The organism is Paraburkholderia sp. SIMBA_054 (assembly GCF_046534875.1).
Classification (GTDB): Bacteria; Pseudomonadota; Gammaproteobacteria; order Burkholderiales; family Burkholderiaceae; genus Paraburkholderia; species Paraburkholderia hospita.
Map to the genome: position 1 here is coordinate 1 of NZ_JAWRXV010000058.1, position 57,328 is coordinate 57,328.

Annotated in this window: 51 protein-coding genes (1 of these 51 cut by a window edge); 21 read left to right on the forward strand and 30 right to left on the reverse strand. The window is 62.1% G+C overall.

Annotation, left to right across the window (positions count from 1 at the left end; all coding sequences use genetic code 11):
• Positions 1–223 precede the first annotated feature (223 nt).
• Together SB822_RS42845 and SB822_RS42850 are read right to left on the reverse strand one after the other, a co-directional pair.
• Complete coding sequence (locus SB822_RS42845) at positions 224–907, reverse strand: TetR/AcrR family transcriptional regulator (protein WP_007746524.1); 684 nt, start codon at positions 905–907, stop codon at positions 224–226.
• 117 nt (positions 908–1,024) lie between these two features.
• Positions 1,025–2,302: an NAD(P)/FAD-dependent oxidoreductase gene (locus SB822_RS42850; protein ID WP_410857518.1), complete on the reverse strand. Its 1,278-nt coding sequence runs from the start codon at positions 2,300–2,302 to the stop codon at positions 1,025–1,027.
• Positions 2,303–2,671: 369 nt separating this feature from the next.
• Here SB822_RS42850 and SB822_RS42855 point away from each other — a divergent pair, with 369 nt between their 5' ends.
• A complete protein-coding gene (locus SB822_RS42855) occupies positions 2,672–5,749 on the forward strand; it encodes a transglycosylase domain-containing protein (protein ID WP_007731953.1) in 3,078 nt (1,025 codons plus the stop codon).
• Here the strand turns inward: SB822_RS42855 and SB822_RS42860 are convergent.
• The 4 genes from SB822_RS42860 to SB822_RS42875 all read right to left on the reverse strand — a co-directional run bounded on the left by SB822_RS42860 (position 5,743) and on the right by SB822_RS42875 (position 9,971).
• Positions 5,743–6,966: an ROK family transcriptional regulator gene (locus tag SB822_RS42860; RefSeq protein WP_007731956.1), complete on the reverse strand. Its 1,224-nt coding sequence runs from the start codon at positions 6,964–6,966 to the stop codon at positions 5,743–5,745. The genes SB822_RS42855 and SB822_RS42860 overlap by 7 nt on opposite strands.
• A 30-nt stretch (positions 6,967–6,996) precedes the next feature.
• Positions 6,997–7,797 (reverse strand): ATP-binding cassette domain-containing protein, encoded by an 801-nt coding sequence (locus SB822_RS42865; RefSeq protein WP_007731959.1) that lies wholly within the window; start codon positions 7,795–7,797, stop codon positions 6,997–6,999.
• A gap of 22 nt (positions 7,798–7,819) precedes the next feature.
• On the reverse strand, positions 7,820–8,809 hold the full coding sequence (locus SB822_RS42870; RefSeq protein WP_007731963.1) for an ABC transporter permease: 990 nt from the start codon (positions 8,807–8,809) through the stop codon (positions 7,820–7,822).
• Positions 8,810–8,942: 133 nt separating this feature from the next.
• Positions 8,943–9,971 (reverse strand): sugar ABC transporter substrate-binding protein, encoded by a 1,029-nt coding sequence (locus tag SB822_RS42875; protein ID WP_009769729.1) that lies wholly within the window; start codon positions 9,969–9,971, stop codon positions 8,943–8,945.
• Positions 9,972–10,412: 441 nt separating this feature from the next.
• Between SB822_RS42875 and SB822_RS42880 the strand changes: the two genes are divergently transcribed.
• The 7 genes from SB822_RS42880 to SB822_RS42910 all read left to right on the forward strand — a co-directional run bounded on the left by SB822_RS42880 (position 10,413) and on the right by SB822_RS42910 (position 17,302).
• Positions 10,413–11,315: a YihY/virulence factor BrkB family protein gene (locus SB822_RS42880; RefSeq protein ID WP_009769728.1), complete on the forward strand. Its 903-nt coding sequence runs from the start codon at positions 10,413–10,415 to the stop codon at positions 11,313–11,315.
• A 246-nt stretch (positions 11,316–11,561) separates the two neighbouring features.
• On the forward strand, positions 11,562–13,952 hold the full coding sequence (locus SB822_RS42885; protein WP_410857519.1) for an MCP four helix bundle domain-containing protein: 2,391 nt from the start codon (positions 11,562–11,564) through the stop codon (positions 13,950–13,952).
• Between the two features lie 17 nt (positions 13,953–13,969).
• The gene (locus tag SB822_RS42890) at positions 13,970–14,710 is read left to right on the forward strand and encodes a methyl-accepting chemotaxis protein (RefSeq protein ID WP_410857520.1); all 741 of its coding nucleotides are present in this window, start codon (positions 13,970–13,972) and stop codon (positions 14,708–14,710) included.
• Complete coding sequence (locus SB822_RS42895; RefSeq protein ID WP_410857521.1) at positions 14,707–15,246, forward strand: hypothetical protein; 540 nt, start codon at positions 14,707–14,709, stop codon at positions 15,244–15,246. The genes SB822_RS42890 and SB822_RS42895 overlap by 4 nt, the downstream gene beginning before the upstream one ends.
• A 70-nt stretch (positions 15,247–15,316) precedes the next feature.
• Positions 15,317–15,682, forward strand: coding sequence for a response regulator (locus SB822_RS42900; protein ID WP_007731984.1), 366 nt, complete (start codon positions 15,317–15,319; stop codon positions 15,680–15,682).
• A gap of 200 nt (positions 15,683–15,882) precedes the next feature.
• Complete coding sequence (locus SB822_RS42905; protein WP_007731988.1) at positions 15,883–16,191, forward strand: DUF4148 domain-containing protein; 309 nt, start codon at positions 15,883–15,885, stop codon at positions 16,189–16,191.
• A gap of 535 nt (positions 16,192–16,726) precedes the next feature.
• Positions 16,727–17,302: an H-NS family nucleoid-associated regulatory protein gene (locus SB822_RS42910; protein WP_007731989.1), complete on the forward strand. Its 576-nt coding sequence runs from the start codon at positions 16,727–16,729 to the stop codon at positions 17,300–17,302.
• A gap of 239 nt (positions 17,303–17,541) precedes the next feature.
• On the opposite strand, the gene SB822_RS42915 is transcribed toward SB822_RS42910, so the two are convergent.
• Both SB822_RS42915 and SB822_RS42920 read right to left on the reverse strand, forming a co-directional pair.
• On the reverse strand, positions 17,542–17,811 hold the full coding sequence (locus SB822_RS42915) for a DUF1488 domain-containing protein (RefSeq protein WP_007731991.1): 270 nt from the start codon (positions 17,809–17,811) through the stop codon (positions 17,542–17,544).
• Positions 17,812–18,043: 232 nt separating this feature from the next.
• Complete coding sequence (locus tag SB822_RS42920; protein WP_410857522.1) at positions 18,044–18,922, reverse strand: LysR substrate-binding domain-containing protein; 879 nt, start codon at positions 18,920–18,922, stop codon at positions 18,044–18,046.
• A gap of 124 nt (positions 18,923–19,046) precedes the next feature.
• Here SB822_RS42920 and SB822_RS42925 point away from each other — a divergent pair, with 124 nt between their 5' ends.
• Complete coding sequence (locus SB822_RS42925; RefSeq protein WP_410857523.1) at positions 19,047–20,567, forward strand: MFS transporter; 1,521 nt, start codon at positions 19,047–19,049, stop codon at positions 20,565–20,567.
• 79 nt (positions 20,568–20,646) lie between these two features.
• Positions 20,647–22,062 (forward strand): PLP-dependent aminotransferase family protein, encoded by a 1,416-nt coding sequence (locus SB822_RS42930; RefSeq protein WP_410857524.1) that lies wholly within the window; start codon positions 20,647–20,649, stop codon positions 22,060–22,062.
• Positions 22,063–22,090: 28 nt separating this feature from the next.
• Here the strand turns inward: SB822_RS42930 and SB822_RS42935 are convergent, their stop codons facing one another.
• Positions 22,091–22,279 carry a DUF2970 domain-containing protein gene (locus SB822_RS42935; RefSeq protein WP_007745548.1) on the reverse strand — a complete coding sequence of 63 codons (189 nt, stop codon included), beginning with the start codon at positions 22,277–22,279 and terminating at the stop codon, positions 22,091–22,093.
• A 271-nt stretch (positions 22,280–22,550) separates the two neighbouring features.
• Between SB822_RS42935 and SB822_RS42940 the strand changes: the two genes are divergently transcribed.
• Positions 22,551–23,018, forward strand: a complete 468-nt coding sequence (locus tag SB822_RS42940; protein ID WP_007745553.1) for a PRC-barrel domain-containing protein — start codon at positions 22,551–22,553, stop codon at positions 23,016–23,018.
• Positions 23,019–23,101: 83 nt separating this feature from the next.
• Here the strand turns inward: SB822_RS42940 and SB822_RS42945 are convergent, their stop codons facing one another.
• Together SB822_RS42945 and SB822_RS42950 are read right to left on the reverse strand one after the other, a co-directional pair.
• The gene (locus SB822_RS42945; RefSeq protein WP_079501803.1) at positions 23,102–23,998 is read right to left on the reverse strand and encodes a fructose bisphosphate aldolase; all 897 of its coding nucleotides are present in this window, start codon (positions 23,996–23,998) and stop codon (positions 23,102–23,104) included.
• A 185-nt stretch (positions 23,999–24,183) separates the two neighbouring features.
• Complete coding sequence (locus SB822_RS42950) at positions 24,184–24,591, reverse strand: PPC domain-containing DNA-binding protein (protein WP_410857525.1); 408 nt, start codon at positions 24,589–24,591, stop codon at positions 24,184–24,186.
• 145 nt (positions 24,592–24,736) lie between these two features.
• Here SB822_RS42950 and SB822_RS42955 point away from each other — a divergent pair, with 145 nt between their 5' ends.
• The gene (locus tag SB822_RS42955; protein WP_410857526.1) at positions 24,737–25,282 is read left to right on the forward strand and encodes an SRPBCC family protein; all 546 of its coding nucleotides are present in this window, start codon (positions 24,737–24,739) and stop codon (positions 25,280–25,282) included.
• 9 nt (positions 25,283–25,291) lie between these two features.
• Here the strand turns inward: SB822_RS42955 and SB822_RS42960 are convergent, their stop codons facing one another.
• The gene (locus SB822_RS42960; protein WP_410857527.1) at positions 25,292–26,185 is read right to left on the reverse strand and encodes a DMT family transporter; all 894 of its coding nucleotides are present in this window, start codon (positions 26,183–26,185) and stop codon (positions 25,292–25,294) included.
• Between the two features lie 473 nt (positions 26,186–26,658).
• Here SB822_RS42960 and SB822_RS42965 point away from each other — a divergent pair, with 473 nt between their 5' ends.
• The 3 genes from SB822_RS42965 to SB822_RS42975 all read left to right on the forward strand — a co-directional run bounded on the left by SB822_RS42965 (position 26,659) and on the right by SB822_RS42975 (position 30,267).
• Positions 26,659–26,928 carry a DUF1488 family protein gene (locus SB822_RS42965; RefSeq protein WP_007745560.1) on the forward strand — a complete coding sequence of 90 codons (270 nt, stop codon included), beginning with the start codon at positions 26,659–26,661 and terminating at the stop codon, positions 26,926–26,928.
• 306 nt (positions 26,929–27,234) lie between these two features.
• Entirely contained in the window at positions 27,235–28,734 is a 1,500-nt protein-coding gene (locus SB822_RS42970; RefSeq protein ID WP_007745561.1) for a SulP family inorganic anion transporter, read from the forward strand.
• Between the two features lie 84 nt (positions 28,735–28,818).
• On the forward strand, positions 28,819–30,267 hold the full coding sequence (locus tag SB822_RS42975; protein ID WP_410857528.1) for an MFS transporter: 1,449 nt from the start codon (positions 28,819–28,821) through the stop codon (positions 30,265–30,267).
• A 106-nt stretch (positions 30,268–30,373) separates the two neighbouring features.
• Here the strand turns inward: SB822_RS42975 and SB822_RS42980 are convergent, their stop codons facing one another.
• The 12 genes from SB822_RS42980 to SB822_RS43035 form a co-directional block, all read right to left on the reverse strand.
• On the reverse strand, positions 30,374–31,384 hold the full coding sequence (locus tag SB822_RS42980; protein ID WP_079487146.1) for a DUF2891 domain-containing protein: 1,011 nt from the start codon (positions 31,382–31,384) through the stop codon (positions 30,374–30,376).
• A 130-nt stretch (positions 31,385–31,514) separates the two neighbouring features.
• A complete protein-coding gene (locus SB822_RS42985; RefSeq protein ID WP_410857529.1) occupies positions 31,515–32,819 on the reverse strand; it encodes an NAD(P)/FAD-dependent oxidoreductase in 1,305 nt (434 codons plus the stop codon).
• Positions 32,819–34,114, reverse strand: a complete 1,296-nt coding sequence (locus SB822_RS42990) for an NAD(P)/FAD-dependent oxidoreductase (protein WP_410857530.1) — start codon at positions 34,112–34,114, stop codon at positions 32,819–32,821. Before SB822_RS42990 ends, SB822_RS42985 begins: the two co-directional genes overlap by 1 nt.
• An 836-nt stretch (positions 34,115–34,950) precedes the next feature.
• Positions 34,951–36,522 carry a DUF3138 family protein gene (locus SB822_RS42995; RefSeq protein WP_007743032.1) on the reverse strand — a complete coding sequence of 524 codons (1,572 nt, stop codon included), beginning with the start codon at positions 36,520–36,522 and terminating at the stop codon, positions 34,951–34,953.
• A 38-nt stretch (positions 36,523–36,560) separates the two neighbouring features.
• Positions 36,561–37,472, reverse strand: a complete 912-nt coding sequence (locus tag SB822_RS43000) for an ABC transporter permease subunit (protein WP_007743033.1) — start codon at positions 37,470–37,472, stop codon at positions 36,561–36,563.
• Complete coding sequence (locus SB822_RS43005; protein WP_007743034.1) at positions 37,469–38,446, reverse strand: ABC transporter permease subunit; 978 nt, start codon at positions 38,444–38,446, stop codon at positions 37,469–37,471. Before SB822_RS43005 ends, SB822_RS43000 begins: the two co-directional genes overlap by 4 nt.
• Complete coding sequence (locus SB822_RS43010; RefSeq protein ID WP_410857531.1) at positions 38,443–39,615, reverse strand: ABC transporter ATP-binding protein; 1,173 nt, start codon at positions 39,613–39,615, stop codon at positions 38,443–38,445. The genes SB822_RS43005 and SB822_RS43010 overlap by 4 nt, the downstream gene beginning before the upstream one ends.
• 213 nt (positions 39,616–39,828) lie before the next feature.
• A complete protein-coding gene (locus SB822_RS43015) occupies positions 39,829–40,950 on the reverse strand; it encodes a polyamine ABC transporter substrate-binding protein (RefSeq protein ID WP_007743037.1) in 1,122 nt (373 codons plus the stop codon).
• Positions 40,951–41,037: 87 nt separating this feature from the next.
• On the reverse strand, positions 41,038–42,474 hold the full coding sequence (locus SB822_RS43020; RefSeq protein WP_097218996.1) for an aspartate aminotransferase family protein: 1,437 nt from the start codon (positions 42,472–42,474) through the stop codon (positions 41,038–41,040).
• Positions 42,475–42,508: 34 nt separating this feature from the next.
• The gene (locus tag SB822_RS43025) at positions 42,509–43,843 is read right to left on the reverse strand and encodes a glutamine synthetase family protein (RefSeq protein ID WP_007743046.1); all 1,335 of its coding nucleotides are present in this window, start codon (positions 43,841–43,843) and stop codon (positions 42,509–42,511) included.
• Between the two features lie 34 nt (positions 43,844–43,877).
• Entirely contained in the window at positions 43,878–44,666 is a 789-nt protein-coding gene (locus tag SB822_RS43030) for a gamma-glutamyl-gamma-aminobutyrate hydrolase family protein (RefSeq protein WP_176133820.1), read from the reverse strand.
• 306 nt (positions 44,667–44,972) lie between these two features.
• Positions 44,973–45,197 carry a hypothetical protein gene (locus SB822_RS43035; RefSeq protein ID WP_410857532.1) on the reverse strand — a complete coding sequence of 75 codons (225 nt, stop codon included), beginning with the start codon at positions 45,195–45,197 and terminating at the stop codon, positions 44,973–44,975.
• Positions 45,198–45,617: 420 nt separating this feature from the next.
• Between SB822_RS43035 and SB822_RS43040 the strand changes: the two genes are divergently transcribed.
• Positions 45,618–46,169 (forward strand): cupin domain-containing protein, encoded by a 552-nt coding sequence (locus tag SB822_RS43040; RefSeq protein WP_007743050.1) that lies wholly within the window; start codon positions 45,618–45,620, stop codon positions 46,167–46,169.
• Between the two features lie 97 nt (positions 46,170–46,266).
• Positions 46,267–47,760 carry an aldehyde dehydrogenase gene (locus SB822_RS43045; protein WP_079501790.1) on the forward strand — a complete coding sequence of 498 codons (1,494 nt, stop codon included), beginning with the start codon at positions 46,267–46,269 and terminating at the stop codon, positions 47,758–47,760.
• 28 nt (positions 47,761–47,788) lie between these two features.
• Here the strand turns inward: SB822_RS43045 and SB822_RS43050 are convergent, their stop codons facing one another.
• Entirely contained in the window at positions 47,789–49,003 is a 1,215-nt protein-coding gene (locus SB822_RS43050; protein WP_410857533.1) for an MFS transporter, read from the reverse strand.
• Positions 49,000–49,533, reverse strand: coding sequence for a MarR family winged helix-turn-helix transcriptional regulator (locus tag SB822_RS43055; protein WP_007743056.1), 534 nt, complete (start codon positions 49,531–49,533; stop codon positions 49,000–49,002). Before SB822_RS43055 ends, SB822_RS43050 begins: the two co-directional genes overlap by 4 nt.
• Positions 49,534–49,783: 250 nt before the next feature.
• Here SB822_RS43055 and SB822_RS43060 point away from each other — a divergent pair, with 250 nt between their 5' ends.
• The gene (locus SB822_RS43060; RefSeq protein ID WP_009769703.1) at positions 49,784–50,332 is read left to right on the forward strand and encodes a YMGG-like glycine zipper-containing protein; all 549 of its coding nucleotides are present in this window, start codon (positions 49,784–49,786) and stop codon (positions 50,330–50,332) included.
• 53 nt (positions 50,333–50,385) lie between these two features.
• Here SB822_RS43060 and SB822_RS43065 read toward each other — a convergent pair whose 3' ends face one another.
• Positions 50,386–51,927, reverse strand: a complete 1,542-nt coding sequence (locus tag SB822_RS43065; protein ID WP_410857534.1) for an MFS transporter — start codon at positions 51,925–51,927, stop codon at positions 50,386–50,388.
• 112 nt (positions 51,928–52,039) lie between these two features.
• Here SB822_RS43065 and SB822_RS43070 point away from each other — a divergent pair, with 112 nt between their 5' ends.
• Positions 52,040–52,945 (forward strand): LysR family transcriptional regulator, encoded by a 906-nt coding sequence (locus tag SB822_RS43070; RefSeq protein WP_007743063.1) that lies wholly within the window; start codon positions 52,040–52,042, stop codon positions 52,943–52,945.
• Positions 52,946–52,994: 49 nt separating this feature from the next.
• Here the strand turns inward: SB822_RS43070 and SB822_RS43075 are convergent, their stop codons facing one another.
• The 3 genes from SB822_RS43075 to SB822_RS43085 all read right to left on the reverse strand — a co-directional run bounded on the left by SB822_RS43075 (position 52,995) and on the right by SB822_RS43085 (position 54,465).
• Positions 52,995–53,366 carry a PRC-barrel domain-containing protein gene (locus SB822_RS43075; protein ID WP_035538619.1) on the reverse strand — a complete coding sequence of 124 codons (372 nt, stop codon included), beginning with the start codon at positions 53,364–53,366 and terminating at the stop codon, positions 52,995–52,997.
• Positions 53,367–53,446: 80 nt separating this feature from the next.
• The gene (locus SB822_RS43080) at positions 53,447–53,602 is read right to left on the reverse strand and encodes a hypothetical protein (RefSeq protein WP_007743066.1); all 156 of its coding nucleotides are present in this window, start codon (positions 53,600–53,602) and stop codon (positions 53,447–53,449) included.
• Between the two features lie 86 nt (positions 53,603–53,688).
• On the reverse strand, positions 53,689–54,465 hold the full coding sequence (locus SB822_RS43085; RefSeq protein WP_009769699.1) for a TetR/AcrR family transcriptional regulator: 777 nt from the start codon (positions 54,463–54,465) through the stop codon (positions 53,689–53,691).
• A 299-nt stretch (positions 54,466–54,764) separates the two neighbouring features.
• Between SB822_RS43085 and SB822_RS43090 the strand changes: the two genes are divergently transcribed.
• Positions 54,765–55,946 (forward strand): isovaleryl-CoA dehydrogenase, encoded by a 1,182-nt coding sequence (locus tag SB822_RS43090; RefSeq protein WP_007743071.1) that lies wholly within the window; start codon positions 54,765–54,767, stop codon positions 55,944–55,946.
• 18 nt (positions 55,947–55,964) lie between these two features.
• Positions 55,965–57,328, forward strand: partial view of a carboxyl transferase domain-containing protein gene (locus SB822_RS43095; RefSeq protein WP_007743072.1) — the 5' portion only. The gene runs 244 nt beyond the window's last position; 1,364 of the gene's 1,608 nt are visible here — the first part of the coding sequence; the start codon lies at positions 55,965–55,967; its stop codon lies beyond the right edge, outside the window.

A 57,328-nucleotide genomic window follows, 5' to 3' on the forward strand; every position in this document is an offset into this window, starting at 1 on the left:
AAATGTTGGCGGTGTTAGCCGCTTTCTTTTGCCTACTTTTCTTTGCGGCGGCAAAGAAAAGTAGGTGCCGCCCCGCAGAGGGGCGACGCGTGAACATCAAACACCATAACGCGGATGCCAGCGAAAAGCCAAACGCACAGGTGCGACACATGAAGCACGGAGGCAAAACGCGGATGCCAGCGCAAACGCAAGAGCACCAAACCAGCGCTGCAAGCAAAACCAACTACCTCTTAACAAACCTCAAAGTAGCATCAACAATCATAGCGCGATGCCGCGCCCTAAGCCTTGAATGAGAAGGATCCCGCCCAAACGCATTCCCAAACGTATGCCGATTGGCAATCCGATGAAAGCATAACGAACTGATCAACAGATGCAGATCAATCGGATCAATATCGTCACGAAAATCCCCTGAAGCAACGCCCCTCGCAAGAAGATCTTCAATAGTATGAATCACCGTCGCATTACGATTCTTGAAGGTCTTAACCTGCTCAATATACTTCGCACCGTGAATATTCTCGATCGTCACGAGACGCACGAAGTCGCGATGTTTATCATGATAGTCAAACGTAAACTCAACGAGACTACGCAGCCCGTCGACAGGGCTCATGTCGCTGACCTTCAGGTCCTGCTCAAGCGCGCGAATATCGCCATACACCTTCTCGAGCACGGCCTCATACAACCCTTCCTTGCTGCCGAAGTAGTAGTACAGCATGCGCTTCGTAGTGTTGGTGCGCTCCGCAATCGCGTCGACCCGCGCACCCGTGAGTCCCATCGACGAAAACTCCTGCGTGGCCACCTCGAGGATGTTGCGCTTCGTCTCTTCGGGATCGTATTTGCGCCGCGGTTCGGAGGGTTCGTTCGGGGTCTCGTTATGCTCGGGCGCGATAGCTCGGCTTCCCTTTTTCATTGTGTGTTCCGGCGGCGATGACGTTTCATTCTAGCATGCCGAAATCACCCGCCAGCGCGGCCTGGCGGCATGTCCAGCATCGCTGCGCGCCCCTTGCGCCCGCGCTGCCAGAAGGGCTCAGCCCGAGCGCCGCGAACGGTCCGCGAGCGCATCGCGCGTCTGCATCGCCGTGTATGTCAGCTGCGCGGCGGCGAGGCCCAGCGCACCGAACGTGTGCGTGAGGCCGAAGGCCGCGAACGCGTCAGGCACGGGCCGCTCGCCCGCGATCGCCGCCGCCAGCAGTTCGCCCGACACCGTGGTCGGCGCCATCCCATGTCCGCCGAAGCCGACCGCGTACCAGACGCCGTCCGCGCTCTGGCCGATCTGCGGCATCTTGTGCCGCGCGTAGCTCATCAGGCCGCCCCACGCATGGTCGACGCGCACGTCGCGCAACTGCGGATACACCTTCAGCAGATCGCGGCGCAGCAGCCGCGCAATCGCCTCGGGCTCGCGTTCCAGGATCGAGATGCGTCCGCCCCACAGAATGCGCGTGTCGGGCAATGGCCGGTAGTAGTCGAACGCGAAGCGCGTGTCATAGACGGCGCAACGGCAGTCGATGGCATCGGCGAGCCGCACGCCGAGCGGCTCGGTCGCCATCACGTAGGTCGCAATCGGCAGGACGGCGCGCTCGACGCGTCGATAAACGTTGCGCGCATAGCCACCGCCCGCCATCACGACATGCCTGGCGTCGATCGATCCTTGCGCCGTCCCGACCACGAACCCGCCGCCTTGCCTGCGCAGCGACGCGACTGGCGACTGCTCGACGATCCGCACGCCGGCCGCTTCCGCCGCGCGCGCGACACCCAGCACGTACTTCAGCGGATGAAAGTGAAACGCATTGCGCTCGAACAGCCCGCCGTGATAGCGCGTGGTCTTCAGCCGCGCACCGAGTTCGGCGGCGCCGAGCGGCTCCCATTCGACGCCGAACGTTTCCTTCATCAGTCGGCGCTGGCCGTCGAGGCGCGATGGGTCGTCGAACCAGTTCGCGAGGATCACACCCGCGTCCGTCGCGTCGCAGGCGATCGCGTAGCGCTCGATGCGCGCGCGCATCAGGTCGACGGCGTCGATCGTCAGCGCGTACAGTTCGCGCGCCCGCGCCGGGCCGAGAATCTTCAGCAGGTCCGCGCAGTCGAGACTGTAGCCGCCGAACACGAAACCGCCGTTGCGGCCCGACGCGCCATAGCCAACCTGGTTCGCTTCGACCACGACGACGTCGCGCACGCCGCGCTCGGCCAGTCCGAGCGCCGTCGACAGGCCCGCCAGCCCGCCGCCGACGATGCAGACGTTCGCGCTCAGGTTTCCGGCCAGTGCAGGGCGCACGGGCCGCTCGACGGTCGCTTCGTAGTAGCTTTGCATAGGGTTCAGGAGGCTGGGTCGTCGCCCGGAATCCGGCGGGCATGGGATGTTTGAAGTGCGCGGCGCCATGTTACTCAACTTCGCCCGGTCGTCGTATTCGGTATTCCAGGGAGGTCGCGCCGGCGGAAGGGCCGCGCGGAGGTTGCATCGGCATCGAAGCGGCGGCCGTCTTTACTGTTCCGCGGCGCGAAAAACGCGGCGCCAAGCGGCAAAAGATGCCGCCTCGTCGCGTCCGTGTGACGGCTGTGTTGCGTGCCGTACTCACCCAATCAAGTCGTTGCGTCACCTGACCCTCACAACCCGCTGTTACGCGTTAGACTGACATCAGTCGAGTTTAGTGTGGTCAGGCATCTGCAAGGAGACGCCGCCATGAATCGGCCACTACGGTTTCCGCTACGCGCAATCGGTACCACGTCCGCCTGGAAGTGGTTCAAGTGGCTCTTTTTTGCCTCGTTTCTGGTGGCCGTCGCCCTCGGCGTGCGCTTTGTCCAGATCGAAATGGACACGTCGCGCTTGCAGGCACGCTATCTGTCGGAGATGACGCGCGACGTCGGGTTTACCGTCTCCGAGGGCCCCAGCGACAACATCCGCTTTCCCACCGACGGCCCCTACGACATCCGCCTCGGCTACGCGCTTCTTCCAGCATTCGAACGCCGTTTGAAAGAACGCGGCTTCTCGGTCGCGTCGCAGGCGCGCGATTCGGAACGCATGGCGTCGCTCGCCGACGACGGCCTTTTCATTCCCTACGAAGAAAAGGACCAGGCGGGACTGATGCTGTATGACTCGACGGGCACGCGCCTGTTCGGCTCGCAGTATCCCGCGCGCGCGTATGACGATTTCGAGTCAGTGCCGCCGCTGGTGGTGTCGGCGCTGCTGTTCATCGAAGACCGCCATCTGCTCGACCCCGACCAGCCGAACCGCAATCCCGCCATCGACTGGGGACGCTTCAGCCGCGCGCTGATGGATCAGGGCCTGCGGGTCTTCAACCACGCCCAGGCGCAGCCCGGCGGCAGCACGCTCGCCACGCAGATCGAGAAGTTCCGCCATTCGCCCGGCGGCCGCACGGCGACGCCGAAGGAAAAGCTGCGGCAGATCGCGTCGGCGTCGGTGCGGGCGTATCTCGACGGCCCTCGCACGATGCCCGCGCGCGAGCAGATCGTCGTGCGCTATCTGAACTCGGTGCCGCTCGCCGCGCAGCCCGGCATCGGCGAGATCAACGGTATCGGCGACGGGCTCACGGCGTGGTACGGCCGCGATTTCGCCGAAGTCAACCGCGTGCTGAAAGCGCCGTCCACGCCCGACAACCTCGCCGAACAGGGCCTCGCGTTCCGTCAGGTGCTGTCGCTGATGATCGCGCAGCGCGGGCCGTCGCACTTCTTGCTGCGCAAGAACGACGATCTCAATGCTCTGACGGAAAGCTATCTGCGCCTGTTTGCCACGAATGGCGTGATTACTCCGCAACTGCGCGACGCCGCGCTGTCACAACAACTCGTGCTGACGCGCGCGAAGCTCGCGCCGCCCGAAGGCTCGTTCGTCGAGCGCAAGGCGGTGACGTCGCTGCGCACGCATCTGCTGTCGTCGCTTGGCGTGTCGACGCTGTACGACCTCGACCGGCTCGATGTGCGCGTCACGTCGACGATGAACAACAAGGTCCAGCAGGCCATCAGCGACCGGCTCGCCGCCGCGACGACGAAAGATGGCGCGCAGGCGGCCGGCCTCTATGGTTTCAACATGCTGCAACCGAAGGACGACCCGTCGAAGATCGCCCTCAGCTTCACGCTGTTCGAAAAGCGCGACGGCGCGAACTTGTTACGCGTGCAGACGGACAGCGTGAACCGCCCGTTCGATATCAACTCCGGCGCGCGCCTGAATCTCGGCTCGACCGCGAAGCTGCGCACGATCATCACGTATCTGCAGATCATGCAGGACCTGCATGCGCGCTATGGGCAGATGAGCGTCGAAGAACTGCGCGCCGTGAAGCCCGAGCGCGAAGACGCGTTGACGCGCTGGGCAGTCGATTACTTCATGCACACGAAGGACCAATCGCTTAGCGCGATGCTCGATGCTTCGGTCGAGCGCAAGTATTCGGCCAACGCAGGCGAAACCTTCTTTACGGGCGGCGGCGCGCAAACCTTCACGAACTTCGAGGCCGACGAGAACTCGCGCATCCTCACCGTACATCAGGCTTTCCAGCATTCGGTGAATCTCGTGTTCGTGCGGATGATGCGCGACATCGTCCACTACGAAACGATCAGGACGTCCGGCCCGTCGTCGCAATGGCTCGACGATCCTGCCACGCGCAACATGTATCTGACGCGCTTCGCCGATCAGGAAAGCCGCGTCTACATGAACCGCTTCTACACGAAGTATCACGGCAAGACGCAGGATGAGATGCTCGCGATCCTGCTGCACGGCGTGCGCAAGTCACCGCCCAAAATAGCGACCGTGCTGCGCAGCGTGCGGCCCGACGGATCGCAGGCCTGGTTCAACGACCAGATGCGCGCCGCGTTGAAGAACACGCCCAAAGCGAACCCGCCCGACGACGCGCTCGCGAAGCTCTACGAGAAGTACGCCATCGACAAGTTCAATCTGAACGACCGCGCGTATATTTCGAGCGTGCATCCGCTGGAGCTGTGGCTCGTCGACTATTTGCGCGAGCATCCCGACGCGAACGCGAACCAGGTGATGGACGCGAGCCGTGACGTGCGCGCGGATTCGTACAAGTGGCTCTTCAAGACGCGCTATCACGCGACGCAGGATCGGCGCATTCGCCGCATGGTCGAGCAGCATGCGTACGATGCGATTGCCAGATCATGGCAGGCGCTCGGCTATCCGTTCTCGCATCTGACGCCATCGTATGCGGCTGCGATCGGCGCATCGGGCGACCGGCCCGCGGCGCTCGCGCAGCTGATCGGCGTGATCGTGAACAAGGGCAATCAGGCGCCGACGCAAAGCCTGTCCGAACTCGAGTTCGCGAAGGGCACGCCGTACGAAACGCGCTTCGTGCCCGCGACGCCGCAGCCTACGGAAGCCATCTCGCCGGAGATCGCGCGGGTCGCGCAGACGCTGTTGCGCGACGTCGTCGCGGGCGGTACGGCGAGGCGTCTCGCGGGCGGCATCACGTTTCCGAACGGCAAGACGCTGGAGGTCTACGGCAAAACGGGGACGGGCGATCAACGCCTGAACATCTACGCGAAAGGGCGCAGGCTGATCGAGTCGCGCAAGGTCAATCGCACGGCGACCTTCGTATTCGCGATCGGCGACCGCTTCTTCGGCTCGCTGACGGCTGTCGTACACGAACCGTATGCGAAGCGCTACGACTTCACGAGCGCGCTGGCCGTGCAATTGCTGAAGTCGATGGCGCCCGAGTTGCAGCCGCTGCTCGACGAACCTGCTTCGAAAGACACGCCGAAAGTGGCTGCAAGCACGGGGCCGAAGGTTCAATAACTCACATCGGTGGCGGGTTTCAGGAAAAGTTCGTGCATCGGCGCGAAGTGCGCGTAGAGCGGCAGGATCGCGCCGCCCATCGCGCGCGCATCGGAGCCGATCGTGCCTTCGAGCAATTGCGGGCGCACGATGCCTTCCCACTCGAATTTGTCGAGCACGCGCTCCGTGCGGCGAATGATCTCGCGCACCAGCTGCCGGTCCACTTCGCCGTCTATCACCACCGCTTCGAGATCGAGCAACGCCGCCGCGTTCGTCAATGCGCCCGCAATCGCGGGGCACGCGGTGTCGAGCCATTGCTCCGTGAGCCGCCACAGGTCCGGCGACAACGCACGGTGATCATGCGCGGCAGTGGCGGGCGCACCGGCATCGACGAACAGCTTTTCGAGCACGAAGCCCGATGCCGCGTGCAGCAACTGTTGCGCAGGCTGACGCGCGTTGCCGCTCATGATGGGTATCGAGCCGACCGCGCCCGCGTTGTCGTGCGGGCCGCCATGCAGGCGACCGTCGATCACCAGTCCGCCGCCGATAAACGTACCGACGAACAGATACAAAAAGTTATGGATGCCGCGCCCCTGGCCCATCACGAGTTCGGCGGCGCATGCAGCGGTGGTGTCTTTTGCGAACTCGACGGGCAGGCCCGTCATCGACGCGATGCGCGCGCGGATGTCGATGTCGTTCCACGCATCGAGCGCTTCGCGCGGCGCGCCGAGAAAATCGCGCCATCCGCCGAGCCACAGCGGCGCCGCCACGCCGACGCCGACCACTTTCTCGCGCCGCGCGCCGAGCGCCTCGTTGATGCGCGCGAGCTTGCTTTCGAGCGCGGGGAACAGCGTGCGCGGATCGGGATACGCGTACTCCTGCACTTCGCGGCAGCACACGCGCCCGAGAAAATCCATGGCGAGCACATCGAGGCTGCGCCGTCCGACCTTTACGCCGATCGTATAGGCGCCTTCCGCGCGCAACGCGATGGGCACAGAAGGCTGCCCGATGCGCCCGCGCACGCGCGCCTGTTTTTCGAGCAGACCATCGTCGATCAATCGCTCGACGATCATCGACACGGTCTGCATCGACAGACGCGTGAGCCGTCCCACGTCGGCTTTCGGCAGCGGGCCATGCAAACGGATCGCCTGCAGCACGATGCGTTCGTTGAACTGCCGCATGCCGACCTGGTTCGAGCCGACCGTGCGTTTGAGCGGTGAGCGGGTGCCCGTATCCATCGGCTATGTCCGGTTACGCGTATCGGTTCGTCATGCGATGGCCCGCACGTCGGCCTGTTTCGCGCCCGTCATGATCGCGACAGCATCCGACATGTGGATGTCGCTCTTGTTCACGAGCGCCGCGCGCCGTCCGAGCCGCTGAATGTGAATGCGGTCGGCGATCTCGAACACATGCGGCATGTTGTGACTGATCAGGATGACAGGCAGGCCGCGGTCGCGCACGCGTCGGATAAGCTCCAGCACCATGTTGCCTTCCTTCACGCCGAGCGCCGCGGTCGGTTCGTCGAGAATCACGACGTGCCGCGCGAACGCCGCGCTGCGTGCCACCGCGACGCCCTGGCGCTGACCGCCCGAGAGGGTTTCGACGGCCTGGCGCATCGAGCGGATGCCGATCTGCAGGTCTTTCATCGCATTGGTCGCTTCTTCGAGCATGCGGCGCTTGTCGATGATCTTGAAGATCTTGCCGCGCCAGCCAGGCTTCACCAGTTCACGCGCGAGAAACAGGTTCTCCGCGATGCTCATGGCGGGCGCCACGGCGAGATCCTGATAGACGGTTTCGATGCCTTGCTGGCGCGCGTCGAGCGGACTGCGGAACTTGACGGCTTTGCCGTCGAGCAGCAGGTCGCCTTCGTCGGGCACGAGCGCGCCCGAGAGCGCCTTGATGAGCGATGACTTGCCCGCGCCGTTATCGCCGATCACGGCCATGATTTCGCCGGGCATCACTTCGAAGTCGCAGCCATCGAGCGCGGTGACCTGGCCGTAGCGCTTGATGAGACCGCGCGCTTGCAGAACGGGCGTCGTGCCGTTGGTGGAAGAGGGGGTTGTCGACATCACAGGCTCCTTCGAATAACGATCAACGTGCGCCGCGGCGCGACAGTTTGTCGGCGGCGACTGCGAGAATCACGAGAATGCCGGTGATCAGCACCTGGTACACCGACGACACACCCATCAAGGTCAAGCCATTGCGGAACACGCCGACAATCAATGCGCCCAGCAGCGTGCCCGCAATCGAGCCGCGCCCGCCGAACAGACTCGTGCCGCCCAGCACGACGGCCGTGATGCTGTCGAGGTTCTCCGTTTGTCCCGCTTGCGGATCGCCGACGCCCGTGCGCGACACGGAGAGAAGCGCGGCGATGCCGTAGAGCGCGCCCGCCAGGGTGTACACCGTGATCAGGATGCGTTGCGCGGAAAGGCCCATCAGGCGCGCGGCTTCGGGGTTGTTGCCGAGTGCGTAGAGGTGACGGCCGGGCACCGTGTCGCGCAATACGAACCATGTCCCGAGATACATCAGCAGTGTGAGCACGGTGCCGTAGGTGACGGTGGCCGGCCCGAGATTGAAGGTGTTGCCGAAGAACATCATCGCGTCGGGCAGATTCGACACGCTCTCCGCGTTCGAATAGAGCTGCGTGGCCGCGAAGGCGATATTCAACGTGCCGAGCGTGACGATGAACGCGGGCAGCTTGATGCGCGTGATCAGCACACCGTTGAGCAAGCCGAACAGCATGCTCGCAGCAACGCCGCAAGCGATCGCTATGACGGGCGGCACGCCCAACGCGACGGCGAATTTCGTCATCACGATCGAGCCGAACGCCATCAACATCCCGCACGACAGATCGATGCCGCCCGTCAGCACGATCAGCGTCTGGCCGATGGCGATGACGGCGACCACCATCGTCTGCTGCATGATGAGCGACAGGTTCTGGAACGACAGAAAGCGGTCGCTCTGCGAGATGAAAAAGATGCATGCGAGCAGGAGCGCGACGAGCGGGCCAGCTTCGGCAAGTGTTGGCAGATGATCCGCAAACCGGCGATGGGTGTGAGCGGGGGCGGTGGGAGTCGACATGATGTGTTTCCTTCGAAGCAATGCGTGGCCTGCGCGCGGTACACGTACGCCACGCTCACGCTGGAGAACTTGCGGCAGACGCGCGCCGTGCGCGTCCCCGTGACTGCTCAGTTAATGCGCGGTTACTGCGTGCTTACTTGTTGCCCCAACAGTTGTCGAGGCCGAACTTCGTATCCTTGCTGTCGACACCGCCTTGCGGCTTGTCGGTAATCAGCGTGACACCCGTGTCGTGATAGCCGGAGACCTTCTTGCCCGTCTTCGCGTACTCGACGCCTGCCTGCACGCCGAGCTCGGCCATCTTCAACGGATACTGCTGCGAGGTCGCGGCAATGGCGCCGGCCTTCACGTTGCGTACGCCTTCACAGCCGCCGTCAATCGACACGATCATCACGCTCTTGTCCTTGCCCGCGCTCTTGAGCGCGCGATACGCGCCTGCCGCGGCCGGTTCGTTGATCGTGTAGACGACGTTGATGTCGGGTGCTTTCTGCAGGCAGTTTTCCATCGCCGTCTGGCCCTTCGACTGGTCGCCGCGCGTGTCCTGGCTGCAGACGATCGACGGATCGCCTTCCTTCACGCCCATGCCCTGCAAAAAGCCGTTGTGACGCAGCACGCCGACGGACACGCCGGGCGCGAGATCGAGTGTCGCGATCTTCGCGGGCTTGCCGCCGAGCGCGGCCTTCGCATACTGGCCGATCAAGACCCCTGCCTTGAAGTTGTCGGTGGCGAACAGGGCGTCGGTGGCGTCCTGCGGGTCGGTCGGCGTATCGAGCGCGATGACGAGCGCGCCTGCCGCGCGTGCCTTCTTGATGCTCGGCACGATCGCCTTCGTGTCGCTCGGCGTGATGAGGATCGCCTTTGCGCCCGCCGTGATCATGTTCTCGATGGCCGTGACCTGCGCCGCGTTGTCGCCGTCGAACTTGCCGGCGGCGGTCAGCAGCTTCGCGCCGTCTTTCTGCGCGGCGGATTCCGCGCCTTGCTTCATCTTGACGAAGAACGGGTTGGTGTCGGTCTTCGTGATCAGGCCGACGACGGGCTGATCGGCTGCGAGACTGGCGCTCGCGCACCACAGCGCAGACGCAGCGACGCACGCAGCGGCGATGCCCTTGACGACGGGTTGCGTGCGGGACGCGCGGCGCAGTTGCCTGCGGGAAATCGGGTTCATGGGACGCTCCTCCGGATGATTGACAACGACGTTGTGATCAGCGGTCGATTCAGCAACTGGCTGTGCGCTGATCGCGCCTTCTTGTGCGTTCGCCGGACTTTGGATTCGCCGGTGACGCGGGACTTAGTAAATCAAGTTGTTTTAGTTAGTACAGCAGCGACCGTCTCGAAAAGCAAGGCTGGGTTTTGCTGCGGCGCGGCTAAGGCAAGCTGCCGCAATGCCCGCAAAGTCTTGTACGATAAGGCTTTGAGCGAGTGGTGAGCGCACGCGGTGACCGAGCGGGATTGGGGTAAATCAGGAGTGAGCGAATCCGTCGACTAAGTTCTTTTGTTCGCTCAATGGGCAAATGCTCGGGGGTCGCGCGATTTAGTCGCATGTCAGGACCGCCACTTGCTCCCCTGATGCCAGGGTCCGGCCGCAACAACGCGAGCGGAGGTTGAAGTGAACAGGACGCACAATCGCGCGCTGCATTTCGTCGCGACGCATCCCGCGCGCTTCGCGTTGCAGGTGGTCAAGGCATTTCGCAAGAACCAGGGGCTGCTGCTCGCGGGCGCGATCGCCTATTACGCGCTGCTGTCCATCGTGCCGCTTCTGATTCTGGTCGCCATCGCGTTCAGCCATTTCGTCGGCGAAAAGCTGCTGCTCGATACGCTCGCGCGTCTGCTCGAATGGCTGGTGCCGGGACAGTCGCGCGCGATCGTCAGAGAGCTTGCCAACTTTCTCGCGCACCGCACGGTGATCGGCTGGTTTCTCGTCGTTACGATGATCTTCTTCAGTTCGCTCGCCTTCACGGTGTTGGAGAACGCGCTGTCGATCATCTTCGTGCATCGCGTTGCGATCCGGCGCAGGCATTTTCTGCTGTCGGCGATCCTGCCTTATCTGTTCAGTCTTTCGCTGGGTATCGGCGTGCTGCTCGTGACGCTCGTGTCGAGCAGTCTTCAGTCCGTCGCGAGCGACAGCATCGTGCTGTTCGGTCACACCATTTCGCTGACGGGCGCCACGCGCATCGTGCTGTATCTGTTCGGTCTTGCTGGCGAGATTTTCGTGCTGACGGCAATCTATCTGGTGATACCAGCGGGACGCACGACGCTGCGGCACGCGCTGTTCGGCGCGGTCGCGGCCGCCGTATTGTGGGAAGTCACACGGCGCGTGCTGGTGTGGTACTTCGCGACGCTATCGCAGGTGAGCGTCGTCTATGGATCGCTGACGACGGCCATCATCGTGCTGTTCAGCCTCGAAGCGCTGGCGACGCTGATGCTGTTTGGCGCGCAACTGATCGCCGAATACGAACGGCTCAATGCCGGTCCGATTGAGCCTGCCGCGCAGCCATTTGTCACGAGCTAGAAATGGCATTGCGAAGCACGTTGCGTGCCGCATCGAAACCGGCGCGATGCGGTTAACGGCAGAAAATTCGAGAACTTTAGAATCATTTGAATCCATGTTCTATTGCGTCTTTTAATCCCCAGAAGAATGCGCGGTGGTCACAGCTTCGTCATGACCCGCCGACGATAATCCCGTCGCCCGTCAAATTGACAAATTCAGAGCGGGCAGCACTGCCACATAGCAGTGACAGACCACGGGGAATACCACATGACCATCCGTCACCGCATCACTCTACTGGTGGTGTTGATGCTGGTCGCCTTGTCGGCGATCGGTGGATACGCTGTCTATCAGACTCGCGGCAGTGCCGCAGACGTCCGGCAAGTGACGCAGGGCGTCGTGCCGAGCGCGCTGGCCTCTGCCGATCTTGTCTCGCAGGTCAAGGACGTGCAGCTCGCGACGATGACACTCGTCTATTCGCCCGACGCGAACATGGTCGAGCAGGCGCAAAAAGAACTCGCCGCGAAAGAGAAATCGCTGCGCGAAGCACTCGACGTGCAGGCGAAAGCGGCGGCGAGCCATGCGCAGGAAGGGCTCGTCACGCAGGCGCGCGACAGCCTCGCCAACTACTTCGCGGCTATCAACGACACCGCGAAAATGAAGGCCGAAGGCAAGAACGACCTTGCGCAAGCCTATCTGTTCGCGAACGTCGCGCAGTACCGCGACGAACTCGAAGGCATCGTCGAAACGCTGCGCATCGAAAAGAACCGCCAGAAAGACGAAGCCATCGATGCATTGAATACGGGCCTCGCGACGACCACTACGGCGATTGGCAGCGCATCGGGCGCGGCGATTCTGGTGCTGATCGCAATTGGCCTGCTGCTATACCGGCAGATCACGCGACCGCTTTCGCGCATGCAGGAGATGATGAGCGAGATCGCATCGAGCCAGGACTTCACGCGCCGCGTGCCCGTGGGCCGCATGGATGAGATCGGTCATTCGATCGTCGCGTTCAACGGCATGATCGAAAAGATCCAGCAAAGCTCCGCGCAACTGAAGCAGAAGACGGCCGATATTCAGGCGATGTTGCAGAACATGCAGCAGGGCATTCTGACGGTTGTCGAAGACGCGAAGATTCACTCGGAGTACTCGGCCTATCTGGAAGAGATCTTCGAAACGAAGGATATCGCCGGGCGTGCGCTAATGGACCTCGTATTCGGCGACAGCGACCTGGGTTCGGATGCCGTGTCGCAAGTCGAAGCAGCCGTGCTGGCGTGCATCGGCGAAGACAGCATCAACTTCGAGTTCAACCAGCATTTGCTCGTGAACGAACTGACGCGCAAGATGCCCGACGGCCGCGTGAAGACGCTCGATCTGAGCTGGTCCGCGATCACCGACGAAAGCGACACGGTGATGCGCCTGATGCTGTGCGTGCGCGACGTGACCGAGTTGCGCCAGCTTGCCGCAGAAGCGGGCGAGCAGAAGCGCCGCCTCGAAATGATCGGCGAAATTCTCTCGGTGAGCGAGGAGAAGTTCCACCATTTCGTTGAAAGTGCAACGGGCTTCATCAACGAGAACGAACGCATCATCCGTCAGCATGCGCAGGTCAACGAGCCGGCTGTCGCCGAACTGTTCCGCAACATGCATACGATCAAGGGTAATGCGCGGACTTACAGCCTCCAGCATCTGACGAGCATCGTGCACGAAACCGAGCAGCGTTACGACGCGCTGCGCCAACCGGAAGCGGCGCACGAATGGGATCAGGAACAACTCATTGCCGAACTGGCGCGCGTGAAAGAAGCGTTGCAGCACTATGCGACGATCAACGAAGTGAGCCTCGGCCGACGCAAGGCGGGCCGTGTCGGCAGCGCCGAACGTTATCTGATGGTGGATCGCGAGCATATTCAGGAAAGCCTGCGCCTGCTCGATGCGGCGAACCCGGCTGACATGCTCGATCTGCTGACGGCGCGCGATTCGGTGCGCAGGACATTGCGCCTGCTTGGTACGGAGAAAGTCGAAGAGGCGCTCGCCGGCGTGCTGCACTCGTTGCCGTCGCTTGCTGCCGAGCTCGGCAAGGCCGCGCCCGCCGTGCGTATCGACGACAACGGTTATCACGTTCGCACGCAGGCGGGCGGCATGCTCAAGAACGTATTCATGCACCTGCTGCGCAATTCCGTCGATCACGGCATCGAGCCCGCCGCGCAGCGTGTCGCGCTCGGCAAACCGGAAGCGGGTGTCATCGATATCGAAGTGGGCGTCGCCGAAGGCGCATTGCAGATCACGTTGAGCGACGATGGACGCGGTCTCGCGCTGTCGCGCATTCGCGGCATCGCGGCCGATCGCGGCTGGCTTCAGCCCGATATGCAATTGAGCGACGAAGCCGTGGCGGAATTCATCTTCCGTCCGGGCTTCTCGACTGCGCAGAACGTGACGGAAGTGTCGGGCCGCGGTGTCGGCATGGATGCGGTGCGCGATTTCATCCGGCGCGAGGGCGGGCGCATTGAGTTGCGCTTCACGGACGATCATGCGGGCGCGGACTTCCGCCAGTTCCAGACGATCGTCTATCTGCCGGAGAACTGCGCTGTCGATAGCGTCGGCACGTCGATGCATGACGCCGCGCAAACAGTGAGTTCGATTCAGGCGAATGCACATTTCGAATAGCACGACGGGGATAGGCTGTGGTAGATCAGTATGTGATTGCGGCAGCATTGGCGGGTGTCGCGTGGGGCGCGCTGGCAGGTTTGTTCGTGCATCGGTGGTGGTACCGGAAACGGGCCGCCGCGCAACGGCAGACGACAGTCGATGCGCAGAGCACCGCGCTCGCCCAGGCCGAAGAACGTCATGCCGCCGAGATTCGGCAGCACGAACAGCAGGCACGCGAACTGCACGCGCTCGTCGATACGCTTCGCGACGATCTCGCGCAGCAGTCTGTGTCGGCGGACGAAGCGCGCGAAGCGCTGAATGCGCTGCATCTGCAAAAGGACGAATGGCTGCAGCAGGCGACGCGCCTCTCAACGGAAGCGGGGCGCCTGCGGCACCTGTCCGCCACGTTCGAGCGCTGGCACGAGCAGATGATTTCGCTAATGTCGCAGAACCACGACATGCACGCGAAGAACAATGAACTGTCGTCGATCGTGCGTCACGTGCTGATCGTGTCGCTGAATGCGTCGATTGAGGCGGCGCGCGCGGGCGCAGCGGGGCGCGGTTTCTCGATCGTCGCAAGCGAAGTGCGTTCACTTGCGGCTCGCTCGCAGGAACTGTCGAAGAGCTATCACGACAGCCTGAATCGCAACGACCTGATCACGACGGCCACGTTTCAGGACATCCAGGCGGGCGGCAAGATGATTGCGGCGTCGCTGGCGAGCGTCGAGGCGCTTGCCGGTCAGATTCAATCCCGGTTAGAGCAGGCGACGACGTGATCAGTCAGCAAGCGAAAGACAGTATCGAGCGGATCTTTTTGTATTCCGCGCGCACGCGTTTGCCTTGCGATTCCAGCGACGCATGCGACATCACGGCACTCGACGCGCAGCAGGCCAATACCGCGCTTGCGAGCCATATCGTCGTTCTGACCATTTCATCGATCGCATTCCGCTTTCTGCTCGTGCTGCATTTCAACGATGACCAGGCGACGCGCGACTACTATCTGCGCGAGTCGGAAGAACGCTCGTTGGCGGACGCACTGATGGAAGTCGGCAATCTGTGTTGTGGCGCGATCAATCAGCAATTGGTCGAGTTCTTTCCAGACCTCGGGATGTCGACGCCTTATCAATTGAGCGGCGCTTGCGTGCCTTATCTGACGGAGTTGAAGCCGGGCTATCTCGCGGCTTTTCGCGTGAGCATCGGCGCAAACGTACAACTGGGCGCGACGCTGTGTATATGCGCGAGTTCGCCCGTCGATTTTGTCGCGTATGTGAACGAGGCCGAGGAGAGCACGGGTGAACTCGAACTCTTTTAAATGCTTCTGAGCAGCGCAGAGAGCACATTTTCAATCAATGCGCCGCATCAACGGCGCTACGGGGTAAGCAATGGCTAAGGTTCTGGTAGTGGACGATTCGAGCACGGTGCGCGACGAAGTCGCGGGTTTTCTGAGGAAGAATGGTCTCGACGTCGATACCGCTGTGGACGGCAAGGATGGTCTCGCGAAGCTGAAGGCGTCGCCCGGCATCCGTCTCGTGGTCAGCGACGTTAACATGCCGAATATGGACGGCCTGACGATGGCCGAAAAGATTCGCGGCGAACTGGCCAATGCGAGCGTCAACATCATCATGCTTACAACGGAAAGCAGCCCTGCAATGAAGGAACGCGGCAAGGCGGCAGGCGTGAAGGGCTGGATCGTGAAGCCGTTCAAGGGCGACGCAGTGCTCGAAACGTTCCGCAAGCTGGCCAGCTGACGGTTTGGCGCGGCATGGACGGGCGGTCGCGTCGGGGGGCGCGGCGGTCCATTCATGACGCGCGGATTGTAGCAATTCCTTGAAAGATCTATTCGAGCCTCACGTATTTATCGGCGGCGGTCGCGCTTCTACACTCTGTCCAAAGGTTGCAGAACACCCGTTCTCGCGCAACCCAACAGACAGATCCGGAGGTAGTCGCCATGAAATCGCTCGGTCAATTCGTTATCGTCGCCGCTCTTGTCAGTGCTCCCCTGGCCGCGTTCGCGCAGAGCAATCAGCCTGTGACGCGCGCACAGGTGCGCGAAGAACTCGTGCAATTGCATAGCGTCGGTTACAGCCCACTCGACGATCGCAACAGCTATCCCACGCATATTCAGGCCGCCGAAGCGCGCCTGGCCGCACAACAGGCTGCGTCGACCCAACAAAGCGGATTGGGCGGCGCGGCGAATGGCGTGTCGGAAGCCGGCGTGCGCGCCGATGCGAATGGCATCACGTTCTCGCATCATTAACAGTTGTTTGCGGAGCGGCGTACGCAGACTCTCTGACTGCAGCGAGTTCTGAGTCAACCATTAGGCCGGAGCCTGTCATGCACAGTCTTCGGCCTTTTCACATTCGCGATTCGCGCATCGCGCATAGCATTGAGGCAAATTGGAAAAAAGAAGTAGTGAATGTGAATTTATTGCTTGATGCATCGGATGTGCTTCTACAAACGAGGACGTTTTGCACCGGGTGACACTCGCGAAAGTCCATTTCTTCAGTAGAAGGACACCGCGCTAATTCCGATTAGCGTGTCAGCGCTTTCGGACGTGGAATTTTAAAAGTCTTATGGATAGCGTGAGTAATTGGACAGTCAACATCGATGCAAGCCAATTGACATTTGTCGTACACCAGATAAATCCTGGCAATTGGGGGCCTCGATTGGACACTCTGGGGCAATCAGGCAGTACAACGACTCGCGCGTGTCTTTTCATGTAATAGATGAACTCTAGCCATATATGACCGGTCCATGGCATAGTGCCGGTATCTTCAATCAGGAGTTTCAATATGGCTACACTCGAAGCACTTCAGGCAAAGATAAAAAAGCTTCAGGCCCAGGCGGAAGCCATTGCGTCGAAGAAGTCGACGGTGGCGCTCGAAGGCATTCGTGCACTGATGGCAAAGCACAATCTGACTACGGCTGATATCGACGCGCATCTCGGCCGCAAAAAGCGTGGCCGTCCTGCGTTGAAGTCGGCAGGCGTGCAAACCAAAGGCGTAGCCAAATACTCCGATCCTAAAACGGGTGCAACCTGGACGGGGCATGGCCGTGCGCCTGCATGGATTGCGGCTGCGAAAGACCGTTCGAAGTACCTGGTGGCGGGCGCGTCCGCACCGGTTGCCACGGGCGTCGCCGTAAAGCACGGCACGGGTAATGGCCAGCCGAAGGGACCGCAACCGGCGAAGTATCGTCACCCCGAAACGGGCGCGACATGGAGTGGCCGTGGTCCTGCACCCGCATGGCTGGCGGGCGAAAAAGACCGTAGCAAGTTCTTGGTCGCTGGAGCAAAAGCGGCGGGCTTGAATGGCGTTGCGCGAAAGAAGATCGGTGCCAAAAAGGCAGGAAGAAAGCCGCGCGCGTAAGAACGACGAAAAGAATCAGGAAGGGGCGGGACTGCGTTCTCGCCTCTTTTCGGCAAAAGAAGCTTTGCCTGATGGCGAAGTCGGCACGCTTTTGCCGAACGTAGTGGCGAATGCACAAGGCCGGGTGCACAGCATTTTTATGCGTGAGCCATTTCGGCTCAATTGCTCATCGATGGGTGCCGCCCAATTTCGGCGGCACCGCACGCGCCGTCCTTGCCTTCCGGCGCGCGCTCCCTTCTTCAATGTGGTTTATGAAAGTCGAGCGTCTCCAGTTCGACCGACTGCCCCCCATTTCGTTGCAGCACGCGGCGCGCTGCGTCCTCGATTGTCTTGCGATTACCCTCGAACGTCGTGATCAGATCGTGCGACGACGTACCTGTATTGCCGAAATGGTTGTTCAGGGCGTCGATTGATACGCTGCACCATACCTCTTTTCCTTCGACGGTCGCTTCGAATGCGACTCGCGATGCGGCCACGACGTGCCGGCGGCTGGTGAATTCGATGGTCATTTGATTTCTCCGTGAGTGCCAGATGAAATTCACGAACGCTCGCTGGCGCCGGCCTTCCGGGCGATCTGTTCGCGGTCCAAGGCCAGGCGGCGCGGGGTGGGGCGCTCGCTTCGGTGCAGCGCAGCAAGGAACGATCCAGTCCGGCTCGTGCCGAACCCGTTGGGGGCGAGTGACGCCGGGCATCGGAATCGTTCTCCCATGATAGGCCGCTAACGGCGCAAAAGCCGGGAAACTACTGATCCGGCGCGCCCGTCATCTGTGCGATGAGCTTTTTCGTCGCGGGCGAATGCTCGAATTTGCGGAAAACGGCTGCGACTTCCGATGCGATCGGCTCGCCCGCCAGCGTCTTGAAGACGACATTGGGCAGATTGATGACCCGCGTCAGCACATTTGGCACGATGGCGACGCCCACGCCGACGGAAACCTGCGTCAGCACGGCCAGCAGCGTGCCGGGCGCGCTGACGATGCGCGGGTTGAACCGCCCGCGCCGCGCGATTTCCCGCGTGCCCAGCTCCTGTTCTGGCACGACGAAGCTCTCGCCCGCCAGCGCGCGCGCCTTGATCGGCCCTGTGGCAGCCGCCAGCGGATGCTCGGCGGGTAGCGCCGCGCAAAACGCATCGCGCGCCAGCACGTGAGCGTGCAGCGACGGCGGCAGATCCACCGGCAAGCGCACGAACGCGACATCGACGCGGCCTTCCTCCAGCAGCGCGGGCAACTCGCCCATCGGGTGCTCGGTGGCCTGCACGAGCACGTGCGGCCGGGCTTTACGGAACGCGCGCAACTGTTTTTGCAAGATGCCGGAAAAAGCCGCCGAGCCGACATAGCCGATATGAATACGCCCCAGCTCGCCGCGCCCGGCGCGCTGGCCGACGTGCAACGCCCGCTCGAACTGCGCGACGGTCTCGCGCGCTTCGGCGAGAAACGCTTCGCCGGCGGGCGTCAGCGCAACCGAGCGCCGCGTGCGGCGAAACAGTTGTGCCTGCAGCGCGCGCTCCATCTCCTGGATCTGCACAGTGAGCGTGGGCGGCGCAATGCCGAGCGCTTCTGCAGCCTGCGCGAAATGCAGTCGCTCGGCGACGGCGATGAAGTAACGCAGGTGCCTCAGCTCCATAACGCGATGCTTCCCGGTGTTAGGTAGAAACTAATTATATTGAACACGACGGGCAATGAACGGAATAGAGAAAGCTGGTGGAATACAGGCTTCCTTTCCGCAGGTTTTCCGCCGGGTCCGTCCGATGAGCTCGATTACCGCTTCCCGTTCCGTCTCTCGCGGCACGCCGCTGCTCCTCATCGCCTCGATGGGTTGTGCGATGACGGTGCTCGACACCAACGTGGTCGGCATCGTCCTGCCCACTATCGCGCGCGATCTCAACGCTTCTTTCGCCGATATCGAATGGGTGATCAGCGCGTATGTGTTGTGCTTCGCCGCGCTGCTATTGCCCGCTGGCTCGCTTGCCGACCGCTATGGGCGCAAGCGCGTGTTTCTGACGGGCATCGCGCTGTTCGCGGCCGCGTCGCTCGCATGCGGCGTTGCGCCGACGGCCGAGCTGCTTTACGTCGCGCGGGCTGCGCAAGGCGTCGGCGCGGCCTTCCTGCTCGCGCCGGCGCTCGCCATCATCGGCCACGCGTTTCATGACGAGCGCGAACGCGCGCGAGCCTGGGCGGTGTGGGGCGGCATCATGGGGCTGACGATGGTCCTCTCGCCGCTGATCGGCGGCGTGATCAGCGCGTGGCTCGGCTGGCGCTGGGCATTCGCGATCAACGTGCCGATCTGCGCGTTGCTGGCGACGGGCGTCGTGCGGATCGTCGACGAATCGCGCGATCCGACGCCGAGATCGCTCGATCTGCCCGGTATTGCGCTCTTTGCCTCGGCGATGTTCTCGCTGACGTGGGCGCTGATTCTCGGACCTGACCGCGGCTGGCTGAGCACGGAGGCACTGTCCCGCGCATGCGCCGGCGTGATCCTTTTCGCGTTGTTCGTGTGGGTGGAAAGCCGGCGCGCGCATCCAATGCTCGATCTCGCGCTGTTCCGCTCGCTGCCGTTCGTCGGCGCGATCGTGGCGATGTTTGCTTATGCGTCGTCGGCGCAGGTCATGGCTTCGCTGTTGCCGCTATTTCTGCAAAACGCGCGTGGCGAAAGCGCGCTGGTCGCGGGCGCGGGCATGCTGCCTTTCGCGCTTGCGATGCTGATCTTGCCGCAGCTAGGACGCAAGCTCGCAGCGTACATGGACTCGCGCCAGATTCTCACGCTCGGCCTCGCGGTGGTCGCATGCGGTAATCTCGCGATGATGGTCGCCGCGCGCAGCGCCAGTCACGCATGGCTGATCGTCGCCATGGCGCTGCTCGGCAGCGGCGGCGGCCTGCTGAACGGCGAGACGCAGAAGGCGATCATGGGCACAGTGCCGCGCGACCGCGCGGGCATGGCGTCGGGCATCAGCACGACCTCGCGATTCACGGGCATCCTGCTCGGCTTCTCGGGGCTGGGCGCCGTGCTGGCTGAAGGCGTGCGTTCCGCGCTGACGGCACAGATGACACAGACCCATCTGCCCGTCGTGCAAGGCTTTACCGAGCGTGTCATGGCGGGAGACTTCTCGCGTGCGTTCGCGCTCTATTCACCGGCATCGATGGAGGCACTCGTTCATATCGCACGGTCGAGTTACGGCGAAGGCTTTGCGCGTGCATTCGCTGGCGCATCGATCGTGGCGGCGGTATCCGCGTCGATCGTATTTCTGTCGATGAGGCACAAGAAACGTTGATCGCGGTTGATTGCGCAGGCGTGTACCGATTAGTATAAAAAGCTCTGTGTCACGAGCGCCCCGCCACGCGCAATGTTCAATGAACCGATATGAAACACTCGCCAATACGATGGCGGCCGAAATACGCTCGGGCAGTCTTGCTGTCGGCGCGCGCATGCCTTCGTTGCGGCAGGTCATTGCGCAGCATGGCGTGAGTCAATCGACGGCATTTCGTGCGTACTATCTGCTGGAAGAGTGGGGCCTCATTCGCGCGCAGGAGCGCTCCGGCTATTACGTCGCGCCGGGCGCAGCCGTGCGCGACACGCGGGAAGCGACCGCGAAGCGCGCGCTCACCGAGTCCGCGAAGGTCGACATCAGCGAACTCGTTTTCAGCGTGCTCGAAGCGGCGAAGCATACGAGTGTCGTGCCGTTGGGCTCGGCTTTTCCCTCGCCGATGCTGTTTCCGCTACAACGTCTTTCCAAATCGCTTGCACAAACATCGCGGACGATGAACCCGTGGAGTACCGTCGTCGATTTGCCGCCGGGCAACGAGGCTTTGCGCCAGCAGATCGCGCTGCGCTATCTCGGCATGGGCTTGTCGCAACCGCTCGATGAGATCGTCGTCACGAACGGCGCGCTCGAAGCACTGAATCTTTGCCTGATGGCCGTGACGCGTCCCGGCGATGTCGTGGCCGTCGAATCGCCTGGCTTTTATGCGGCGCTGCAGGCTATTGAAAGACTCGATCTACGCGCAGTCGAAATACCCGTCGATCCGCAAACCGGCCTCGACCTGGACGCGCTTGCGCAAGCGCTGGAAAAGCAGCCTATTCGCGCATGCTGGTTCATGACGAATTACCAGAACCCGACAGGCGCGACGATGCCGGTGGAAAAGAAAAAGGCGCTCGTCGAACTGCTCGCGCGGTATGAAGTGCCGCTGATCGAAGACGACGTCTATGGCGAACTGCATTTTCAGGCGGATTATCCATTGCCCGCCATCGCCTTCGACCGGAAAGGACTCGTCATGCATTGCAGTTCGTTCTCGAAGACGCTCGCGCCGGGATACCGGATTGGCTGGGCCGCTGCTGGGAAGTTTGCGGAGAAAGTACAGCGCGCCAAACTGATGACGACGCTATCGGCGAGCATTCCCGTCCAGGCGGGTATTGCCGACTATCTTCAGCATGGCGGATACGACAGGCATCTGAGAAAACTGCGTGCCGCGTTGCGCGCGCAACTCGACGCGATGAATCTCGCGCTACGCCGCGCGATGCCGAAAGGCGTGAGGTGGACTTGTCCTTCAGGTGGCTATTTCGTGTGGCTCGAATTACCCGAGCACGTCGATGCATTGACGCTGCACAGGCAGGCGATCGAACAGGGCGTGAGCCTCGCGCCTGGGCCGATCTTTTCCGCGTCGCGCAACTTTCGGAATTGCGTGCGGCTGAACTTCGGGCACCCTTGGAATGCCGATATCGAACGCGCCGTGCATGTGCTTGGCGGGTTGATCGCGCAGGCCACTTGAGCGCAACGTGAGCGCCAATGCGCGAGCGTCAATGCGCGATCGTGACGGCGATTCTGGCGAATGCAAAGAGAAGCCCGCCGAAGCACAGCGCGAGCACGACGGCCATCACGGGCAGCAGCGGTAGCTTGACGGTCGCGAGATCGGCTTCGTGCGCAGCGCCACGCCGCACGCCGAAGAAACTCCACAACACCATGCGCATCATGTTCAGTAAGCCCATTTCAGTTCTCCCGCCGGTTGCGTGAAGTCACGCGTTTTCATGCCTCAATCGTAGGCGGGTGAGGGCATTGGTGTAAGAAGCAGTTGACTGCTTTTCCTGCGTAGCAGTGGTGCGGCAGGCTGTCGCACTGGATATCGGTTTCGGGAAATATGACTTGCACCTGATCTGAACAGGTAAAGTTTTCAGTTCGATTTCATTCCCGGCTCGCCCTCGTCCGATGCAGGAACGCCCATTGCGCGCCTTCATGCGCTCACTTTCATAGGAGGCAAACATGGGCTCAATTAATCCGCAAACGCGCAGAACGGGTGGTGCCGATATTGTCGGCGGCGGCGTCGGTGATGGTCCGGGGCCGGAGGTGATGGCAGCGGCGACGCTCGACGGAACGAAGGTGTATTCGTCCGATGCCGAACATGTCGGCAAGATTTCCGACATCATGCTCGACGTGCGCAGCGGGCGCATTGCGTATGCCGTGCTGTCCGAGGGTGGCTTTCTCGGCATGGGCGCAACGTTGCACGCCATTCCGTGGAGTGCGCTCACGCTCGACACTGACCAGAAGTGCTTTCACGTCGATATCAGCGCGCAGATGCTAAAAGACGAACCGGGCTTCGACAAGGACCACTGGCCGAGCATGGCCGATTCCAGATGGGGCGAATCGCTGCATACGTATTACAACCGCGATCCGTACTGGGTTTCGCGCCGCGACTACGTCGACCCCGACGTGCCGCCGACCGCGCATTGACGTGAAGCGCTGAAGCACGTTAAAAGCACGTTAAGGCGAAGCCGCGCATAGACATCTATGCGCGGCTTCATCGCAAATACCGCTCAGACCTTGACGGCGGAAGCGTCGTAAATCTCGTCGATGGCTTCAGAAAGCTTCGCGTTGAATTCGCTATCGCTCAGCTGCTTTTTCAGGTCATTGATGAGTGCCCGCGAAAAGCTCGCGATCATGCCGTGATTCTTTTCAAGCAGTTTGCACGCTTCGGTACGCGTATAACCGCCCGATAGCGCCACGACGCGCAACACCCGCGGATGATCGATCAGCGGCTTGTAGAAATCGGCGACGTCGGGAATGGTCAGCTTGAGCATGACCTGCTTGTCGGCGGGCAGCGCGTCGAGGCCTTTGATGATCTCGTCGCGCAGCGTCTTCTCGGCGCCCGCCTTGTCCGGTGTCTTGATCGACACTTCGGGTTCGAGGATCGGCATGAGGCCGCCCGCGTCGATTTGCGCGCCGTACTCGAACTGCTGCTTGACGACGGCAGCAATGCCCGCAGGCGAATTCTGCTCGATGACTGAGCGCATCTTGGTGCCGAAGATGCCGAGCTTGCCCGCGCGCGCGAGCAATGCGTCGAGTCCGGGGATCGGCTTCATCAGACGCACGCCGTCGCTTTCCGCCTCGAGTCCCTTGTCGACCTTGAGGAACGGCACGACGCCGCGGTCTTCCCAGAGAAACGAAGGCACGGGCTTGCCTTGCGCCTGCCCGTCCATCGTGGCTTCGAAGAGAATGGCCGCGATGACCTTGTCGCCCGAGAATGCAGGGGCGGTGATGATGCGCACGCGCATTTCGTGGATCAGCTTGAACATTTCGGCATCGCCGTTGTAGGCGTTCTCTTCGATGCCGTACTGCCGCAATGCGCCAGGCGTGGAGCCGCCGCTCTGGTCGAGCGCGGCGATGAAGCCCGCCTTATCAGAAATCTGCGCCAACATTTTTTCATTTGCCACGGACGTTTCCCTCCTTGAACAACTGATTAGTGACCATGTGTTTCCGACCCGACAAGTGTAAGGCATTGCGGCGCACGCTCCTACACTGCGGGGACGGTGACCAATCGAACAGACAAGCGAAGAACGTTCCAGGGGCACTGGCGGGTTCGCGTTTCGCGTGCGGCGCTACCCGCCGCTGCTCGCCGCTACTCGCCGCACGGCCGGTCACGGATGAACAGCTCCATGAAACCCGTCCGCGGATCGGCTTCGCGCGAGAACGCATGATCGGGCAGCAACGCGAGCAAAATTTCAACGGTCGTTCGCACGATGCAGCCACGCGCCACATGTCCGCCTAACACGCGGCCATTGGCGTCGGAGACCGACATGTGCAGATGCGCGCCGTCCGGCGCAACCGAACCGGCGAGCGTCAGGATTTCCAGGTCGGCGCGCAGTTCGCTCGGCTGGTCGATGCCGGCGAATCGCAACTGCGCGACGCTCAGGCTGCCGATGCCCTGAACCACGAATGCGGCCGTCGCGCCGAGCCGGCGCACCGTGTCTTCCAGCGCGTCGCGAAGATCCTGGCCGGGTTGAAGGCGGAGAGGATGGGCTTGCATCGGTGGTCTTCCGTTTGACGTTGCGACATCGCGTGGAGGCGCGCGCCGATCCTCATTGGCGAGGCCACGCCGCTAACATACAGTACCAGAAAGAAGGAAAAGAACCCTCATCATTCGGAAGCGTGCCGACACGGCGCGAACAGCGATGAAAGCGCTACTGCGAGCAATCGTCATGGTGGCCTGCGTGGCGGCCGCGATCGGCGTGCTGTTCATTCCGCTGCCGCGCGCATTCGATCTGTCGACGCGCATCGTCACCGTCATGCCGATCGCGCGGGAAAGCACTACTGTTTTCGACTACGTGACGACGCCCGCGCATTGGCCCGCGTGGCATCCGTCGTCGCTGTCCGTGACGGGTGCGACCGATCATTCGCTGGGTATGGGCGAGCAGACCACAGAAGAATTTCGCGTCGCCGGGCGGCGCGGCGAGGTCGTGTGGACGGTTGTCGAACGCAAACGCCCCGAGAAATGGACGATCGACGGCACGATAGAAGGGCGCCCAGCCGGCACGGTCAGCTACGCGCTGACGCCCGACACGCACAGCAAGGACGGCACGGAGTTCGAGCGCACCTTCACGTACCGTTCGCCGACGCTCTGGTTCGCGTTGCTGAACGCAGTGCTGCTGCGCGCGAAGATCCAGGCCGAGTCCGACGAAGCCGTCGATCGGCTCAAGGACATCCTCGAAAAGCCATAGTGTCAGTCATCACTCGGGCTCTGTCTGCGGCGCTTTGCGCCGCAGCGCCAGCGCGACGCCGCTCAACGTGAGCGCCATCGCCACGGCTTCTTTCCAGCCAAGCGGCTCGCCGAGCACGAGTGCCGCCGCAACGATGCCGATGATCGGCACCAGCAGCATGCCGATTGACGCGATCTGCGGAGGCAGATGACGCAAGGTTGCGAACCACGCGAGATAGCACACGCCCATCGGCACGAGCGTCATGTAGATCAGCACGGCCCAGCCGTCCGCGTGCAGCGACGCGAGCTCCGGGTGCTCGATCAGCAGCCCCGCGACGATCATCGGCGCGCAGCCGAGTCCGACCTGCCACGCGACGAGGCTGATGGGCGGGACGGGAATCGGCGTGCGCGCGATCACAGTGCCGAGCGCGAACAGCACGGCCGCCAGCAGCGCGAAGGCGATGCCCGCGATCTTGCCCGCGTCGAACGCCACACCGCGCCCGCCGAGCAGCACGACGACGCCAGCGAGACCGAGCAGCAGCGCGAGAAACTCGACGGTGGACGGCCTGCGCGACAGGACCGGCCACGCGAGCAGCATCGCCCAGATCGGCATGGTGTAGACCAGCAGCGCGCCTTCGCTGACGCTCAGCCATTTCATCGAGAGCGTCGAAAAGCCCATCCACGCGAAGACGTTCGTGCACGCCGCGAGCAGCAGGCGTGGCACGTACTCGCGCGGCACGCGTGGCCGCTCTCCCACGCACACAGCGACCACGCCGAGCAGGACGGACGCCGTCACGCCGGCAACACCGCGTGAAAACAGCGGCGGCCATTCGCGCAGCAGTACTTTCATGGCGGGCCAGTTGAGCGCCCATCCCGTTGCCGTAATCAGCAGATAGATGAGTCCCGTCCAGCGCGAATGCTTCATCGACTATTCGTATGAGTTCTTTTGAGAGCCTCGATCATACGAGGTTCTTCGATCACATGGATTTCTTCGTTAGATGCAACGTGACATATGGCGCAAACGATTGCGATGTATGCTTGACGAAGCGGGCACGCGTTACGCCGATTCGTTCGTGCGCAAAGTTTTCGTCAGACGGAAACGCTGCGATGCGCGTCGTGCGAGTGCGCACGAAACTGCGTGCGAAAGCAGCTGTCTGCCGTCGAGGGTCAACTGCACGATGGCCTTCAAAATGCGAACATCTCGGACGTTTTTTCATCGTTGGGTGTTGTACGGACCACGCGTACCGGCCGTACAAACGTTTGCATTGGGATGCGTCGAGGGTTCGCCCGAACTGATCGATGCCGAACGGGATGAGATAGTTTGAGTGCGGGAATGGGTGCTGGGTTCATGAAAGCAACACGAAACACTAGTAGATCGCAGCTCACGAGAGGCTGAACATGGAACAGTCCTTAAGCAACTTTGCGCTTTCGACTAACGGCCAAGCCGTGACTTTCGATATCGTCGTGCAAAAGCGCGCGATAGGCTGCGCGATTACGCGCGACGCGCTCGAACAGCATTTCTGGCTGGAACGCGGGGCGGACGAATCGCACCTCACGAAGGCGTTCGGCAACGGCCTGCGCCGTATCGCCGCTGTCGCCGAGCGCAAGGCGCTCGCGAAGGGCGCGACGCACGTGTTGATTACCGCAGACGATTTCGAATACCGCTAAAGAAGCGGCTGCCTTCACCGCACGCCACTGCGCGTGAGCCGCTGACCCTGTAAAATCGCGTGCGCTGCGCGAGAGCCGCGCACATCAGGCGTCCGGCTCGGGCTTGCCGCCACGAGCCTGTCATCTTTCCATCCCGTCCACCCTTGTGCCCAGCCGCACGCCATCTGGCTTGCGAACCGGTCGACGACGCGGCGTCCGTGCACGCCATGTCCGTCATGCACAACCAGGGTGCATCGCAATCCGTTCACCTGTGCTCGCGCGAGTGAGTGTTCCTCGACGGCACGCCCGATTCGTTCATACAACAAGATGCAAGACCGCAGCTTCAATGCCTCCCGCTTTTCCTCGCTTCGCGGCGACGTGCTCGCCGGCCTGACTTCATCGTTTGCGCTCGTGCCCGAATGCATTGCGTTCGCGCTTGTCGCGCACCTCAATCCGCTGATGGGCCTGTATGGCGCGTTCTTCATCTGCACGATCACGGCACTGTTCGGCGGCCGGCCGGGCATGATCTCGGGCGCGGCAGGGTCGATGGCCGTGGTAATCGTCGCGCTCGTCGTGCAGCATGGTCCGCAGTATCTGTTCGCGACCGTCGTGCTGGGCGGGCTGCTGATGATGCTGTTCGGCGCGCTGCGGCTCGGCAAGCTGATCCGGATGGTGCCGCATCCCGTGATGCTCGGCTTCGTCAACGGACTAGCGATCATCATCGCGATGGCGCAGTTCGAGCACTTCAAGCAAGCGTCGCCGCAGGGCAGCGTATGGCTGCACGGTCACGCGCTGTGGCTGATGGGCGGACTCGTCGCGTTGACGATGGCGATCGTGTACGGCTTGCCGCGTCTGACGAAAGCTGTGCCGCCCGCGCTTGCGGCGATTGTCGGCGTGGGCGTGCTGAGCCAGTTGCTGCATTTGCCGACGCGCACGCTCGGCGACATGGCGCACATTGCAGGCGGCCTGCCCGAATTCAGCATGCCAGGCGTACCGCTCGATCTCGACACGCTGCGCATCATCTTTCCGTACGCCGCATTGATGTCGATGGTCGGCTTGCTCGAAACGCTGCTCACGCTCAATCTCACCGACGAACTCACGGAATCTCGCGGACAACCGAACCGCGAGTGCATTGCACTCGGCGCCGCGAATATCGTGTCGGGCCTGTTCGGCGCGATGGGCGGCTGCGCGATGATCGGCCAGACCGTCATCAACCTCGGCTCAGGCGGGCGCTCGCGGGTGTCGGGCGTGACGAGCGGCGTGATGATCCTGCTCTTCATCCTGTTCCTGTCGCCGCTGATCGAGCGCATTCCGCTCGCGGCGCTGGTGGGCGTGATGTTCGTCGTCGCGCAGCAGACGTTTTCGTGGGGCTCGTTACGCGTGCTGAAGAAGGTGCCGCGCAGCGACGCGCTCGTGATCGTCGCGGTCACGATCATCACTGTGTTCACCGATCTCGCGACGGCCGTGCTGTGCGGCATCGTCGTTTCGGCGCTGAACTTCGCGTGGCAGCACGCGAGCGAGATTCGCAGCGAAACGCTCGACGACGCATCGGGCGAAACGACCCACGCGCCGCGCGGCACGCTGTTCTTCGCATCGACCGCGCATTTTCATGCGCTGTTCGAGCCGCATAACGACCCGGCCAACGTGACGCTCGATTGCCGCCATCTGCATTGCGCGGATCATTCGGCGATTGCGGCACTGGAAGCGCTGCACGCGCGCTACGCAAAGCTCGGCAAGCGCCTGCGCCTGATCAACCTCTCGGTACGCAACCGGCGTCTGTTGCAGCGGGCCGATGCCGGCGTGGTGATGCTGCAGGAAGGCAACTGACGCCTGCCAGCCGATGCGCGGCTACAATGCGAGCCTGGCCTGCATTCGAAGTCGCGGCAGGCCATCGACACAGGAGACAGAATAATGACAACGCAAGACCAGGCGGGCATCCCGCAGCCTGGGACCACGCAGACGAGTACGACCGCATCGTCGCATTCCGCCATCGACGCCGGCACAATCAGCGCGCGGCTCGACCGCTTGCCCGCGACGCGCTCGGTATGGAAGCTCGTCGTGATGCTGAGCCTTGGCTTCTTCTTCGAACTTTACGATCTGCTCTATACGGGTTACGTCGCGCCCGGCATCGTCAAGAGCGGCATTCTCACGTCGACCACGCAAGGGCTGTTCGGTACGACGGGCATCGCGAGCTTCATCGCGACGCTGTTTCTCGGGCTGTTCATCGGCACGATCGCATGTGGCTTTCTCGCGGACCGCTTCGGCCGCCGCGCGATCTTCACCTATTCGCTGCTGTGGTACACGGTCGCCAACGTCATCATGGCGTTTCAGGAGACGGCCACAGGGCTCAACTTCTGGCGCTTCATGGCGGGCCTTGGAATCGGCGTCGAGCTGGTGACGATCGGCACATACATCTCGGAGCTGGTCCCGAAGCACATTCGCGGCCGCGCATTCGCGTGCGAACAGGCGGTGGGCTTCATGGCCGTGCCTGTCGTCGCGTTTCTTGCGTGGCTGCTGGTGCCGCGCGCGCCGCTCGGGCTCGACGGCTGGCGCTGGGTCGTGCTGATCGGCGCGCACGGCGCGCTGTTCGTCTGGTGGATCCGGCGCAATCTGCCCGAAAGTCCGCGCTGGCTCGCGCAGCAAGGGCGCGTCGATGAAGCGGACCGCGTGATGCGCGCGCTCGAAGCGAAGGTCGAGGCCGAGTACGGCAGGCCGCTACCGCCGGCTGCGCCGCCCGTTCCCGTGCCGCCGAGCGGACATTTCAGCGACATGTGGGTGCCGCCTTATCGTAGCCGCACGCTGATGCTGAGCATCTTCAATATCTTCCAGACAGTCGGCTTCTATGGCTTCGCGAACTGGGTGCCGACGCTGTTGATCAAGCAGGGCATTACCGTGACGACGAGCCTTGCCTATTCGAGCGTGATCGCGCTCGCGGCGCCTGTCGGTCCCATCATCGGGCTTTTCATCGCGGACAAGTACGAGCGCAAGAGCGTGATCGTCGCGATGGCGGCGCTCATCATCGTGTGCGGACTGTGGTTCAGTCAGACCACGGCGGCCGCGCTGTTGATCTGTCTCGGCGTCGGGCTGACGCTGGGCAGCAATATCATGTCGTACAGCTATCACGCCTATCAGGCAGAGCTGTTTCCGACCAGCATCCGCGCGCGTGCAGTGGGCTTCGTCTATTCATGGAGCCGCTTTTCGGCGATTTTCACAGCGTTCTTTATTGCGTCGGTACTCAATTACTTCGGGTCGACAGGCGTGTTCGTGTTCATCGCGGGCGCAATGGCGATCGTGATGCTGGTGATCGGCGTGATGGGGCCGCGCACGCGCGGCGTTGCGCTCGAAGAGATCTCGCACTGATCGGCAACGCGCGTCTTTTGCTACCTGAAAAACGGAATGGCCAGTGTCTTCACAGACACTGGCCATTTTCAATTGCGCCGTGAACTGGTTGCGATCGCTACTTTCTCTATGCTTCGAGCGCGAGCGTAGCGAACGTGGCGAGCCAGTGCTCGCCCATATAGTCGCCCGCTACATGTTGCAACGCGGTTTCCAGATGAACGTCGGCGGCTTCGAAGAGCACGGCGCGGCGCGGATCGTCATTCGACAGCGCGCGCGCCAGCGACCGCTGGCACCACGCGCGGCTCAGGTTCAGCCCGTCGAGATGCGCGATCTTGCCGTCGCTGCGATCCGTGACGGTGGCGGGGACGAACAGCGTCGCGGGTTGGCGCTGCGTGAGATCGGGCAGAAAACGCTCGAACCAGCCGGCGAATTCGGCAGGCGGCAGCACGCGGCGCATCAACTCCGCTTCCATCAGCGAGGGCGACAGGAATTCGTCGCCCGATGGCTCCCACGCCTGGCATCCGGCGTCGTTCAGATACCAGCGCTTCGCCGTATCGACGACGAGGCGCGCAAGCGAATCGCGTTGCGTACGATGCGCGAAGTCGAGCGTAAGCGCCAGCGCGAACGCGGTGTTGAAATGCGTACCGACGCGCAGCGGATACGTCGCCTTCGGCAGAAACTCCTCGAAGCGTTCGACGAAAGCCGCCGTCAGCGGCTCGATGGTCTGTGCCCAGCGGTCGGCTTGCGGCAGCTTCAACGATGCGACCTGACCCGACAGCGCGAGCAGCCACGCCCAACCATACGGGCGCTCGAAGCCGCGGTTATGCGGCAGGTCGAGATACGCGCGTTCACCTGCGACGTTCTGCGCGGTGAAGTGCTCGTCGACGACGGCGACGATGCGCGGCGCTTCCGGCAACTCCGGAAAGCGTTCGATCAGATGCAACAGCAACCAGTAGCCATGCACGCTCGAGTGCCAGTCGTAGCTGCCATAGAAGATGGGGTGCAGCTCGCGCGGGCCTTGCACGTCCTGCGGCCCGGCGAGCGAATGCGTGAGCTTGTTCGGATACTCGCGCGTGAGGTGAGCCAGCGCGAGGCCCGCGAATTTCGATGCGATTTCAGAAGTGAGTACGGCAGTCATCGACGCCTCGTCGTAACGGGTTGTGGGTTACGGTAAGCCTTCAATGCGGGTGTGCCGCATCGAGGGTGAGGTGCACATTCTGCCTTTACTTAACCCGGTCTGTCATGTGCAAGCCGTGTTGCAATGCGATTCAGAACAGCTCGCGAATCCGGTGATAAAGCATCCCCAGTTCCAACGCGGGCCCGCGCAGCGCCGGGCCGCCGGGAAAGCGAGCGTGCCTGATGCGCGAGAACAGATCGAGCGCGGCCGTGTCGCCTGAGATCGCCTTTGCAATGACGCGCCCCGCAATGCCCGTCAGCGCCACGCCATGACCCGAAAAGCCTTGCACATAGAAGTAGTTCGGATCGATCGCGCCGAAATCGGGCGCGCGATTGCGGGTGATATCGACGAATCCGCCCCACGCAAATTCGATTTTCGTATCCGCGAGTTGGGGAAACACGGCGAGCATGCGCTTGCGGATATCCCCTGTCAGTTGCGCAGGGGATGCGCCCGTCGAACTCGCGCGTCCGCCGAACAGCACGCGATGATCCGCCGACACGCGAAAGTAGTCGAGGAAAAAGTTGTTGTCGCAGATCGCGGTCCGGTTCCTGATCAGTGCATCGGCGCGCGCGTTGCCGAGCGATTCCGTCGCGACGATATACGACGCGATGGGCGCGATGCGCGCGGCGATTGCAGCGGGCAACACATTGCCGAGCGTCGCGTTGCCGCACGCGGCGACGAAGCGGCAGCGCACTTCGCCCGTCGCGGTACGCACCATGGGCCGCGCGCCACGCACGACTTCGAGCACGGGCGAATGCGCGAAGAGTTGCGCGCCCTCGCGGCGCGCCGCATCGGCGAGACCGAGGCAATACTTGAGCGGATGCAGATGGCCGGACAACGCATCGTAGACGCCTGCCAGATAACGTTCCGACGCGATGCGTCCGCGCATGTCGCTAGCATCGACCCACGACAGATGCGGATAACCCCAGCGGTTTGTTGCCGCATCCATCCATGCACGCAGATCGGGGACGCGTTTCGCTTTGGTCGCGACCGTCATAAAGCCCGGCGTGAAATCGCATTCGATTCCATAGCGGTCGATCCTCTCGTGCACCAGCTTGACGGCATCGACCGACAAGGCCCACGCAGCGCGCGCGCCTTCGAGGCCGAGTTGCTTTTCGATGATCTCGTCTTTCGCAAAACCGGCGAGCATCTGACCGCCGTTGCGTCCCGACGCACCCCAGCCGGGGCGATGCGCATCGAGAACGACGACGGAAAGCCCGCGCGCGCGGCATTCGAGCGCCACCGACAATCCGGAGAAGCCCGCGCCGATGACGCAGACGTCGGCATCGAGCGAGCCTTCCAGCATTGGATCGTCCGCGAGCGGGCGCGACACTGTGGCTTCATAGTACGAGTTGCGGATCAGCGCATCCGCGCGGTGGTCGAGTGTTTCCGTCATCAGAGCCAGTCCTTCATTCGATACCAGGCCATTGCAAGCACGAGCGCGGGCGTGCGGAGCAGTGCGCCGCCGGGAAAGTCGCGATGGCGGATTTTACCGAACAGATCGAATCGCGACGCCTGGCCATGGATGGCTTCCGCGATCAGCTTGCCCGCGAGCCCGGTCGTATTGACGCCGTGTCCCGAGAAGCCTTGCGCGAAGTAGATGGTCGGCGCAAGCCGGCCGAAATGCGGAGCGCGGTTCATCGTGATGTCGACGAAGCCGCCCCATGCGTAGTCCACTTTGACATCGGCGAGTTGCGGGAAGGTTTTTAGCATGTCGCGGCGCATGGATTCGGCGAGATTGCGCGGCGCGAAAGTCGAATAGCTGACCTTGCCGCCCCAGAGCAGACGGTTGTCGGGAGCAGGGCGGAAATAGTCGAGCACGAAGCGGCTATCGCAGACGGCGGCGCGGGCGGGCATCAGCGCGGCGGCGCGGGCGGGGTCGAGCGGTTCCGTGGCGATTACGTAGGTGCCGACGGGCATGATCTTTCGGGATACTTGTGGCGCTAGCGCGCCGAGCCATGTGTTGCAGGCTAGCACTACGTAGTTGGCGCGCACTGTTCCTTGTGCTGTTTCGATCAGATGTGTGCTGTTTTCTTTGCGTAGTGTTGTGACGCAACTGTTTTCGTAGATGCGGACGCCACTTTCGACGGCTGCGCGGGCGAGGCCTAATGTGTAGTTGAGGGGATGCAGGTGGCCGCTGTCCGGGTCGAACAGGCCGCCGAGATAGCGGGACGATTGCACGTACTGGTCCATGTGCGCGCGTTCGATATACCGATATCGGTCGTGGTTGAAGCGTTTTTTTGCGTCATCGCGCCAGGTGCGTAGTGCGTCTACGTGTTTTGGTTTGTTGGCGGCTGTGAGGTAGCCCATCGTCAGATCGCAGTCTATGCTGTGCTTCGCTACGCGGTCTTTTACTATATCTAGCGTTTCTAAGCCCATTTCCCAGATGCGGTGGACGTCGGTCTCGGGCATGAATTTCGCGAATGTGTCTATGTCGCAGGCGAAACCGCCTATCAGTTGGCCGCCATTGCGGCCGCTCGCCGCCCAGCCTACTTTTGATGCTTCTAGCACCGCTACTGTGTGGCCGCGTTCCGCGAGATTCAATGCGGTTGAGATGCCGGTCAGGCCGGCGCCTATTACGCAGACGTCGACGGCTATGGTTTCATCCAGCGGTGGATGATGCGTGCCGTCGTTGGTGGTTGCTGCGTACCACGATGCTGTGTGAGGTTGGGAGTTGAGGTTTTCTGGCATGGGCGAGATGTTGTTGGTTGGTGTTTTGGTCTTTGCGCTGGCATCCGCGCTTTGCCTTCGTGGCGCGGCCGGTTTGGTTTGCTCGTGTTTTCGCTGGCATCCGCGCTATGCCTTCGTGCTTCACGCGTCGCCCCTGTGCGGGGCGGCACCTACTTTTCTTTGCCGCCGCAAAGAAAAGTAGGCAAAAGAAAGCGGCTCACACCGCCAGTTCTAGTTCCTGCCTGAGGGCCCCCAACCGGTCCCTCGCTTCACACGGCAACCACGTGACTCATGTTTGTTGCCAACGCTCTTAATTGACGCATCACCCGCTTCACGCGCCCGCGTCGCCGCATGCCGTGCCAGACATTCCTCTGCCGCCCAGGTGGCAAACTGTGTGTAGGCCGCAGCACTGCACACGCCTCACTTCGGACCGATAGCGCGCGCATACCTCCATGTAAGAGCGCCAAGCTATACGACGCGACAACCTACACACAGTTTGCCACCTGGGCGGCACAAACCATTCGCTGCCGCTCGCCCGTGTATGGGAGTTCGAAGCGGGTGAGGCGTTTATTCGAAGCGTTGGCAACGCGCGCCAATAGAGATGTTGCCGTGTGAAGCATAAGACCGGTTGGGGTCCCTCAGGCAAACACACGTGCTGGCGGTGTTAGCCGCTTTCTTTTGCCTACTTTTCTTTGCGGCGGCAAAGAAAAGTAGGTGCCGCCCCGCACAGGGGCGACGCGTGAAGCACGAAGGCATAGCGCGGATGCCAGCGAGAACACCGGCAAACCACCATAACTCGGATGCCAGCGACGCCCCAGGCACACCAATCAAGAAGCGTCGCAGACATAAAATCACCCTCAGAAAGAGTAAATAAACTGCGTAGCCAGCAAATCATTCGACTTGCTATAAGACCCATCATTCCGCAAGAACACGCTCTGATTCGCCCAGTCGTGGCGATATTCCACCTTGACGGTAATCTGCTGCGTCGGGAAGAACAACAGATCCAGCGCGACATCCTGACGGTTAGCCCCCTTGCACTCAAACCCAAGGCCACCATTGGCCTTCGAGTTAGCTAGACAATCAGCACCGATACCGAACCCGTTATTCACATCCATACCATTGGAATTCAACGCAATCCCACCACCGCCACCACCATTCTTGCTATTAACGAGCAAGTCATACCGCAAAGTCGCACCCATGCGACCCACCACAGGCATATTGAACTTCCGATGCGCGAGCAGTGACAGACCATACCACTGCGCCTGGCCGCCGTTAAACGCCGCATTCTGCTGCTGACCATAATCGAGTTCGGCGTTGTACTGCACATCCGCCAACGTATAAGTCGCGTCGACTTCGCCAAAGAAGAACGTCCCGCCCGAGCTAGGCGCCTGCCCACCCACGCCATAAGTGACATTGCCTGTCGCCGGATCGACGGCACTCGGCAGCGTCTGACGCCCAATATTGAACGAGCCACCAATATCCAGCGCACTGGACCACGTATAGTCAGCACGCGCAGTAAACGTCGGAATCTTGTTGCTCGTCGTGATCGGATCGCCCAACGCATTCGTGCCCGTCTGCGTGACGGCACCATACGTGCGGTACTGTTCATTGCCAACAAAGAACTTCCACGCCCAGTTGCCCGCCGTATAGTTCGCACCGACGCCGACATAGCTGCCTGGATCGGAGAAGTCATACAGCAGGTTGTGCGTGAGCGTAAGCATCTGGTTCGATTGCTGCACTTCATAACCGCCAAAGCTCGGAATCAAACCAGCGACGAACGTCGTCGACCCCGTCAGCGGCACAGTGACGACGGCCGTGTTCAGGATGTTGTTGCCAATGTCGCCATGCGAGTTCTGCAGCAGCGTGATGCCGTTGCCGCGGTTCGGCATCAGCGTGATTTCCGCCGACGGCGCCATCGGCCCGACACCGAACGTCTTCTTGATGTCGAGATACAGATCGCCGAACGTGCTGTTGTAGTAGTTGTACACGCTCTCGTGATTCGCGAACAGGAACGACGACGAACTCTGCGCGCGGTTATAGATGTACGTCGGGTCGATATAGCCCGTCACCGAAAGACCTGCAATCGGCCCCGTCTGCGCCGCGTCTTCCAGCGAATCCACCTTCAACTGCTGATTCGCGATCTGCTGCTTGATCGTGGTCAGGTCGTCGTTGCTGATGTTCGCGGGCGCCCGGCCGTAATCGGGAGAAGTGATATCAGCCGGGGCGGCGGCCAATGCGGGCGTAGTGGCTGTGCCCACAGCAGGCTTCGCTGCAGGCGCGGTGGCCACTTGCGCACGCAATTCCTTCACTTCTTTTTGTAGCGCGTTCAGTTGTTGCTGAAGCGCCTTGATCTGTGCGCTGGTCGAGTCCGCAAAAGCGGCACCCGGCAGAGCCCCCGCTACCAGCAGACAGATAAGTTTCTTTCTCATGCAATTTTCTCCTTGTTTGTCGTATTGCGAAGAACTTCTTATGCGTTGGCCGTATCGAGCGTGTTGGTCGCCACGGGAGGGCGTGTGGTTGTCGAATGAGCATCGGCGGCGTCGGCTATCGCGAACGCCATCTGCATGTCGCGCGTGCGCTTGCGGTCGCGCATCAGCATCCATTGATTGACGACGATCACGCCAATCGTCACGGCCGTGATGAAGAGCGTGGCGAGTGCATTCATTTCCGGGTTCAGGCCGAGACGCACGCGCGAGAACACGACGAGCGGTAGCGTCGTCGAGCCTGGGCCGGACAGGAACGCGGAGAGCACGAGATCGTCGACAGAAAGCGTGAACGACAGCAGCCAGCCGGACAGCAAGGCCTGCGAGATCAGCGGCAGCGTGATGACGAAGAACACCTTGAACGGTGTCGCGCCGAGATCGAGTGCCGCTTCTTCGAGAGACCTGTTCAGTTCCTTGATGCGCGACTGCACGATGATCGCGACATACGAAACACACAGCATTACGTGGCCGATCCACATCGTCAGCACGCCGCGTCCCTTGGGCCAGCCGATCATCTGCTCCAGCGCGACGAAGAGCAGCAGCAGCGAAATGCCCTGAATCACTTCGGGAATCACCAGCGGCGCGTTGATCATGCCCGCGAAGAACGTGAAGCCGCGAAAGCGCCCAAAGCGCGCGAGCACGAAACCCGCCCACGTGCCGATCACCACGGACGCGCACGCCGTCATCAAGCCGATCTTCAGCGAAAGCCACGCGGCCGTGAGCAGTTCGTCATCGTGCAGTAGCGCGCCATACCATTTCAGCGAGAAGCCGGACCAGACGGTGACGAGCTTCGACTCGTTGAACGAGAACACGACGAGGCTGATGATCGGTATGTAGAGAAAGAGAAATCCGAGCGTCAGCACCGTGGCGGACAAAGGCTTGTTCGGCTTGATCATTTCGCGCCCTCCAGTTCCTTAACCTGGTAGTACTGGAATACGGCCATCGGCACGAGCAATAGCAGCACCATCGCCACCGTCACGGCGGATGCCATCGGCCAGTCCATGTCGTTGAAGAACTCATCCCACATCACGCGGCCGATCATCAGCGTGTCCGCGCCGCCGAGCAGTTCCGGTATCACGTACTCGCCGACGGCGGGAATGAACACGAGCAGCGACCCCGCGATAATCCCGTTCTTCGACAGCGGCAACGTGATTCGCGTAAACGCCGTCCACGGTTTTGCACCGAGGTCGTAGGCGGCTTCGAGCAGCGTCAAATCCATCTTCACGAGATGCGCGTAGAGCGGCATCACCATGAACGGCAAGTACGAATAGACCATGCCGATATAGACGCCGATATCCGTGTGATAGAGACGAAAGGGCGATTGAATCAGGCCCAGCGCGATCAGCGTGTGATTGAGCAGGCCGTCGTCTTTCAGAATGCCGATCCACGCGTACACGCGAATCAGGAACGACGTCCAGAAGGGCAGCATCACGGCCATCATCAGCAGGTTGCGCGTAGCGGGTGCCGAGCGCGCGATGTAATACGCGATCGGATAGCCGATCAGCAGGCAACAGATAGTCGAGACCGCGGCCATCTTCAGTGAGCTGAGATACGTTGCGACGTACAGGCTGTCCTGCAACAGGAACGCGTAGTGGCTCAGTTGCAGCGCGAAATGCACCACGCCATCTTTGACGCTGATGAGTTCCGTATAAGGCGGAATGCCGAGGCGCAAATCGGCAAAACTGATCTTCAGCACCAGCACGAACGGCAGCGCGAAGAACACCGCGAGCCAGATGAACGGAATGCCGATCACGGTGCTGCGGCCCGAAGGCAACAGCTTCGCGAGGCTCTGCTTGAACGATGCGAGCGCGGGGCTTGCATTCGTGGCGGCGCCCAGTTGCGCCGCAGAGGTTTGGGCGGGATTTCTCATTGCGTCAGCACCACGCCGCTCGAAGGCGACCAGGAGACGAACACGTCGTCGTTATAGGCGGGCGCACCTTCGCTCATCAGGTGCGAGCTGGACAGATTCGACATGACGGTCTTGCCGCTCGGCAGGCGCACGTGGTACAGCGAATAACTGCCCATGTACGCGACATCCGTCACGACGCCGCGCGCCCAGTTGTGCGCCGCGCCGGGTTTCTCACGCGTCACGCGCACGCGTTCGGGGCGCACCGAAATACCGACGGGCATGCCAAGCGGCCCCGTTACGCCGTGGCTCACGTACATGCGCGACTCAAGGTCTTCGCTTTCGACAAAGATGTGATCGGGTTCGTCTTCGACGACGACGCCTTCGAACAGATTGGTGGAGCCGATGAACTCGGCGGAAAAGCGGCTATTCGGAAACTCGTAGACCTGTGTCGGCGAACCGATCTGCACGATGCGGCCTTCGCTCATCACGGCGAGTCGGCTCGCCATCGTCATCGCTTCTTCCTGATCGTGCGTGACCATCACACAGGTGACATCGACTTTCTCGATGATGTTCACAAGTTCGAGCTGAGTCTTCTGACGGATCTTCTTGTCGAGCGCGGACATCGGCTCGTCGAGCAGCAACAGCTTGGGGCGCTTGACGAGCGAACGCGCGAGCGCGACGCGCTGCTGCTGTCCGCCGGATAACTGATGCGGCTTGCGCTTTGCGTATTTCGTCATTTGCACGAGATTCAACGCATCGGCGACGCGCTCCCTGATCTCGTTCTTCGGCGTACCTTCCTGTTTGAGGCCGAACGCGACATTCGATTCGACCGTCATATGCGGAAAGAGCGCATACGACTGGAACATCATGTTCACGGGGCGGCGATAGGGCGGTAAGGCCGCGAGATCTTCGCCGTCGACAAAGATCTTGCCGGACGTGGCCGTCTCCAGGCCCGCCAGCATGCGCAACAGCGTGGACTTGCCGCAGCCCGAACTGCCGAGCAGCGCGAACAGTTCGTTCTTCGCGATGCTCAGGTTGACGTTGTCGACAGCCGTGCTGTCGCCGAACTTCTTCACGACGTTTTCGATGCGAACGAATTGATCCGTCTTCTCGTTCGTCGCCGAAGTCGCGTTCGTCATCGCGGGCTGCGTGGCCGCTTTCGCTGCTTGCGTGGTGTGCATCGTATTCATATGTGACCGTTCTTTGCGGATCGCAGGCACGAACGGGCCCTGGCGAGGCGCGCGAAGCGCTCGCAGGTGTCGTGCTGCAATCGGGGAAACATGGGGCTGCGCGCAAGACGCAGACTGACTGCGCTACTGCTCTACGAAGAGGGATCGAGCGATCCCTCTTCGTTTCATTCAGTTCCCTTTCATGTCCCTGAAAACCGGCGTTGACTCACAAATTCAATGACCGGTTTTCAGTTGCGCCCACAGGCGGTTTTCGAGCCGCAGAATTTCCGTCGGCATCGGTTTCATCAGCGTCATCTTGGCGATCACGTCGTCGGCCGGATAGACCGTCTGATCCTGCGCGACAGCCGGGGTGACGAACTGGCGCGCGGCGCGATTGGCGGTGGGGTAGAACACTTCGTTGGTAATGGCTGCATTGTTCTTCGCGTCCGAAATGAAGTTGATCCACTTCATCGCGGCTTCGGGATGCGGTGCGTCCTTCGGCACGACCATCACGTCGAACCACAGCAGGCCGCCTTCCTTCACGTTGGAAAACTTGACTTCATACGAGCGTTTCGCTTCCTGCGTGCGGCGCCGCGCGATACCGACGTCGCCCGACCAGCCGACGACCACGCAAACGTCGTTATTCGCGAGGTCGTTGATGTAGCCCGACGAATTGAACTGCGTGATGTACGGGCGGACTTTCTTCAGCACTTCGTACGCCGCCTGATAGTCGCCGGGGCTTGTGCTGTTCGGGTCCTTGTGCATGTATTGCAGCGTCGCGGCGAATACATCGACGGCCTGATCGAGGAACGACACGCCACAGCTCTTGAGCTTCGACATGTTGGCGGGATCGAACACGAGCGCCCAGCTATCGACAGGTGCATTCGCGCCGAGTACTTTCTGCACGGCCTGCACGTTGTAGCCAATGCCGTCCGTGCCGTAAGCCCACGGCACGCCGTACTGGTTGCCCGGGTCGGCGTCGGAGATCAACTTCATCAGCGTCGGGTCGAGATTCTTCAGATTCGGCATCTGCGATTTGTCGAGCTTCTGGTAGACGCCGGCCTGAATCTGCTTGGCCATATAGTTCGACGTCGGCACGACGATGTCGTAGCCCGAGCTGCCTGCGAGCAGCTTGGCCTGCAACGTGTCGTCGCTGTCGTAGTTGTCGTACTTGACCTTAATGCCCGTCTGTTTCTCGAAGTTCGGAATCGTGTCCTTCGCGATGTAGTCGGACCAGTTATAGACGTTCAGTTCGGTATCGGCCGCTTGCGCTGCCGTGCCCGACAGTGCGGCAATGCCCGTCACGACTACCAGCGCGGCCCCCGCGACCGCATGACGAAGATGACAAACGCTCATGTTGATTTCCCTTGAAGGTAAAAGTCCGGCGTGAGCGTGTGTCGCGTTCGATGCGTCACGGCGCCCGCGCCGGTGGTCTGACTGCCGTTACGAAAGCCCTAGCTGTTGTGCAGTTGCGTCGATGGCCTTTTTCGCCTTCGCGACGATCTCGTCGATCTCGCTCTTCGTGACGACGAGAGGCGGCGAGAGCAGCATGCGGTCGCCCGTGGCGCGCATGATCAGGTTGCCGTTGAAGCAGAAGTCGCGGCAGATCGTGCCGACCTCGCCGCCATTCTCGAAGCGCTTTCTGGTCTTCGGGTTCTGGGCGAGCTGGATGCCCGCAACGAGTCCCGCACCCGCCACTTCACCGACGATGGGATGATTCGCGAACGTCTCGCGCAGCGACTGCTGGAAATACGGGCCGGTGTCGTTCTTCACGCGCTCGACGATCTTCTCGTCGCGCAACAGCCTCAGGTTCGCGACCGCGACAGCGGCGGCGACGGGATGGCCGGAATACGTGAGCCCGTGATTGAAGTCGCCGTTCTCGATGATCGCTTTGGCGATGCGGTCGTGCAGGCCGACGGCGCCCATCGGGATATAGCCGCTCGTCAAACCCTTCGCCATCGTGATGAGGTCCGGTTCGAAGCCGAAATACTGATGCGCGAACCATTCGCCCGTGCGGCCAAAGCCGCCGATCACTTCATCGGCGACAAGCAGCACGTCGTACTTGCGGCAGATGCGCTGGATTTCCGGCCAGTAGGTAGAAGGCGGAAAGATCACGCCGCCCGCTCCCTGGAAAGGCTCACCGATAAACGCCGCGACGTTCTCGGCGCCAAGCTCGAGAATTTCCGTTTCGAGCTGGCGCGCACGCTCGAGGCCGAATTCTTCCGGCGTCATGTCGCCGCCTTCGCCGAACCAGTACGGTTGATCGATATGCACGATGTGCTCGACCTGAGAAGGCATCTGCTCGTGCATATAGCCCATGCCGCCGAGCGTGCCGCCCGCGATGGTCGAGCCGTGATAGCCGTTCTTGCGCGAGATGACGAACTTTTTCAGCTTCTGTCCTTGCGTCGCCCAATACTGATGGACGATGCGCAGCACCGTATCGTTGCCTTCCGAGCCGCTATTGCAATAGAAGAAGTGATTGAACGGCGCGGGCGTCAATTCGGCGAGCAACGCCGACAGTTCGATCACGGGCGGATGCGTGGTCTTGAAGAACGTGTTGTAGAAGGGCAGTTCCTGCAACTGCTTGTACGCTGCGTCCGCGAGTTCTTTACGGCCATAGCCGACGTTCACACACCACAGTCCCGCCATGCCGTCGATGATCTTGTTGCCATCGGAGTCCCACAGATAGACGCCTTCCGCCTTGACGATCACGCGGCTGCCCGCGCGATTGAGCGCGCCCATATCGGAGAACGGGTGAATATGATGCGCGGCATCGAGCGCGCGGTATTCAGCCGTGCTGCGTTGCTGTTGCGAAGTACTTGCCTTCGCGGCCGGTTGCGCAGGCTGCACGTAAGCGATGTCTTCTGTTCTGTAACTCATGTTGCCTCCAGTTGTTTTGCGGATGACGCCGGACTCAGACGTGCAGCAGCAAATGCTTGCGTTCCCACGAACTGATCACGCGGAAAAACGCTTGGTATTCGGTTTCCTTCAGCGCGAGATACGCCTTGATGAACTGTTCGCCCATGATTTCGGACAGCGGCTCGCACGCGCCCATCAACGTGAGTCCTTCTTCGAGATTGCGCGGCAACTGGTACGGCAATTCATAGCCGTCGCTGGTGAGCGGCTCGGTCGGCGTGAGTCGCTGCGTCATGCCGAGATAGCCGGCCGCGAGCGTGCCCGCAATCGCGAGGTACGGATTGCAGTCCACGCCCGGAATGCGGTTCTCGATGCGGCGCGCCTGCGGGCTCGAATACGGAATTCGGAAGCCGACCGTGCGGTTGTCGTAACCCCATTGCACGTTGATCGGCGCAGCCATGAAGCGCGACAGCCGCCGATACGAATTGATGTAAGGCGCGAAGATCGGCATCAACGCGGGCGTGTACTTCTGCAGGCCGGCGATGTACTGGTTGAAAAGATCGGTCGGCTTGCCGTCGCTGCCCGTGAACAGGTTCTGGCCCGTTTCTTCATCGACGAGGCTTTGATGCACGTGCATCGCGGAACCGGGTTCGTTCTCCATCGGCTTCGCCATGAACGTCGCGTACATGTGGTGACGCAGCGCCGCTTCGCGCACCGTGCGCTTGAAAAGGAATACCTGGTCCGCGAGCTTGAGCGGATCGCCGTGCAGGAAGTTGATTTCCATCTGCGCGGCGCCGACTTCGTGAATCAGCGTGTCGACTTCGAGTTCCTGAATGTCGCAGTACTCGTAGATATCTTCGAAGAGCGGATCGAATTCGTTCACGGCTTCGATCGAATACGCCTGGCGTCCTGTTTCGGGACGGCCCGTGCGCCCGACGGGCGGTTGCAAGGGCAGGTCGGGGTCCTTGTTCATGTCGACCAGATAGAACTCCAGCTCCGGCGCGATGACGGGCTTCCAGCCCTTGGCCTTGTAGAGATCGAGCACGTGGCGCAGCACGCGGCGCGGCGAGATCGCGACGGGCGTGCCGTCGAAATGCACGCAGTCGTGAATCACCTGCGCGGTGGGATCGACGGCCCACGGAATGATGCGGATCGTCGACGGATCGGGCACGCACACCATGTCGGGATCGGTGACACCCGTGAGTGAGCCATCCTCGGGATATTCGCCCGTCACCGTCTGGATCATCACGGCTTGCGGCAGGCGCATGGATTCGCCAGATTCGAACTTGCTGCGCGGAATGATCTTGCCGCGCGCGATCCCTGCCATGTCGGGAATGATCGCTTCGATTTCGGTGATGTGATGCTTCTTCAGAAACTCGTCAATGTCATGCATGATCGTTCTCTCTGTTTTTTGCGCAGAACGGGGATCAGATATGTGCGCTTGCAGCCGCTGCTGAACCCGTCCTCATGCGCATTCGATCGCGGCACGCCGCGCCGAACGCACGGAAGATCGCTGTCGATAGCGCGTCGCTCGCGTGTTTCCATTCCGGGTGCCATTGCACACCCAGCGTGAAGGCGCGCGCATGCGTCACGCTGATCGCTTCGATCAATCCGTCCGGCGCGTGGGCTTCGGCCGTGAGGCCGTCGCCGAGCCGCTCGACGCCCTGGCCATGCAGTGAATTCACGCGCACTTCGCTTGCGCCGCCGGCGAGCTTCTGCAACAGCCCGCCTTGCAGTAGATGCAGCGCATGCGAAGGCCCGTACTGCACGTCGAGGTCGTCTTCCTTGTTCTCGCGGTGGTCGTCATAGCCGTCCACCGTTTGAACGCTTTGATGCAGCGTTCCGCCGAATACGACATTCATTTCCTGAAAGCCACGGCAAATAGCGAGCACGGGGATGCCTGCGTCGATTGCGGCGCGCAACAGCGGCAGCGTCGTCGCGTCGCGTGCGGCGTCGTGCAGGGTGCCGGGCGCGCTCGCATGGCCGCCATAACGATGCGGCTCGACATTCGAATAGCTGCCCGTAAACAGCAGACCGTCGATATGCGCGAACAGATCTTCCGGCGCCTGTCTGTCGCCCAACGCGGGCAGCAGCATCGCAAGCGCTTGCGCGCCATCGACCACGGCCGCGATGTACTTCTCGCCGGCCACATGCGACGGATGCAGACCCATCATCGTTCTGTCGGCCGTGATGCCGACTAAAGGTTTCATTTGCATGACTAACTGGTATTCGTCGTTGACTGCAGGAACGCGGCAAATCATGGTGTGCGTACGCGCGGCACGATTCCGCAACCATGCGCGGAGCGCAAAGCTACTGGAAGGGTGCTTGCGTGGCAGCGTCGTCAGCGGATCGCGCCGCGCGTAGCAAACAGATACGCTGTCCGGTTCGCTCCGATGCGCGCGATCGCAGGCGTGCATCGGAGCGTGTCCGGCTTAGGGACGAGCGCAACCGAAGACGCAGCGCGATAACGCGTGCGAAGCATCGACCCGCAAGCGGGCCTGACAGCGACAGGTGGAAAGGCGCTAGGGCAACAGCGATGCGACTTCGTCGGTACGAACCGCGATGAACGCACGCGCTGAAATAGAGTTGTGACGACGAACGGAACGGCGCGACAGGATCGTGAAGACGGACAGAAAGCGGCGAAACGCAAGCCTGCCGTTGCTGCCGTCGGCGATGGCGTTGTCAGCGCGAAGACACCTCGCGAACTGACTACGATCCCACCTAACCAAAGGGCCTCGGACTCTCACGATTACACTCGACTGGCACGTTGAAAGTATTGAACGCCCCGTTCGGAAAACGCGTCGAACGTTTAAAGAAACGGGACGTCAGGTTGTTACCTGTAACGCATTCTTTACCCGTTGCTTCTGCGATGAATCGGGTTGCCGCAGCGAGTAATCGAATCAGGAAACATCGACCTGTAGTTCAGGATATACGAGTCAAAAAGGCCGTCAAAGTCTTTTTACGAAACTTTGATGAGGGCTTACCCTGAGCCATCTGTGCACAATAAAGTCAACTTTGAAGCCTGTAGATGCGTAAAAATTTCGTTTCGCTTTCAGGGTTTTCCCCAGAGGCGGTCAATTTAAAGTGATTAGAATATTCAACACACGCGCGTGCTATTCGAATGCTGCGCTTTTCGTGAAGTACTACCCGTTTCCATGAGTGCGTCGATGTCAATTGAAGTGGCAACCCGCCTGCAGTACATCCGTAAAAAGCACGGTCTTTCGCAGCGGGAGCTGGCGAAACGGGCGGGCGTGACGAACGGCACGATTTCGCTGATCGAGCAGAACCGCGTGAGTCCTTCCGTCGGCTCGCTGAAGAAGCTGCTCGAATGCATACCGATGAGTCTCGCCGAATTCTTCACATTTGAAATCGAGGCCGATCGCACCGTGGTGTCGCGCCGCGCGGAGATGCCGAATCTCGGCAATGAGCAGATCGAGTTCTATCTGGCGGGCGCGAGTGTCAAGGATCGCAATATGGGCATCATGCGCGAGGTGTATCAGCCGCTCGCGGATACGGGCCCGGAAATGCTGCAGCACGCAGGGCACGAGGGCGGCGTCGTGGTCAGCGGTCAACTCGAATTGACCGTCGACAGTACGACGTGGCTGCTCGACCCCGGCGACAGCTATTACTTCGAAAGCCGCTTACCGCATCGTTTTCGCAATCCCAGCGCGCAGCAGGTGTGCGAAGTCGTGTCGGCCAATTCGCCGCCCACTTTCTGATTTTTTCGCACACCGCTTCGCGTCAACGCGTTTCGCGCGGCATCGCATCGCGCATGCCGGATGCACTGCGCAGAACGCTTAACATTGAGGCATCCTGATGGACAAGACGACATTGGCTTACTGGCAGGAAAAGGCAGCGACGCTCGCAATCGAAGGGCGCGCGTTTATCGACGGCGAGTATCGGCAGGCCGAAAGCGGGCGCACGTTCGACTGCGTGAGTCCCATCGACGGCAAGGTACTCGTGAAAGTAGCCGATTGCGGCGAGGCCGACGTGAACGCTGCCGTGCGCGCCGCGCGGCATGCATTCCATAAAGGCGTATGGTCCGGCCTCAATCCACGTCAGCGTAAAGCGAAGCTGCTCAAATGGGCGGCGCTGATGCGCGAGCATCTCGACGAACTCGCGTTGCTCGAAACGCTCGATGCGGGCAAGCCGATCGGCGACACGACCAGCGTCGACGTACCGGGCGCGGTGTATTGCGTCGAATGGTTTGCGGAAGCGATCGACAAAGTGGGCGGCGAAGTCGTGCCCGCCGATCATCATCTGGTCGGCCTCGTGACGCGCGAGCCGCTCGGCGTCGTCGCAGCGGTGGTGCCGTGGAATTTCCCGATCCTGATGGCATCGTGGAAATTCGGGCCCGCGCTCGCGGCGGGCAATAGCGTCGTGCTCAAGCCTTCGGAGAAATCGCCGTTGACGGCGATTCGCGTCGCGCAGCTCGCGCATGAAGCGGGCATTCCCGCAGGTGTGTTCAATGTGGTGCCGGGTGGCGGCGAGCCGGGCAAGCTGCTCGCGCTGCATCACGATGTGGATTGCCTCGCGTTCACGGGTTCGACGAATGTCGGCAAGCTGATCATGCAATACGCTGGGCAGTCGAACCTGAAACGCGTGTGGCTGGAACTGGGCGGCAAGTCGCCGAATATCGTGCTGCCCGATTGCCCCGATCTCGACCGCGCAGCTAAGACAGCAGCGGGCGCGATCTTCTACAACATGGGCGAAATGTGCACGGCGGGTTCGCGTCTGCTCGTGCATCGCGACATCAAGGACGTGTTCCTCGACAAGCTGGTCGCGGCGGCGCGCAGCTATGCGCCGGGCAATCCGCTGGACCCGAAGACGTCGATGGGCGCAATCGTCGATCAGGTGCAGCTCGATCGCGTGCTGGGTTATATCGAAGCAGGGCGGGCCGAAGCGAAGCTATTGCATGGCGGTGCGCGCGTGCAGCAGGAAAGCGGCGGCTTCTATATCGAGCCGACTGTTTTCGATGTGCCGAAACCCGATGCGAAGATCGCGCGTGAAGAGATCTTCGGGCCGGTGCTGTCGGTGATTACGTTCGATACGATCGACGAAGCCGTGCAGATCGCCAATGACAGCGACTACGGTCTCGCCGCCGCCGTGTGGACAGCAAACCTGACCACGGCGCACGAAGTGTCGCGGCGTCTGCGCGCGGGTACCGTGTGGGTCAATTGCTATGACGAAGGCGGCGATATGAACTTCCCGTTCGGCGGCTACAAGCAGTCGGGCAATGGCCGCGACAAGTCGTTGCATGCTCTCGAAAAGTACACAGAGCTGAAGTCGACGCTGGTGCGTTTGCGCTGAGCGAAACGCGGCGCGCGCCCCACGGTTATCAGGAAGAGACCGAAGGCGCGCGCTGCCGCGCCTGCCGGTGCCCTTCACGCATGCCGAGCGTGTAGATCATTAGCGCGCCGCTCATGATCGCGAGTTGCCACATCAACAGATCGTTGCCGAGAGCCTTCATCGCAGACCCGGCAAAGAGCGGCCCGGCGATCGAGCATGCAGTGAAGGCGAGCGACAGCACGCGCATGTTGCGGGTTATCGCGAGTTTGTCGCTGCACGCGGCCGCATACATGCCGAGCGTGATGTACGCGCTGTTCATGCCGCCGAGCAGCAGCGCGGCTCCGACATAGGCGAGCGACGCGGACGGCGCGAACGAAAACGCGACGATAGCCGCCGTGCTGGTCAATGCGCAGACGATCACCGTTGCCGCGAGACCGGCGCGATCCGCGAGCCAACCAACGGGAAATTGCAACACCATGCCGCCGATACCGAAGCACGCGAGCATCGTCGCGGTTTGCGTGGCCGTGAGTCCTCGGCTGTCGGCGAAGAGCGGAAAGAGCCCGTAGAGCGCACCGTCACCGATGCCGCCGACGGCAATCGTAACGAGGCCGAGGCAAACAATCGGCTCCAGTTCGAGGCGCTTGCCGCGAGCGACCTGTGGCTCCAATACAGGTTGAGGCGCGGACGAACGCGTGAGCCACAACGGAATAGCGGCAGCGAGCGTCAGCAGCGAACCCGACACGAACACCAATGTGCCGCTCACGCCCCCGTAGACCGCGAGCGCAGGCGCAAGCACGCCCGCCGATGCGATCAAGGTTTCGTGAACGCCGACCACCTTGCCGCTCTTGTCGGCGGGCACGAGACTGTAGAGCCAGGTTTCGTTCGCGATCCAGCGCAAGCCAATGCCGAGTCCCGTCAGCATGCCGGGCAATATCCACGCAGGCCAGGACAAGGCGCCGAACGATGCATACGCTATCAGCGAAGCGGCGAGCCCCAGCGTCACCGTCAGCTTCGATCCGATGCGTTCGATCAGACGCGGCGCGAACCACAGTCCGACGAACATGCCCGCCCATTGCGCTGCGGCGAAGAGTCCGGCGCGCGGTGCATCGAGCCCTTGATGCGCGAGCCACACGGGCAAGACCATGAAGCCGATGCCGAACTGGCCGATCTGCGAGAGCGTCGAGACAGCCGTCAGCGCGGCCACCGCGCGCCAGCCCACGGGCGGAGCGTTCAAGCGGATCGCGTCTATATCGGCGGCGCTCATGATGCGCTCCGCTCCGGCATCGGCAGCCCCTGTTCGCGGCACTCGACGGGGCAGCCAGCCTTCAGGCATGGCTTGTCGTCGCAGAAGCGGCAAAGCTGCATCGCGTGCGGCGAGTCGCGCGTTTCGTTCCAGAGTATCTTGATCAGCAGACCTTCGAACACGTCGCGCTCGCTTTCGTCGAGCCTCGCGGCGATGCGTTCGAGCATGCGCCCGCGCGCGGTGCGCAAGCGGTTCGCTTCGCGGCGCCCGGTAGCCGTGAGAGCCAACGCAACCGAGCGCTTGTCGCTGCCCGCCTTCTTTTCGACGAGGCCTGCATCGACGAGTCCCGCTACCGCGCGCACGGCGGCGGGATGCGAGAGGTCGACGGCATCGCGCAGCAGTTCGATCGACGAGTCGGGGTACTGGCCGATTGCATTGAGTATTGCGCGCGCGGTCGAACCGGCCAGCGCGGGAATGCTGGGTTGTGCGTTTAGTTCGTCCGTCACCAGAAGGGCGAGCACGCCGAGCAGATTTTCCATGCGCCGGGTCATCGCGTCACCTCAATGTGTGCGCTATGCATATGTGCATGATGCACATATCTGGCCGCGATTTCAAGGTGAATTCCGCTGACCCTTTTTTACTTTTTGCGCGTTGCGCCAGGTCAAAGTGCAGAAATATCCAGTAACGGATTCGTAACTCAATCCTAAGTCTATTGGACTATTGTTCTTCTATTGGACATTGGCATTTTTCATTGGCAGGTCGACGAACATGTACAAGACTCAGGTCACAAGAAAGGTCGCAATGCCGACGGTCCTCGTCGGGGTGTTGCTCGCAATGGGCGGTTGTGCCGTCATCCCGCCCAGCGGGCCGAGCGTGGTTGCGCTGCCGCGCAAGGGCGAGCCGCTCGAACAGTTCCAGCAGGACGACTACACGTGCCGCGACTACGCGTACCGCAGCACGGACGCCAATGGTGCATCGCAGGCGGCCACCAACAACGCGGTGGGCAGCGCGGCTGTCGGCACGCTGGGCGGTGCGGCTGTCGGCGCGCTGATCGGCGCGGCAGCGGGCAATCCGGGTGCCGGCGCGGCAATCGGCGCGGGCAGCGGCTTGCTGGTCGGCGGCGCGGCGGGCGCGAACGGCGCGTCGTATTCGGCTTATGGCCTGCAGGCGCGCTACGACGCGGCTTACGCGCAGTGCATGACGTCGAAGGGCAACACCATCTCGCAGCCGCCCGCGCCCGTCTATGCGACGCCGCCTGCATACTACGCGCCGGGCCCCGTCTATTACGCGCCGCGTCCTTATTACTATGCCCCGCCGGGCGCCGTTTACGCGCCGTATCCTTATTACTGATCTGCACGTCTGGAAAGCGTGAGCGCGTCATCCGCGCTCACGCTTTTTTTGTATCAATCCGTGCGTTGCGTAGATGTCGCCGCGCGCGCCTCTTGCAGCTTCGAACGGGTCGGGTTCGTCATCGCGCCGAACGTTACGAAGCTCGCCGCCGCGAGCAGCCACGCGCCCACGCCTCCATACAGCATCACCCAGCCGAAGCCGTGCACGAGCGCATCGTGCGCGATCTTGGCGTCGAGCGCGACGACATGGCCCGCCGCAATGGCAGCGCTTGTCGCGTGAATCTGCGCGGCGTCCTGCGCGCCTGACCACGCGCGGGACAGAGATGCATCGACGCCCGCCACCAGCACGAACCCCATCAACGCGATGTTGATGGCGAGCGAGATCATCCGCGCGCTCATGTCGATGCCCGAGGCCATGCCGGCGCGTGCCGTCGACACAGCGCCCGTCGTGGTGTTCGTCACGGTCGTGTTGGTGAGGCCGAGTCCGACGCCAGCAATCACGCAGCCGGGCAGCATCGTCATCCAGTTGGCGTGCTCGGCGCCGCTGCCGATACGCATCAGCATGAAGCCGAGCCCGATCGTGAAGAGCCCGCCGGGAATCACGAAACCCGGCTGATAGCGATGCGCGAGACGTTCCGCGACGGGCGGCACGACCAGCGTGGGCAGCGTATAGGCGAGTAGCGCGAGTCCCGCGTGCAGATCGTCATAGCCCAGTGCGTTATGAAAGTACACGGGCAGATAGATCATGAAAGGCCAGAAGCTGAAATTCATCGCAGCCGATCCGATCAGCGCGCCCGAAAACTTGCGGATGCGAAACACGGAGAAGTCGAACATCGGATGCGCGCTCATGTTCTCGGCGACGAAGAACGCGATCAGGCAGAGCGCGCTCGCTGCGACGATGCCAAGCGCAGGCAGGCTCGCGAAGCCGAAGTCCGCGCCCTGGGTGATATAGAAGGCGACGCCGAACACGGCGAGCGACAAGGTCACGACGCCCGCGATATCGAGCTTCTGCGCATGCGGATCGCGCGATTCGCTTACGCCGCTGATGGCGAGCGCGATCGTCGCGAGCGCCAGCGGCGCGTGCACGAGAAACACCCACTGCCAGCCGGTCAGCGCGACCGTCGCGCTGCCGATAATCGGCCCAAACCCCAGCCCGATGCCGAAGATGATGCCCCACGCGGCGAACGCCTTGACGCGCTCATGTCCCTGCTGGAACTGATGCGACAGCACGGCGACCTGGCAGATCAGCATCGCGCCGCCGCTCGCGCCTTGCAGGAAGCGGCCCGCGATCAGTACGGCCATGTTCGACGCCAGGCCGCACAGCAGCGACGTAATGCCGAACAGCGCAATGCTGACGACGAACACGCGCTTGCGGCCGAAGCGGTCCGCGAGCGTGCCCGTCGCCATCAGGACAGTCGTGCAGGCAATCGTGTACGCGTTCATGACCCATTGCATGTCCTTGAAATCGCCGTGCAGCAGATGTTCGAGCGCCGGCAGGATCGCGGGGACACTGGAAATCTCGAGCCCGAACATCAACGACGAAAGGCAGGCGGCGAGCAGCGCAAGGGTGTTCTTGCGCGGACGAAGAGGCTGCATGAGCTGAATCCCGTTGCGGTAGATGAACGGCTAATATATCGGGAACATCAGTCCCGATTGACGAGGAAAATTCCCATGAATGCGGCCAGAATGGAACCAATCAGGCGGCACGATGATTGATCGCCTCGACGGCGTGGCGACCTTTGTGCAGGTCGTCGAGGCGGGAAGTTTCGCGCTGGCGGCCGAACGGCTGAACCTGACGCGCTCGGCCGTCGGCAAGGTGATTGCGCGCCTGGAGACGCGGCTCGGCGTGCGCCTGATCCATCGCACGACGCGCAGCCAGAGCCTCACGGAAGACGGCCAGGCGTACTACGAGCGTTGCGTGCGCGCACTCGCCGAACTCGAAGCGGCCGAGGCCGAACTCGAAGGCGGACGGCGCGCGCCGCGCGGACGGCTGCGCGTGAGCTTGCCGCTCGCGTTCGGGCAACTGTGCGTCGCGCCCGTGCTGATGAATCTGGCGCGCCGGCATCCGAAGCTGCAGATCGACATGTCGTTCAGCGACCGCATGGTCGATCTCGTCGAAGAAGGCTTCGATCTCGCCGTGCGGATCGGCGAGTTGCGCGATAGCACGAGTCTCGCCGCGCGGCGCCTGGGCGTGCAGTACACGAGCATCGGCGCGGCGCCATCGTATCTCGTGCGGTACGGCATGCCCGTCTCGCTCGACGAGATGGATGGGCGTGACGGCATCGTGTATGCGCGTGGCGGCGCGCTCGTGCCTTGGGATTTGCACGACGAGGCAGGGCAGGTGAAGCGCGTGAAGATCAACCCGCAACTGAGCATGGACGACGTGCAGGCGATTGCCGCGGCGGCGATCGCGGGCTTCGGGCTCGCGCGCATTCCGTCATGGCTGCTCGCGCGTTACGTGAAGTCGGGCGAACTCGTGCTGGTCAAGGGGCGCTGTAGCTTGCCGCCGCAGGAGATCAATGTCGTGTGGCCGCAAACGCGCTATATGGCGTCGAAAGTGCGTTGCGCGATTGACGCGCTCGTCGCTGAGATTCCCGCGCTGATCGACGAATGAATATGGCCGCTTCGCAGGTTCGATGCGAAGCGGTCGAAGGTTTCCATGCTCAGTCAGGCGCGTACTTGAACTCGGGCAATGCTTCAAGCGACGACTTGGTCGCCTCCGGCATCGTCACCTGTTTGGCGGTGATCTGCAGATCGCTGAACGGCACGGCGACGTAGTGCTTGCCCATGCCGAGAAAGCCGCCCACCGACAGAATCGCGAACGCGGTGTGATCGGACGGCGAGACGATCAGATCGTCGATGGTGCCGATCTTGTCCTTGTCGCGGTTATAAACGCTCGTTCCCGCGAGCTTCGAGGCGCGAAAGCCGCTGCCCGTCTGCATGACTTCCGTACGGCGTTCGGTGACGGATTGCGGCGAGCCTTGCGCGAGCGCTGTTGTCGAGATGAGCGCGGCCAGCAAGCTCGCGACGCCCATCTGGCATGTTCTGTTGAATACGTGTTGCACGATGATCCTCCCTCCCTGTCATTCGATGTTGTTGACGAACGGCGCCTGTTCTAGGGCTTGTCGTCTTCGTAATCGGGGTTGACGTCGGGATCGAGCGGCGGCGCGTCCGGGTCCTGCGACGGACCGACATCGGGCAGATCGGTCTGCACGACGTCGGACTGGTCGGGGCGGATCGGATTTTCGCCTTCGTTGGGCGTGGTTGACATGGCCGGGCCTCCTTGGGTTACGTTGCTGGCATCAACATCGTCAGCAAGTTGCGCACCCGGCCGGGCGCTCGGTGCTACGCGGAGGCTCAGGCGTCTTCGCCGGTATTGATACGTTCGGGCGCCGGTTGCTTCGCATTCTGCTGATGCGCGGCTTCCGCTTCGGCCAGGCGGCGCGCCGCTTCGCCCACTTCCTGGCGGAACTGCACGAGCGCGCTGAGCGACGCGTCGGGCGGCTGCAACGCGGACCACAGCACGTCGATCAGGCGGTCTGCCGTGGCGTCGATGTCGGTGCGGCGATTGCCGAGCGTCGCGTCCCACAGCACGTGTTCCATCGGGCCGAAGACGAGCGAGCGCAGCAGGCGCAGCGGCACGTCCGAGCGGATCTGGCCCGTCTGCTGGCCGTGCGACAGCACGCGCATCAGCGGCGCGGTATAGCGCCGTTGCAAGCCCGTCAGTTCTTCGCTGAGTTCGTGCTGACGGGTGCGGCCTTCCGACAGCACGAGCGCGCACAACCCCGTGCCATTGACCAGCATCAGCCGCAGATGCGTGCGCACGATGAACGCGAACTGCTGGCGGATGCTGCCGTCGCGCGGCAGGCCCGACTCGATTGCTTCGATGATCTCGTCGTACCAGTCGCCGATCACGCGCGCGCACAGCTCGCGCTTGCCGCGAAAGTAGCTGAACACCGTGGCCTCGGAAATGCCGAGCCGCTGCGCGATCTCTGCCGTCGTCGCGCGTTCGTAGCCCTTTTCGGAAAAGACGTCGCGGCCCGCCTGAAGGATCTCCTTCACACGTTGCTGCGACTTGCGGCCCGCCGGCTGGCGGCGCGATCCCGATACCTCGGCCCTTGCTACGCCCATCATATGAGTCCAGTTCAGATTTCGGAGCAGGAAGGCCCCGTTGCGGCCGATACTACCACGCTGGCAGGCCGTTCAGCGTGTACTTCACGGTTTTTGAGTGACACTCAAAAATACCGATTGACGCTTACGTAAATCTGGAGTGAAATGCGCTCTGTACTGCCGCGCGGTCGCACATGTCGTATGAATGACGATGGAAGCCAAATGCGCGGCGAACCAGCCGGCTGAGTCCGGCTCAGAAAAATTGCCTGATGCGAGGCGGCGCTGCACCGTGAGCCGCCCGCCCCGAACTCCTGGAGACACACATGAGCAACTTGCCCGGTTTGCAGTTCCCGCTTGGTGAAGAGATCGAGATGCTGCGCGACAGCCTCGCGTCGTTTGCGGCGAAGGAGATCGCGCCGCGTGCGGGCGAGATCGACCGCACCGACCAGTTCCCGATGGACCTGTGGAAGAAGTTCGGCGATCTGGGCGTGCTCGGCATGACGGTCTCCGAGGAATACGGCGGCGCGAACATGGGCTACACCGCGCACATGGTCGCGATGGAGGAAATCTCGCGCGCGTCGGCATCCGTCGGGCTGTCGTACGGCGCGCACTCGAATCTGTGCGTGAACCAGATTCACCGCAACGGCACCGCGGCGCAAAAAGAGAAGTACCTGCCGAAGCTGGTGTCGGGCGACCATATCGGCGCCCTGGCGATGAGCGAGCCGAACGCAGGCTCGGACGTGGTCAGCATGAAGCTGCGCGCCGAGAAGAAGGGCGACCGCTACGTGCTGAACGGCACGAAGATGTGGATCACGAACGGCCCGGACTGCGACACGCTCGTCGTCTACGCGAAGACGGATATCGAAGCCGGTCCGCGCGGCATCACGGCGTTTATCGTCGAGAAGGGCATGAAGGGCTTTTCCGTCGCGCAAAAGCTCGACAAGCTCGGAATGCGCGGCTCGCACACGGGCGAACTGGTGTTCGAGAACGTCGAAGTGCCGGAAGAGAACATTCTGGGTGAGCTGAACGGCGGCGTGAAGGTGCTGATGAGCGGCCTCGACTACGAGCGCGCCGTGCTCGCGGGTGGCCCGACGGGCATCATGCTGGCGGTGATGGATTCTGTTGTGCCGTACATCCACGACCGCAAGCAGTTCGGTCAGTCGATCGGCGAATTCCAGCTGATCCAGGGCAAGGTCGCCGATCTGTACACCACGTTGCAGGCGTGCCGCGCGTATCTGTACGCGGTGGGCCGTCAGCTCGATACCATCGGTACGGCGCATGTGCGCCAGGTGCGCAAGGACTGCGCGGGCGTGATTCTCTACACGGCGGAAAAGGCCACGTGGATGGCGGGCGAGGCGATCCAGATTCTCGGCGGCAATGGTTACATCAACGAATATCCCGTGGGACGTCTGTGGCGCGATGCGAAGCTCTATGAAATCGGCGCGGGTACGAGCGAAATCCGCCGCATGCTGATCGGCCGCGAGCTGTTCGCGGAAACGATGTAATACGAGCCGAGACACAACATGCCGATCATCGAATCGAAGCTGAACCCGCGCTCCGACGATTTCCGCACCAACGCGGCCGCGCTCGAAGCGCTCGTCGAAGACCTGAAGGCGAAGATCAGCAAGCTCGCGCTGGGCGGCGGTCCCGCCGCGCGCGACAAGCACGTGTCGCGCGGCAAGCTGCTGCCGCGCGATCGCATCGCGCAACTGCTCGATCCGGGCACGCCGTTTCTCGAACTGTCGCAACTCGCGGCGTTCGGCATGTATCACGACGACGCGCCGGGCGCGGGCGTGATTACGGGCATCGGGCGCATCGCGGGCCAGGAGTGCGTGATCGTCTGCAACGACGCGACGGTGAAGGGCGGCACCTACTACCCCGTGACCGTGAAGAAGCACGTCCGCGCGCAGGAAATCGCCGAGGAAAACCGCTTGCCGTGCGTGTATCTCGTCGATTCGGGCGGCGCGAACCTGCCGAATCAGGACGAGGTGTTTCCCGACCGCGATCACTTCGGCCGCATCTTCTATAACCAGGCGAACCTGTCGGCGCAAGGTATTCCGCAGATCGCCGTTGTGATGGGCTCGTGCACGGCGGGCGGCGCGTATGTGCCCGCCATGAGCGACGAGTCGATCATCGTCAAGAATCAAGGCACGATTTTTCTGGGCGGCCCGCCTCTGGTCAAAGCGGCGACGGGCGAAGAGGTCAGCGCGGAAGATCTGGGCGGCGGCGACGTGCACACGCGTCTGTCGGGCGTCGTCGATCATCTCGCGCAAAACGACCCGCACGCGCTGGCGATTGCGCGCAGCATCGTCGGCAATCTGAACCGGCGCAAGGACGTGCCTGTCACGATGCAGGAACCGAAGCCGCCGCGCTACGACGAAAAGAGCATCTACGGCGTGATTCCCGTCGATACGCGCAAGCCCTTCGATATCCGTGAAGTGATCGCGCGTATCGTCGACGATTCCGCGTTCGACGAGTTCAAGGCGCGCTACGGCACGACGCTCGTATGCGGCTTCGCGCATATCTGGGGGCATCCCGTCGGCATCGTCGCGAACAACGGCATTCTGTTTTCCGAGTCGGCGTTGAAGGGCGCGCACTTCATCGAACTGTGCGCGCAGCGCAAGATTCCGCTCGTGTTCCTGCAGAACATCACGGGCTTCATGGTGGGCCGCAAGTACGAGAACGAAGGCATCGCGCGCAACGGCGCGAAGATGGTGACGGCCGTGGCGACCGCGAAGGTGCCGAAGTTCACGGTGATCATCGGTGGCTCGTTCGGCGCGGGCAACTACGGCATGTGCGGCCGCGCGTATTCGCCGCGCTTCCTGTGGATGTGGCCGAACGCGCGCATCTCGGTGATGGGCGGCGAGCAGGCGGCGTCCGTGCTCGC

Bases quoted from the DNA above. Each gene is read 5' to 3' on its own strand.
- SB822_RS42845 (WP_007746524.1), bottom strand. From the start codon at position 907: ATGAAAAAGGGAAGCCGAGCTATCGCGCCCGAGCATAACGAGACCCCG.
- SB822_RS42850 (WP_410857518.1), bottom strand. From the start codon at position 2,302: ATGCAAAGCTACTACGAAGCGACCGTCGAGCGGCCCGTGCGCCCTGCA.
- SB822_RS42855 (WP_007731953.1), top strand. From the start codon at position 2,672: ATGAATCGGCCACTACGGTTTCCGCTACGCGCAATCGGTACCACGTCC.
- SB822_RS42860 (WP_007731956.1), bottom strand. From the start codon at position 6,966: ATGGATACGGGCACCCGCTCACCGCTCAAACGCACGGTCGGCTCGAAC.
- SB822_RS42865 (WP_007731959.1), bottom strand. From the start codon at position 7,797: ATGTCGACAACCCCCTCTTCCACCAACGGCACGACGCCCGTTCTGCAA.
- SB822_RS42870 (WP_007731963.1), bottom strand. From the start codon at position 8,809: ATGTCGACTCCCACCGCCCCCGCTCACACCCATCGCCGGTTTGCGGAT.
- SB822_RS42875 (WP_009769729.1), bottom strand. From the start codon at position 9,971: ATGAACCCGATTTCCCGCAGGCAACTGCGCCGCGCGTCCCGCACGCAA.
- SB822_RS42885 (WP_410857519.1), top strand. From the start codon at position 11,562: ATGACCATCCGTCACCGCATCACTCTACTGGTGGTGTTGATGCTGGTC.
- SB822_RS42900 (WP_007731984.1), top strand. From the start codon at position 15,317: ATGGCTAAGGTTCTGGTAGTGGACGATTCGAGCACGGTGCGCGACGAA.
- SB822_RS42905 (WP_007731988.1), top strand. From the start codon at position 15,883: ATGAAATCGCTCGGTCAATTCGTTATCGTCGCCGCTCTTGTCAGTGCT.
- SB822_RS42910 (WP_007731989.1), top strand. From the start codon at position 16,727: ATGGCTACACTCGAAGCACTTCAGGCAAAGATAAAAAAGCTTCAGGCC.
- SB822_RS42915 (WP_007731991.1), bottom strand. From the start codon at position 17,811: ATGACCATCGAATTCACCAGCCGCCGGCACGTCGTGGCCGCATCGCGA.
- SB822_RS42920 (WP_410857522.1), bottom strand. From the start codon at position 18,922: ATGGAGCTGAGGCACCTGCGTTACTTCATCGCCGTCGCCGAGCGACTG.
- SB822_RS42925 (WP_410857523.1), top strand. From the start codon at position 19,047: ATGAGCTCGATTACCGCTTCCCGTTCCGTCTCTCGCGGCACGCCGCTG.
- SB822_RS42930 (WP_410857524.1), top strand. From the start codon at position 20,647: ATGAACCGATATGAAACACTCGCCAATACGATGGCGGCCGAAATACGC.
- SB822_RS42935 (WP_007745548.1), bottom strand. From the start codon at position 22,279: ATGGGCTTACTGAACATGATGCGCATGGTGTTGTGGAGTTTCTTCGGC.
- SB822_RS42940 (WP_007745553.1), top strand. From the start codon at position 22,551: ATGGGCTCAATTAATCCGCAAACGCGCAGAACGGGTGGTGCCGATATT.
- SB822_RS42950 (WP_410857525.1), bottom strand. From the start codon at position 24,591: ATGCAAGCCCATCCTCTCCGCCTTCAACCCGGCCAGGATCTTCGCGAC.
- SB822_RS42955 (WP_410857526.1), top strand. From the start codon at position 24,737: ATGAAAGCGCTACTGCGAGCAATCGTCATGGTGGCCTGCGTGGCGGCC.
- SB822_RS42960 (WP_410857527.1), bottom strand. From the start codon at position 26,185: ATGAAGCATTCGCGCTGGACGGGACTCATCTATCTGCTGATTACGGCA.
- SB822_RS42965 (WP_007745560.1), top strand. From the start codon at position 26,659: ATGGAACAGTCCTTAAGCAACTTTGCGCTTTCGACTAACGGCCAAGCC.
- SB822_RS42970 (WP_007745561.1), top strand. From the start codon at position 27,235: ATGCAAGACCGCAGCTTCAATGCCTCCCGCTTTTCCTCGCTTCGCGGC.
- SB822_RS42975 (WP_410857528.1), top strand. From the start codon at position 28,819: ATGACAACGCAAGACCAGGCGGGCATCCCGCAGCCTGGGACCACGCAG.
- SB822_RS42980 (WP_079487146.1), bottom strand. From the start codon at position 31,384: ATGACTGCCGTACTCACTTCTGAAATCGCATCGAAATTCGCGGGCCTC.
- SB822_RS42985 (WP_410857529.1), bottom strand. From the start codon at position 32,819: ATGACGGAAACACTCGACCACCGCGCGGATGCGCTGATCCGCAACTCG.
- SB822_RS42990 (WP_410857530.1), bottom strand. From the start codon at position 34,114: ATGCCAGAAAACCTCAACTCCCAACCTCACACAGCATCGTGGTACGCA.
- SB822_RS42995 (WP_007743032.1), bottom strand. From the start codon at position 36,522: ATGAGAAAGAAACTTATCTGTCTGCTGGTAGCGGGGGCTCTGCCGGGT.
- SB822_RS43000 (WP_007743033.1), bottom strand. From the start codon at position 37,472: ATGATCAAGCCGAACAAGCCTTTGTCCGCCACGGTGCTGACGCTCGGA.
- SB822_RS43005 (WP_007743034.1), bottom strand. From the start codon at position 38,446: ATGAGAAATCCCGCCCAAACCTCTGCGGCGCAACTGGGCGCCGCCACG.
- SB822_RS43010 (WP_410857531.1), bottom strand. From the start codon at position 39,615: ATGAATACGATGCACACCACGCAAGCAGCGAAAGCGGCCACGCAGCCC.
- SB822_RS43015 (WP_007743037.1), bottom strand. From the start codon at position 40,950: ATGAGCGTTTGTCATCTTCGTCATGCGGTCGCGGGGGCCGCGCTGGTA.
- SB822_RS43020 (WP_097218996.1), bottom strand. From the start codon at position 42,474: ATGAGTTACAGAACAGAAGACATCGCTTACGTGCAGCCTGCGCAACCG.
- SB822_RS43025 (WP_007743046.1), bottom strand. From the start codon at position 43,843: ATGCATGACATTGACGAGTTTCTGAAGAAGCATCACATCACCGAAATC.
- SB822_RS43030 (WP_176133820.1), bottom strand. From the start codon at position 44,666: ATGCAAATGAAACCTTTAGTCGGCATCACGGCCGACAGAACGATGATG.
- SB822_RS43040 (WP_007743050.1), top strand. From the start codon at position 45,618: ATGTCAATTGAAGTGGCAACCCGCCTGCAGTACATCCGTAAAAAGCAC.
- SB822_RS43045 (WP_079501790.1), top strand. From the start codon at position 46,267: ATGGACAAGACGACATTGGCTTACTGGCAGGAAAAGGCAGCGACGCTC.
- SB822_RS43050 (WP_410857533.1), bottom strand. From the start codon at position 49,003: ATGAGCGCCGCCGATATAGACGCGATCCGCTTGAACGCTCCGCCCGTG.
- SB822_RS43055 (WP_007743056.1), bottom strand. From the start codon at position 49,533: ATGACCCGGCGCATGGAAAATCTGCTCGGCGTGCTCGCCCTTCTGGTG.
- SB822_RS43060 (WP_009769703.1), top strand. From the start codon at position 49,784: ATGCCGACGGTCCTCGTCGGGGTGTTGCTCGCAATGGGCGGTTGTGCC.
- SB822_RS43065 (WP_410857534.1), bottom strand. From the start codon at position 51,927: ATGCAGCCTCTTCGTCCGCGCAAGAACACCCTTGCGCTGCTCGCCGCC.
- SB822_RS43070 (WP_007743063.1), top strand. From the start codon at position 52,040: ATGATTGATCGCCTCGACGGCGTGGCGACCTTTGTGCAGGTCGTCGAG.
- SB822_RS43075 (WP_035538619.1), bottom strand. From the start codon at position 53,366: ATGGGCGTCGCGAGCTTGCTGGCCGCGCTCATCTCGACAACAGCGCTC.
- SB822_RS43080 (WP_007743066.1), bottom strand. From the start codon at position 53,602: ATGTCAACCACGCCCAACGAAGGCGAAAATCCGATCCGCCCCGACCAG.
- SB822_RS43085 (WP_009769699.1), bottom strand. From the start codon at position 54,465: ATGATGGGCGTAGCAAGGGCCGAGGTATCGGGATCGCGCCGCCAGCCG.
- SB822_RS43090 (WP_007743071.1), top strand. From the start codon at position 54,765: ATGAGCAACTTGCCCGGTTTGCAGTTCCCGCTTGGTGAAGAGATCGAG.